50 protein-coding genes and 1 pseudogene (2 of these 51 cut by a window edge) are annotated in these 57671 nt (G+C 67.8%); 33 read left to right on the top strand and 18 right to left on the bottom strand.

Annotated elements, in window-relative coordinates; genetic code table 11:
* Both MSM1_RS01565 and MSM1_RS01560 read left to right on the top strand, forming a co-directional pair.
* A protein-coding gene (locus MSM1_RS01565; protein ID WP_213439881.1) for a hypothetical protein crosses the window boundary here: on the top strand, positions 1–23 show its final stretch. It extends 523 nt beyond the left edge of the window; the window shows 23 of its 546 coding nt (coding positions 524–546); the start codon falls outside the window, past its left edge; it ends in the stop codon at positions 21–23.
* Between the two features lie 126 nt (positions 24–149).
* On the top strand, positions 150–1400 hold the full coding sequence (locus MSM1_RS01560; protein WP_213439880.1) for a fatty acid desaturase: 1251 nt from the start codon (positions 150–152) through the stop codon (positions 1398–1400).
* Positions 1401–1480: 80 nt separating this feature from the next.
* On the opposite strand, the gene MSM1_RS01555 is transcribed toward MSM1_RS01560, so the two are convergent.
* Together MSM1_RS01555 and MSM1_RS01550 are read right to left on the bottom strand one after the other, a co-directional pair.
* Complete coding sequence (locus MSM1_RS01555) at positions 1481–2086, bottom strand: MarR family transcriptional regulator (protein ID WP_213439879.1); 606 nt, start codon at positions 2084–2086, stop codon at positions 1481–1483.
* Positions 2079–3791, bottom strand: coding sequence for a pyruvate, phosphate dikinase (locus MSM1_RS01550; protein ID WP_213439878.1), 1713 nt, complete (start codon positions 3789–3791; stop codon positions 2079–2081). The genes MSM1_RS01555 and MSM1_RS01550 overlap by 8 nt, the downstream gene beginning before the upstream one ends.
* Positions 3792–3891: 100 nt before the next feature.
* On the opposite strand from MSM1_RS01550, the gene MSM1_RS01545 reads away from it, so the two are divergent.
* Positions 3892–4401: a DoxX family protein gene (locus MSM1_RS01545; RefSeq protein ID WP_213439877.1), complete on the top strand. Its 510-nt coding sequence runs from the start codon at positions 3892–3894 to the stop codon at positions 4399–4401.
* An 89-nt stretch (positions 4402–4490) separates the two neighbouring features.
* Here the strand turns inward: MSM1_RS01545 and MSM1_RS01540 are convergent, their stop codons facing one another.
* Positions 4491–5699, bottom strand: a complete 1209-nt coding sequence (locus tag MSM1_RS01540; protein WP_213439876.1) for an adenylate/guanylate cyclase domain-containing protein — start codon at positions 5697–5699, stop codon at positions 4491–4493.
* A 462-nt stretch (positions 5700–6161) separates the two neighbouring features.
* Here MSM1_RS01540 and MSM1_RS01535 point away from each other — a divergent pair, with 462 nt between their 5' ends.
* Positions 6162–6728 carry an isoprenylcysteine carboxylmethyltransferase family protein gene (locus MSM1_RS01535; protein WP_213439875.1) on the top strand — a complete coding sequence of 189 codons (567 nt, stop codon included), beginning with the start codon at positions 6162–6164 and terminating at the stop codon, positions 6726–6728.
* Positions 6729–6905: 177 nt separating this feature from the next.
* Positions 6906–7682, top strand: coding sequence for a cutinase family protein (locus tag MSM1_RS01530; protein ID WP_213439874.1), 777 nt, complete (start codon positions 6906–6908; stop codon positions 7680–7682).
* Positions 7683–7689: 7 nt separating this feature from the next.
* On the opposite strand, the gene metE is transcribed toward MSM1_RS01530, so the two are convergent.
* Positions 7690–9972 carry a 5-methyltetrahydropteroyltriglutamate--homocysteine S-methyltransferase gene (metE, locus tag MSM1_RS01525; RefSeq protein WP_307857253.1) on the bottom strand — a complete coding sequence of 761 codons (2283 nt, stop codon included), beginning with the start codon at positions 9970–9972 and terminating at the stop codon, positions 7690–7692.
* A gap of 393 nt (positions 9973–10365) precedes the next feature.
* Here metE and MSM1_RS01520 point away from each other — a divergent pair, with 393 nt between their 5' ends.
* The gene (locus MSM1_RS01520) at positions 10366–11514 is read left to right on the top strand and encodes a thiolase family protein (protein ID WP_213439873.1); all 1149 of its coding nucleotides are present in this window, start codon (positions 10366–10368) and stop codon (positions 11512–11514) included.
* Positions 11511–12311: a crotonase/enoyl-CoA hydratase family protein gene (locus MSM1_RS01515; RefSeq protein ID WP_213439872.1), complete on the top strand. Its 801-nt coding sequence runs from the start codon at positions 11511–11513 to the stop codon at positions 12309–12311. The genes MSM1_RS01520 and MSM1_RS01515 overlap by 4 nt, the downstream gene beginning before the upstream one ends.
* Positions 12312–12322: 11 nt before the next feature.
* Here MSM1_RS01515 and MSM1_RS01510 read toward each other — a convergent pair whose 3' ends face one another.
* From MSM1_RS01510 to MSM1_RS01500, 3 genes are read right to left on the bottom strand one after another with little or no spacing between them, the layout of a single operon-like run.
* The gene (locus tag MSM1_RS01510) at positions 12323–13339 is read right to left on the bottom strand and encodes an NAD(P)/FAD-dependent oxidoreductase (RefSeq protein ID WP_213439871.1); all 1017 of its coding nucleotides are present in this window, start codon (positions 13337–13339) and stop codon (positions 12323–12325) included.
* Complete coding sequence (locus MSM1_RS01505; RefSeq protein WP_213439870.1) at positions 13336–13836, bottom strand: isoprenylcysteine carboxyl methyltransferase family protein; 501 nt, start codon at positions 13834–13836, stop codon at positions 13336–13338. The genes MSM1_RS01510 and MSM1_RS01505 overlap by 4 nt, the downstream gene beginning before the upstream one ends.
* A gap of 3 nt (positions 13837–13839) precedes the next feature.
* Positions 13840–14937, bottom strand: a complete 1098-nt coding sequence (locus tag MSM1_RS01500) for a type III polyketide synthase (protein WP_213439869.1) — start codon at positions 14935–14937, stop codon at positions 13840–13842.
* Between the two features lie 467 nt (positions 14938–15404).
* Between MSM1_RS01500 and MSM1_RS01495 the strand changes: the two genes are divergently transcribed.
* A complete protein-coding gene (locus tag MSM1_RS01495; RefSeq protein ID WP_213439868.1) occupies positions 15405–16487 on the top strand; it encodes a CaiB/BaiF CoA-transferase family protein in 1083 nt (360 codons plus the stop codon).
* Between the two features lie 387 nt (positions 16488–16874).
* On the opposite strand, the gene MSM1_RS22385 is transcribed toward MSM1_RS01495, so the two are convergent.
* Complete coding sequence (locus MSM1_RS22385) at positions 16875–17006, bottom strand: hypothetical protein (protein WP_282100818.1); 132 nt, start codon at positions 17004–17006, stop codon at positions 16875–16877.
* Between the two features lie 252 nt (positions 17007–17258).
* On the opposite strand from MSM1_RS22385, the gene MSM1_RS01490 reads away from it, so the two are divergent.
* Both MSM1_RS01490 and MSM1_RS01485 read left to right on the top strand, forming a co-directional pair.
* Complete coding sequence (locus tag MSM1_RS01490) at positions 17259–19541, top strand: MMPL family transporter (protein ID WP_213441268.1); 2283 nt, start codon at positions 17259–17261, stop codon at positions 19539–19541.
* Between the two features lie 132 nt (positions 19542–19673).
* Entirely contained in the window at positions 19674–20324 is a 651-nt protein-coding gene (locus tag MSM1_RS01485; RefSeq protein ID WP_213439867.1) for a bifunctional 2-polyprenyl-6-hydroxyphenol methylase/3-demethylubiquinol 3-O-methyltransferase UbiG, read from the top strand.
* A 24-nt stretch (positions 20325–20348) separates the two neighbouring features.
* Here the strand turns inward: MSM1_RS01485 and MSM1_RS01480 are convergent, their stop codons facing one another.
* Positions 20349–21062 carry an NAD-dependent deacylase gene (locus MSM1_RS01480; RefSeq protein ID WP_213439866.1) on the bottom strand — a complete coding sequence of 238 codons (714 nt, stop codon included), beginning with the start codon at positions 21060–21062 and terminating at the stop codon, positions 20349–20351.
* Between the two features lie 36 nt (positions 21063–21098).
* Here MSM1_RS01480 and MSM1_RS01475 point away from each other — a divergent pair, with 36 nt between their 5' ends.
* Positions 21099–21464, top strand: coding sequence for a GntR family transcriptional regulator (locus MSM1_RS01475; RefSeq protein WP_213439865.1), 366 nt, complete (start codon positions 21099–21101; stop codon positions 21462–21464).
* Positions 21465–21550: 86 nt separating this feature from the next.
* Here the strand turns inward: MSM1_RS01475 and MSM1_RS01470 are convergent, their stop codons facing one another.
* The gene (locus tag MSM1_RS01470) at positions 21551–22072 is read right to left on the bottom strand and encodes a DUF1697 domain-containing protein (RefSeq protein WP_213439864.1); all 522 of its coding nucleotides are present in this window, start codon (positions 22070–22072) and stop codon (positions 21551–21553) included.
* A gap of 464 nt (positions 22073–22536) precedes the next feature.
* Here MSM1_RS01470 and MSM1_RS01465 point away from each other — a divergent pair, with 464 nt between their 5' ends.
* From MSM1_RS01465 to MSM1_RS01455, 3 genes are all read left to right on the top strand, one after another.
* Positions 22537–22980 carry a PPOX class F420-dependent oxidoreductase gene (locus MSM1_RS01465; protein ID WP_213439863.1) on the top strand — a complete coding sequence of 148 codons (444 nt, stop codon included), beginning with the start codon at positions 22537–22539 and terminating at the stop codon, positions 22978–22980.
* 66 nt (positions 22981–23046) lie between these two features.
* Positions 23047–23235 (top strand): DUF5302 domain-containing protein, encoded by a 189-nt coding sequence (locus MSM1_RS01460; protein ID WP_213439862.1) that lies wholly within the window; start codon positions 23047–23049, stop codon positions 23233–23235.
* A gap of 249 nt (positions 23236–23484) precedes the next feature.
* On the top strand, positions 23485–24066 hold the full coding sequence (locus MSM1_RS01455; RefSeq protein WP_213439861.1) for an HhH-GPD-type base excision DNA repair protein: 582 nt from the start codon (positions 23485–23487) through the stop codon (positions 24064–24066).
* A gap of 78 nt (positions 24067–24144) precedes the next feature.
* On the opposite strand, the gene MSM1_RS01450 is transcribed toward MSM1_RS01455, so the two are convergent.
* Both MSM1_RS01450 and MSM1_RS01445 read right to left on the bottom strand, forming a co-directional pair.
* On the bottom strand, positions 24145–25161 hold the full coding sequence (locus MSM1_RS01450) for a hypothetical protein (RefSeq protein WP_374101678.1): 1017 nt from the start codon (positions 25159–25161) through the stop codon (positions 24145–24147).
* Between the two features lie 65 nt (positions 25162–25226).
* Positions 25227–25889 carry a hypothetical protein gene (locus tag MSM1_RS01445; RefSeq protein WP_213439860.1) on the bottom strand — a complete coding sequence of 221 codons (663 nt, stop codon included), beginning with the start codon at positions 25887–25889 and terminating at the stop codon, positions 25227–25229.
* A gap of 192 nt (positions 25890–26081) precedes the next feature.
* On the opposite strand from MSM1_RS01445, the gene MSM1_RS01440 reads away from it, so the two are divergent.
* Complete coding sequence (locus MSM1_RS01440) at positions 26082–27374, top strand: mannosyltransferase (RefSeq protein WP_213439859.1); 1293 nt, start codon at positions 26082–26084, stop codon at positions 27372–27374.
* Here MSM1_RS01440 and MSM1_RS01435 read toward each other — a convergent pair.
* Entirely contained in the window at positions 27352–27636 is a 285-nt protein-coding gene (locus tag MSM1_RS01435) for a 4a-hydroxytetrahydrobiopterin dehydratase (protein ID WP_213439858.1), read from the bottom strand. The two genes, MSM1_RS01440 and MSM1_RS01435, sit on opposite strands and share 23 nt — an antisense overlap.
* A 27-nt stretch (positions 27637–27663) precedes the next feature.
* On the opposite strand from MSM1_RS01435, the gene MSM1_RS01430 reads away from it, so the two are divergent.
* The 4 genes from MSM1_RS01430 (at position 27664) to MSM1_RS01415 (ending at position 32799) form a co-directional block, all read left to right on the top strand.
* Positions 27664–28065: a (deoxy)nucleoside triphosphate pyrophosphohydrolase gene (locus tag MSM1_RS01430; RefSeq protein ID WP_213439857.1), complete on the top strand. Its 402-nt coding sequence runs from the start codon at positions 27664–27666 to the stop codon at positions 28063–28065.
* Positions 28066–28137: 72 nt separating this feature from the next.
* Complete coding sequence (typA, locus tag MSM1_RS01425; protein ID WP_213439856.1) at positions 28138–30036, top strand: translational GTPase TypA; 1899 nt, start codon at positions 28138–28140, stop codon at positions 30034–30036.
* A gap of 100 nt (positions 30037–30136) precedes the next feature.
* Positions 30137–32032, top strand: coding sequence for an ABC transporter family substrate-binding protein (locus MSM1_RS01420; protein WP_213439855.1), 1896 nt, complete (start codon positions 30137–30139; stop codon positions 32030–32032).
* A 29-nt stretch (positions 32033–32061) separates the two neighbouring features.
* Positions 32062–32799, top strand: a complete 738-nt coding sequence (locus MSM1_RS01415) for a class I SAM-dependent methyltransferase (protein WP_213439854.1) — start codon at positions 32062–32064, stop codon at positions 32797–32799.
* Between the two features lie 7 nt (positions 32800–32806).
* On the opposite strand, the gene MSM1_RS01410 is transcribed toward MSM1_RS01415, so the two are convergent.
* Positions 32807–33439: a TetR/AcrR family transcriptional regulator gene (locus MSM1_RS01410; RefSeq protein WP_213439853.1), complete on the bottom strand. Its 633-nt coding sequence runs from the start codon at positions 33437–33439 to the stop codon at positions 32807–32809.
* A gap of 129 nt (positions 33440–33568) precedes the next feature.
* Between MSM1_RS01410 and mshB the strand changes: the two genes are divergently transcribed.
* The 10 genes and pseudogenes from mshB to MSM1_RS01360 all read left to right on the top strand — a co-directional run bounded on the left by mshB (position 33569) and on the right by MSM1_RS01360 (position 47573).
* The gene (gene mshB / locus MSM1_RS01405) at positions 33569–34462 is read left to right on the top strand and encodes an N-acetyl-1-D-myo-inositol-2-amino-2-deoxy-alpha-D-glucopyranoside deacetylase (protein WP_213439852.1); all 894 of its coding nucleotides are present in this window, start codon (positions 33569–33571) and stop codon (positions 34460–34462) included.
* Positions 34459–34896 carry a hypothetical protein gene (locus MSM1_RS01400; RefSeq protein WP_236054706.1) on the top strand — a complete coding sequence of 146 codons (438 nt, stop codon included), beginning with the start codon at positions 34459–34461 and terminating at the stop codon, positions 34894–34896. Before mshB ends, MSM1_RS01400 begins: the two co-directional genes overlap by 4 nt.
* A 5-nt stretch (positions 34897–34901) precedes the next feature.
* Entirely contained in the window at positions 34902–37508 is a 2607-nt protein-coding gene (locus MSM1_RS01395) for a bifunctional FO biosynthesis protein CofGH (protein ID WP_213439851.1), read from the top strand.
* Positions 37508–37825, top strand: coding sequence for a YbhB/YbcL family Raf kinase inhibitor-like protein (locus MSM1_RS01390; protein ID WP_213439850.1), 318 nt, complete (start codon positions 37508–37510; stop codon positions 37823–37825). Before MSM1_RS01395 ends, MSM1_RS01390 begins: the two co-directional genes overlap by 1 nt.
* A gap of 228 nt (positions 37826–38053) precedes the next feature.
* Entirely contained in the window at positions 38054–38380 is a 327-nt protein-coding gene (gene fdxA, locus MSM1_RS01385; RefSeq protein WP_213439849.1) for a ferredoxin, read from the top strand.
* Between the two features lie 23 nt (positions 38381–38403).
* The gene (gene dapC / locus MSM1_RS01380) at positions 38404–39552 is read left to right on the top strand and encodes a succinyldiaminopimelate transaminase (RefSeq protein WP_213439848.1); all 1149 of its coding nucleotides are present in this window, start codon (positions 38404–38406) and stop codon (positions 39550–39552) included.
* Positions 39553–39704: 152 nt separating this feature from the next.
* Positions 39705–42038, top strand: coding sequence for an APC family permease (locus MSM1_RS01375; RefSeq protein WP_213439847.1), 2334 nt, complete (start codon positions 39705–39707; stop codon positions 42036–42038).
* 193 nt (positions 42039–42231) lie between these two features.
* Positions 42232–44547 (top strand): amino acid permease, encoded by a 2316-nt coding sequence (locus tag MSM1_RS01370; RefSeq protein WP_307857252.1) that lies wholly within the window; start codon positions 42232–42234, stop codon positions 44545–44547.
* A gap of 47 nt (positions 44548–44594) precedes the next feature.
* Positions 44595–46547: pseudogene (locus tag MSM1_RS01365) on the top strand (APC family permease); the annotation flags it as partial.
* Positions 46548–46658: 111 nt separating this feature from the next.
* Positions 46659–47573 (top strand): pseudouridine-5'-phosphate glycosidase, encoded by a 915-nt coding sequence (locus tag MSM1_RS01360; RefSeq protein WP_307857251.1) that lies wholly within the window; start codon positions 46659–46661, stop codon positions 47571–47573.
* Positions 47574–47599: 26 nt separating this feature from the next.
* Here MSM1_RS01360 and MSM1_RS01355 read toward each other — a convergent pair whose 3' ends face one another.
* Positions 47600–49159: an HNH endonuclease signature motif containing protein gene (locus MSM1_RS01355; protein WP_213439846.1), complete on the bottom strand. Its 1560-nt coding sequence runs from the start codon at positions 49157–49159 to the stop codon at positions 47600–47602.
* Positions 49160–49347: 188 nt separating this feature from the next.
* Positions 49348–50955, bottom strand: a complete 1608-nt coding sequence (locus tag MSM1_RS01350; protein ID WP_213439845.1) for a CdaR family transcriptional regulator — start codon at positions 50953–50955, stop codon at positions 49348–49350.
* A gap of 70 nt (positions 50956–51025) precedes the next feature.
* On the opposite strand from MSM1_RS01350, the gene pruA reads away from it, so the two are divergent.
* The 3 genes from pruA (at position 51026) to MSM1_RS01335 (ending at position 55147) form a co-directional block, all read left to right on the top strand.
* Complete coding sequence (gene pruA / locus MSM1_RS01345; RefSeq protein ID WP_213439844.1) at positions 51026–52657, top strand: L-glutamate gamma-semialdehyde dehydrogenase; 1632 nt, start codon at positions 51026–51028, stop codon at positions 52655–52657.
* Positions 52657–53625: a proline dehydrogenase family protein gene (locus tag MSM1_RS01340; RefSeq protein ID WP_213439843.1), complete on the top strand. Its 969-nt coding sequence runs from the start codon at positions 52657–52659 to the stop codon at positions 53623–53625. The genes pruA and MSM1_RS01340 overlap by 1 nt, the downstream gene beginning before the upstream one ends.
* 112 nt (positions 53626–53737) lie before the next feature.
* Entirely contained in the window at positions 53738–55147 is a 1410-nt protein-coding gene (locus MSM1_RS01335) for an acyl-CoA synthetase (RefSeq protein ID WP_213439842.1), read from the top strand.
* Between the two features lie 79 nt (positions 55148–55226).
* Here the strand turns inward: MSM1_RS01335 and dapD are convergent, their stop codons facing one another.
* Positions 55227–56180 (bottom strand): 2,3,4,5-tetrahydropyridine-2,6-dicarboxylate N-succinyltransferase, encoded by a 954-nt coding sequence (dapD, locus tag MSM1_RS01330; protein ID WP_213439841.1) that lies wholly within the window; start codon positions 56178–56180, stop codon positions 55227–55229.
* A 104-nt stretch (positions 56181–56284) separates the two neighbouring features.
* Between dapD and dapE the strand changes: the two genes are divergently transcribed.
* Positions 56285–57370: a succinyl-diaminopimelate desuccinylase gene (gene dapE, locus MSM1_RS01325; protein ID WP_213439840.1), complete on the top strand. Its 1086-nt coding sequence runs from the start codon at positions 56285–56287 to the stop codon at positions 57368–57370.
* A gap of 5 nt (positions 57371–57375) precedes the next feature.
* Here dapE and MSM1_RS01320 read toward each other — a convergent pair whose 3' ends face one another.
* Positions 57376–57671, bottom strand: partial view of an AAA family ATPase gene (locus MSM1_RS01320; protein WP_213441258.1) — the final stretch only. 1906 nt of this gene lie beyond the right edge of the window; 296 of the gene's 2202 nt are visible here — the last part of the coding sequence; its start codon lies off the right edge, out of view — the gene reads right to left on this strand; it ends in the stop codon at positions 57376–57378.

Below are 57671 nucleotides of genomic sequence, written 5' to 3'. Positions count from 1 at the left end.
TCTCCGGATTCGGCCGGGTTTAAGGTCGCAGCGTAGTGTGCATAGCCCAGCCGTTGTCGCAGCACGCCGTCGCGGTAACGGCAGCGCCTGTCGGGTGCCGGTGGACGCCGGGGAACCCAGGGCAACGGCCCAACCAGACGGAGGAGACGATGGCGATTACTGACATTGCGGCCTTTGCCCACCTGGCTGGCGCCGACATCGAGGATCTGGGCGCAGAGCTGGACGCGATCCGGCGGGACGTCGAGGATTCCCGTGGTGAGCGCGACGCGTGCTACATCCGGCGCACCATCGCCGCGCAACGTGTCCTCGAGGTAGCCGGTCGGCTGCTGCTGGCGGGTAGCTCGAAGCGTTCGGCGTGGTGGGCGGGAACGCTGACCCTCGGGCTGTCCAAGATCATCGAGAACATGGAGATCGGCCACAATGTCATGCACGGCCAATGGGACTGGATGAACGATCCGGAGATCCATTCCTCGACGTGGGAGTGGGACATGAGTGGGGCGTCAAAACACTGGCGTTTCAGCCACAACTTTCGGCATCACAAGTACACCAACATCCTCGGCATGGACGACGACGTGGGATACAGCACGCTGCGGGTCACCCGCGACCAGCCCTGGAAGCGCTACAACATCGGCAACCTGCTGTTCAATGCGCTCCTTGCGCTGGGGTTCGAGTGGGGAATCGGCTTGCAGACCGTCGATTTCAGTAAGGTCTTCACAGGCGGCCCGGACCGCGAAGCCACCCTCGTGCAGGCGCGGGAGTTTCTAGCCAAGGCCGCAAGGCAGGTGGTCAAGGATTACGTGGCGTTTCCGGCGCTGACCTCGGTGTCGCCGGCGGCGAGCTACGCATCGACGCTGACGGCAACCGCGGTGGCCAACGTGCTGCGCAACGTCTGGGCCAACGCGGTGATTTTCTGCGGGCATTTTCCCGATGGTGCCGAGAAATTCACGAACACCGACGTGACCGGTGAAACCCAGGGCCAGTGGTATTTGCGCCAGATGCTGGGCAGCGCCAACTTCACCGCCGGGCCGGTGCTGCGGTTCATGAGCGGCAACCTGTGCTACCAGATCGAACACCACCTGTACCCCGATTTGCCCAGCAACCGGCTGCATGAGATCGCGCTGCGGGTCAGGCAGGTGTGCGATAAGTACGATCTTCCCTACACCACGGGCTCGTTCCTGCGGCAGTACGGCAAAGCGTGGCGCACCATCGCCAAACTGTCGCTGCCGGAACGCTATTTGCGCGACACCGCCGACGACGCCCCGGAGACCCGCAGCGAGCGGATGTTCGCTCGGCTAGGGCCTGGTTTCGCCGGGACCGACCCGGCGACGGGGCGCCGACGCGGGCTCAAGACGGCGATCGCGGCTGTCCGCCAACGGGTCGGCGCGCACCGCCCACTGTGACGGGGTCGGGCCGCCGGACCGGCTGTGAGCGGTGCCGGCGCCTGCGCAAACACCCGCACGCGGCCTTGTCGCCTAGTGCCTCAGTAAGCGTGGCCGGCGCTGGCCTCGCCTTCGCGAGTCAGGCCCGCGGCGAGGATGAGCTCTTCATGCAGCTCGAACCACACGGTGTGGTAGGAGTCGATCATGGGGTGGGTCAACCAGGCCGTCCGGCCGGCCTTGATGTGGTCCAAGGCGCGTTGCAACTTCGCCGTGTAGCCGCTGAGCCGCGGCAGCTGCGCCGCGGCCGCCGCGATGATCGGCACCACGCGCTGGTGTACGTTGTCGAGGCGGGCCAGCACCGCCGCGTCATAGCCGATGTCGTCGTGGGTGTTGGGCGTGCCCGCCTTGAGCTGCCAGTCGGTCACCAGGGCTTTAAAATCCGCGTTTACCGGGCGGAAAGCGCGGTACGCCGCCGCCAGCGCAGCCGCGTCAACCGCCTTGCGTTCCTCGGCGAGCATCTCGCCCAGTCTGGTGCGGCCCGCGTCGCTGAGCCGTAACGTCTCGCCCGTGAGCAACAGACCGGATGCGGTTAGCGCTTCGACGGTTTGGGCGATGCTTGCCGGATTCTCGCCCAACGTCGTGGCCAAGTCGACGAGCGTCACCCTGCCCTTTAGCCGCACGGCCTGCAACACGGCTAATTCACTCATCGAGTGCCGAATCCGATGGGAATGATCGGGATTGGGTTGCAGCGGAGCTACAGTGGCCGGTCAGCCGCAACGCGGCCAGCATGGTGATCAGCGGGGTGGCCGACAACACGTCGGCGCACCCGGCGGCCAGGGCGGCGCGCACCGCGGCTTCCGAACCGTCCTTCAGCTTCGGATAGTCCCCGCTGGCATGCGCCCGCAGCGGGCTGATCCGCCGTGCGATGTCGGCTAACTCGCGCAGCTCGGGCGTCTCGGTTTCCGACCACGCAGATAGCTCCAGATCCCCGGCGCGCACTTCGCCTGCGGTGCCGTCGACGGTGATCTGGTGACCCGCCAGCGAGGCGGCGACTCCCGGGCCGCAACCGACCACCGCAACCCGGCCGAGTTCACGACTGACGACCGCCGCATGGCTGGAGGCGCCGCCAACCTCGGTGACAATGCCACGCGCGGCCAGGATGCCGGGAAGGTCGTCGGGACGGGTGTGGTGGTGCACCAGGATGACCGGCTCGCCCCGATCGGCGGCGTCTAATGCCTCCTCGACGTCGACGCACGCCCTGCCCGACGCCACGCCCGGGCAGGCCGGCACGCCTTTAGCCAAAAGTGGTGCAGCCATCCGTGTTTCGGGCTGCAGTGACGGCAGCAGCAGGGCTTCGACATGGGAGGGAGTCACTCGGCGCAGGGTGTCGGTGTCGCCGATGAGTCCTTCCCGTCGCAGCGCCAGGGCCAGCCGTACGGCCGCCTGTGCCGATCGCTCGGCCGCCCGGGTCTGCAGCAGCCACAGCGTGCCGTCTTCGACGGTGAACTCGATCTGTTGCACATCGGACTCCAGTCGCTCCAGGCTATGGGCGGCGGCCATCAGCTCGTCATAGACGGCCGGTTGCTGATCGCCCAGGGCGCTGATCGGCTGCACGTCGACGACGCCCGATACCACGTCGTCGCCCTGGCCGCCGGATAACCAGTCCCCGAACGGTTCGTCGGCGCCGGTTATCGGGTTGCGGGAAAACATCACGCCGGAGCCGGAACGAGCGCCGCGGTTGCCGAACACCATCGCCTGCACCACAACCGCGGTGCCACCGCGATCATCGAGGCCGTGATGAGCGCGGTAGGCGATCGCGCGCGGTGAATTCCAGGAGGCGAACACGGCCTCGATCGACGCCCGTAGCTGCTCGTACGGATCCGAGGGCAGTGACTGTGCGCCGGAATTGCCGCCCGCCCCGGCGACGACACGGCGATATCCCCGGGTGAACCGCTGGCGGGTATCGCGGGCGAATGAGCCGGTGCCCAGCACGGCCAGGGCGTGCTGAACGGTGTCATTCATCCCCAGATTCAGCACCGTGTCCATCATGCCCGGCATCGAGTGGGCCGCACCCGAACGCACGCTCACCAGCAGCGGATGCGGCCCACGCCCGAACGTCCGCGAGGTTTCGGCCTCCAGCCACCGTATCGCCGCAACTACGTCGCCCCAGATGGCATTCATCGTGGGCCCGGGCTCGGCGAGATAGCGGGCGCCGACCTCGGTGGTGATGCAGAACGCGGGCGGCACCGGCAGGCCATGGCGGCGCATCGCGTCGATGCCGTGCCCCTTGGTTCCCAGGATCTCGCGGGACCGGTTGGCGGTGCCGTCGAGCACCAGCACGGCGTCGGCCAGCCCGGCCGACGTTGCCGAATGCGCGATCGACGGGTGTTCGGCGGCACCGGTGTCGGGCATGGCACGAGTCTATGGCGTCCGGCCATGCGCACCGGCCAGCCCCGCGAGGAAGCCCCGAACCGCACCGACGCGGCGCTCACGGTGATCTAGATTGGAAACTATGAGCGCCTACGATGTCGGGTTGCTGATCCTTCGCCTGGTGTTGGGCCTGACGCTCGCCGCGCACGGCTACAACAAGTTCTTCGGCGGCGGCCGGCTGACGGGGACGGCGCGCTGGTTCGAGAGCATCGGGATGAAGCCGGGAACGTTGCACGCCGCGGTCGCCGCGACCACCGAGATCAGCGCCGGGCTGGGGCTGGCCGCCGGTCTGCTCACACCGATACCGGCGGCAGGCTTCGTCTCGCTGATGCTGGTCGCTGCCTGGACCGTGCACCGGCCCCACGGCTTCTTCATATTCAACGAGGGCTGGGAGTATGTGATGGTGCTGGCGGGCAGCGCCGTCGCGGTGGCCACGACGGGTGCCGGCCGGCTCAGCCTGGACTGGCTGATCTTCGGACACAATTGGCTCGACGGCTGGGCGGGCCTGCTGCTCGCGGTGTCGCTGGGTGTGGCCGGCGCCATCGGTCAGCTGCTGATCTTCTACCGCCCGCCCGTCAAGCAGGCCGGGTAGTCGGCGAATCAAGCCGGGCCGCTGCCGTTAAGCATCGGCGGCAAGCGCGGGTCGGGCCCGGCCCGTACTGTTTCGGGCGCGGCAAGCCTTCACCTTAGGTGGCGGTCAGCGGCGAAAAGCCTCCATTCTCCCGGTACGCCCTTGAGCACGTGCGTGCCACGCTCCTGGAACGCAATCCCGGAGCCGTTCACAAGATCCTTGACGGTGCCCGACACGAGGATTTCTCCGGCCCGGGCCAGAGCGGCGATGCGGGCCCCGATGTGCACGGCGATTCCGCCGATGTCATCACCGCGGATCTCGCACTCGCCGGTGTGCAGACCGCATCGAATGTCGATACCCAATTCCGTTATGCGCTCGGCGAGGGTTGTGGCGCAGCGGAGCGCGCGGGTGGGCCCGTCGAAGGTGGCCAGGACCCCGTCGCCGGTGTGTTTGACGACGCGGCCGCTACAACGGGCGACCTCGGTGCGGGTGGTCTCGTCGTGGCGCTCGAGCAGTGCACGCCAGCTTGCGTCGCCGAGCTCTGCGGCGCGGCGGGTGGAGTCGACGATGTCGGTGAAGAGCACCGTGGCCAGAACCCGGTCGGGGATGTGCTCGTGGCGCTGGCCGGTAAGGAACTCCTCGACCTCGCCGGTGATGGATTTGATGTCGCCCACCGATGGCCAATGATCGACGCCGTTGAGCTCGACGAGCTGCGCCGAGGGGATGTCCGCGGCGAGTTCGCGCGCGAATTCCACTGGGATTGCTTCGTTTTTGCGATGCAGAACGAGTGTTGGAACATGGACGCTGCCGAGGATGTCGCGCACATCGACTTGGGTGAGGATCGCTTCAAAGGTCAGCCGGGCCATTTTCGGGCTCATGCCGGCCCGCTCCAGCGCACCGACGGCCCTTCGGGAGGCCGGGCGGTCACGCAGGCTTGGCGCCGCCCAATCGATGGTCTGTCCCGCACCCCAGTGGTCAATGGTCGCGCGGACCCGAGTCATTAGCTCGATCCATTTCGCCCGGCCCGGTGAACCGTCGTAGTCGAGCACCCCACTGGCGAACGTCCCGAGCAGGACTAGTGCGCGGACTCGTTGCGGATAGGTCGCGGCGAACAGCACGCTGATCGGCCCACCCTCGGAAAACCCGAGCAACGCCACCCGCTCGCAGCCCGCGGCATCCATTACCGAACGTAAGTCGTCGGTGCGGTTTTCCAGGGTAGGCACTCGTTCGACGGGGTCGGATAGACCGTTACCGACGACCTGATAGGCGATGTCGCCTTCCGGGCCTTTCGCGTAGCGCGTCCGGGGTTGCTCGACCATTGCAGTCAATATCCACCTCAATTCCTCAATTCACAAGCTGTTTTTGGCGGCGTCATAAAGGTGTGCGGCACGATCGGACGTCGACACCCGCGGCTAGCTCGGCACGCGAATCCGCAGATTGCCGACAACCGCCCGCCGGCGATTCTTCCGGCCGCCTGACTAACGAGGCTGGGTTGGTTCTAATGGCCTTGGCTTCGCCCGCGGCCCGTTGGGCCGACGCACCGCAGCGTCGCCACGACAACGTGGGATCCCGCACACCCCAGAGGATCTGGACCGGAGACGGCGAGTCGCGCGCCGCCGATAGATAGCGGCGTTGCTAGGCGGCGGTGAGCTCGAAGCCGCGCATGATCTCCAAAACGGCGGGAGCACCGTCGTCGCCAAGCAACAATGGGACGTAGCAAGAGATTTCGGCTATGGCTGCGGTGGCTCACCGCTCGTGGTTTCGGTCCTGGAGGATCTCCGATGGCAGGATATTTGGCCGCCCTGACGATTGCGCTGCTACTTGGCATGGTATTGACGAGGGTCTACCTGCTGCGAAAAGCGGGAACAAATGCAATGCATTTCGGCAAAATCGACAAGACGGACTTTTTGCTTCCGCCCTTTGTCCTGTTCTACTTTTATACAATTTTCGCCGCCGCTTTCGGCTGGCCGTTGGTGAGCGCCCAGAGGTTTATTGAATCTGATGTTGTCGCCTGGATCGGCGTCGCGCTGTGCGTGGCCGGTCTGCTGGTAGTGCTGATCAGTCTCATCTCCTTCGGCACGAGCTTCCGCGTCGGGATCGACGTCGACAACCCGGACGAGCTGGTGACGACCGGCATGTTCGCCATCAGCCGCAATCCGATTTATGTCGGCATCGTCTTGGTGTTGATCGGCCAGTTCTTAGTGTTTCCGAATTGGATTCCGTTGGCATATCTTGCGGCCGCGAGCTGGCTTATTCACCGTCAGGTGTTGCGGGAGGAAGAATTTATGCGCAAGCACTACGGCCAGCAATACGTGGAGTACTGCAAGCGGGTCAGAAGGTATGTGTGAGGGGTCGTCTCCCCGCCGGCCGGCGCGGCGGCGAGACGACCGGTGACTGATCCGTGGATGATGACCGCGGAGTCGCCGGCTCAACGGTAGCCGGCCCCAGGTTGGCGCGCGGATTAGCCGCGCGGATTAGCATCGAGCGCAGGCAAGGGTCGGGATGGCGCAACCGCTGGGGTAGAGATGAACATCAGCACAGCGATCGCAGCTCGGCGCGCGTCGCGGCGCGTGGGCAACGCGAGCGCACGCCAAATCGGCCGCTTCCTTGGTGCCGTGGTGGTGACCACCTGGGTGGCGCTGCTGGGCGCACCAGCCCCATCCGCGTCAGCCCAGCCGTGCCCCGACGTCGAGGTGGTGTTCGCCCGCGGCTCCACCGAGCCACCCGGTGTCGGCATGGTCGGACAGGCATTCATCGACGCGTTGCGCCCGCAACTCGGTTCGAGATCGCTCGGGGTGTATCCGGTCAACTACGCGGCCGCACTACTCGCCGGCAGCGATTTTGCCGACCGCCTTGCGTTCGCCAAAACCTTCGTCGACGGGCTCAGGGACGAGGGCGCCCATGTCGAGTCCATGGCGGCGAACTGCCCCAACACCAGGCAGGTGCTCGGCGGATACTCGCAAGGCGCGGCCTTGACCGGCTTCGTCACCTCGCCTGTCATCCCGAAGGAGGTGCCTGCTCAGTACGCCTCCTACGTGCCCGAGCCGATGCCGCCGCAGGTAGCCAGCCATGTCGCCGCAGTGGTCCTGTTCGGAAAGCCCTCGGATCTGTGGATGCGGGAAAACGGCGCGCCACCGGTCACGATCGGCTCGCCGTATGCGCCCAAGACCATCGAGTTGTGCGCTCCCGACGACAACATCTGCAACGGCGCTCCCGAGGTGCAGCCCAGCATCGCGCACGTGATGTATGCGGTGAACGGCATGACCGAGCAAGGCGCGGATTTCGCCGCCAGTCACCTCTAGCCGCGATTCAGACGCTCGCGCGGACCTCTGCGGCCGCGGCAACCATGTGCTGCAACGACGCGGTCGCCTCGGCGGTCGTCCGGGTTTTCAGGCCGCAGTCGGGATTAACCCACAGCCGTTGCGCCGGAATTGCTTTCAAGGCGGCACGCAGCAACGTCACGATCTCGTCGATGCTTGGCACTCGTGGTGAGTGCACATCGTATACACCCGGCCCCACGCTGTTGGCGAAGCCGACGGCGTTCAGGTCGTCGAGTATCTCCATATGCGAGCGGGCGGCCTCCAGCGAGGTGACGTCCGCGTCCAGGTCGGCGATGGCGCCGATCACCTCGCCGAACTCCGAGTAGCACAGATGGGTGTGGATCTGTGTCGAATCGGCGACACCGGAGGTCGCCAACCGGAAAGCCCGGACCGCCCATTGCAGGTAGGCTTCCTTGCCGGCGTTGCGCAGCGGCAGCTTCTCCCGCAGCGCGGGTTCATCGACCTGGATAATTGCGATACCCGCGGACTGCAGATCCACGGTCTCGTCGCGGATGGCCAGCGCGATCTGGTAGGCGGTGTCCGCGGGCGGCTGGTCGTCTCGGATGAACGACCATGCCAGGATGGTGACGGGTCCGGTCAGGATGCCCTTGACCGGCTTGTCGGTGAGTGACTGCGCGTAGGTGATCCAGTCGACCGTCATCGGGCGCGGGCGCGAAACATCCCCGTAGAGGATCGGCGGGCGCACGCAGCGGGTGCCGTAGGACTGCACCCAGCCGTTCTGGGTGGCGGCGAAGCCGTCGAGCTGCTCGGCGAAGTACTGCACCATATCGCTGCGCTCCGGCTCGCCGTGGACCAGCACGTCCAGGCCGAGCCGCTCCTGTAACGCGATCACCTCGGCGATTTCCGCCCGCATCCGCCGCACGTACTCGGCCTCGTGGATCTCGCCGGCCCGAAACGCGGCGCGGGCCTTGCGGATCGTGGGGGTTTGCGGGAAGGAGCCGATTGTGGTGGTCGGCAGCAACGGCAGGTGCAGGCGCGCGTCCTGGCTCACCCGGCGGTCCGCGCTGTTGCCGCGGTGGACACCGGAGGCCATGATGGCATCGATGCGGGCCCGGATCTGCTCGTTGTGCAGCCGCGGATCCGAGCGCCGGGATGCCACTGCGGCGGCCGAGGCCGCGATCTCGTCCGCCACCGCGTCGCGTCCGTCGCGCAGGGCGCGCGCCAGCGTCACCACTTCGCGCACCTTCTCGGCGCCAAAGGCCAGCCAGTCGCGCAGCTTGTCGTCCAGACCGGTCGCGCCGGTCGTTTCGAACGCCAGCGAGTACGGCACATGCAGCGTTGAGCATGACGTCGAGACCGCCAGGGCGCCCACCGAGCCGAGCAGCGTGGCCAACCGGCTCAGGGCCGACTCCAGGTCCGTGCGCCACACATTGCGTCCGTCGACGATGCCGGCCACCAGCGTCTTGTGCGCGAGCTCCGGCACCGAGGCCACCGCGGTGCCGGCACCCGCGACCAAATCGACGCCGATCGCGTCCACGGGCGTACGGGCCAGGGCGGGCAGCGCAGCGCCGGGGTCGCCGAAGTAGGTGGCGACGTGGATCGCCGGGCGGGTCGTCACCGAGCCCAGCGCCTGGTAGACCCGCTCGGCCAAAGCGGGCGCGTCGGGATGCAGATCGGTCACCAGGGCCGGCTCGTCGAGCTGCACCCAGGCCGCACCGGCCTGGGCGAGCAGTGTCAGCAGCTCGGCGTAGAGCGGCACCACCTCGTCGAGCCGCTCGATCGGCGCGCCCGCGCCCGCCACCGCCTTGCTGAGCAGCAAGAAGGTGATCGGGCCGACGACCACCGGACGCGCGGGAATTCCTTGCTGCAGTGCCTCTTTCAGGTCAGCCAGCACTTTCGTCGGGTTCAGCGCGAACTGGGTGTCCGGGCCGATCTCCGCGACCAGATAGTGGTAGTTGGTGTCGAACCACTTGGTCATCTCCAGCGGCGCGATGTCATCGGTTCCCCGCGCGACAGCGAAATAGCGGTCCAGCTCGCCGCCCACCGCTGCTGCCCGTGCCGGCAACGCGCCGAGCATCACCGCGGTGTCGAGCATGTGGTCGTAGTAGGAGAAGGTGTTAACCGGCACCGAGTCCAGGCCGGCCGCCGCCAGGTCCGACCAGGTGTTGCGGCGCAATGTGGCGGCGACGGCCTCCAGCTCCGCCTGGCTGGTGCGGCCCGCCCAATACCCCTCCGTCGCGCGTTTGAGTTCGCGGTGCGGACCAATGCGCGGGGAGCCGGTGATGGTGGCGGTAAACGGTTGAGCGGTCACGAGTTCGTCCTCCGATGTGCGATGTGTGCCGGGGTGGTCACCGCCGGTGACGCGCAGCCGACACGGTCGTGGTGCGGATGCCGGCACACCACTGCACTGGTGCGGCCAGAAGCCCATTGTAGGGGCCGATGAACCGCCGGGCGCGGCCGCGCCCGGCGTAGTCGCGGGCATCGTCTCATCGAGGTCGCTGGCGGGTAGCGAGCCGCGAACGCGGCCACAGGGTGCCGCGCTTTTGGTGCCGCTTCGGCCAAACATCCAAACATCAAGTGCGCGAATACCCCGCCATCCAAAAGCCGCGGCTAGCGGATTCTTCCGCTTCTCGACCCCGGCGACGGCGCGCCGGTCACGGTGGTCAAGAATCGGAGCACGACACTGGTATCCAAGGAGAAATTCATGGCTGAAGCCGTAATCATCGAGGCGGTGCGGTCACCGATCGGCAAACGCAATGGGGTGCTCTCCGGCGTGCATCCGGCTGATTTGTCCGCGCAGGTCCTCACCGGCCTCGTGCAGAAGGCGGGCGTCGACCCCGAGATCGTCGAGGACGTGATCTGGGGCTGTGTCATGCAGGCCGGTGAGCAGGCTCTCGACATGGCCCGTACCGCCCTGCTGTCCGCGGGCTGGCCCGAGAGTGTGCCGGGCGTGACGGTCGATCGCCAGTGCGGGTCGAGCCAGCAGTCGGTGCACTTCGCCGCGGCAGGCGTGGCGGCCGGCCATTACGACGTCGTTATTGCCGGTGGGGTCGAGTCGATGTCGCGGGTGCCGATGGGCTCATCGCTGGCCAACGGCGGCAGACCGTACCCGGACGCTTTTCTGCAGCGCTACCACGGCGTGATCCCCAACCAGGGCATCGGCGCGGAGATGATAGCCGAGCGCTGGGGTTTCGGTCGCACCATGCTCGACGAGTTCTCCGTGGGGTCACATGAAAAAGCGGCTGCCGCTCAGGACTCCGGCACGTTCGATGACCAGATCATCCCTATCAAAGATCAGGACGGCAACGTGGCGCTCAAGGACGAAGGCATCCGCCGCGACACCACGATCGAGAAGATGGCCGAGCTCAAGCCGGCTTTCAAAGCGGACGGTGTCATCCACGCCGGCAACTCCAGTCAGATATCCGACGGTTCGGCCGCGCTGCTGCTCATGTCGGCGGCCAAGGCTAAGTCGTTGGGACTAAGGCCGATCGCCAGGGTGCATACCGCCACGCTGGCGGGCGCCGATCCGGTGATCATGCTGACCGCCCCGATCCCGGCGACCCAAAAGGCGCTCGCGCGCTCCGGTCTAAAGCTCGAGGATATCGGGGTGTTCGAGGTCAACGAGGCATTCGCCCCCGTGCCGCTGGCATGGCTGGCCGATATCGGCGCCGATGAGAAGAAGCTCAATCCCAATGGCGGCGCGATCGCGTTGGGTCACCCTTTGGGCGGGTCCGGCGCGCGCATCATGACCACGTTGCTGTATCACATGCGGGACAAGGGAATCCGTTACGGCCTGCAGACCATGTGCGAGGGTGGTGGCCAGGCCAACGCGACCATCCTGGAGTTGCTGTGAGCGCGGCGGCCGGTCATCCCGCGGCGCTGGTTGAGCGCCGCGACAACGTCATGGTCATTACCATCAACCGGCCCGAGGCCCGTAACGCCGTCAACGGCGCGGTGAGCACCGCCGTCGGGGACGCCCTGGAGGAAGCGCAGCACGACGTCGAGGTCCGGGCCGTGGTGATCACCGGAGCCGGCGACAAATCTTTTTGCGCCGGAGCCGATCTCAAGGCAATCGCCCGTCGCGAGAACCTCTATCACCCCGACCACAGCGAGTGGGGCTTCGCCGGCTACGTGCGCCACTTCATCGACAAGCCGACCATCGCGGCGGTCAACGGCACCGCGTTGGGCGGTGGCACCGAGTTGGCCCTGGCCAGCGACCTTGTGGTCGCCGAGGAGCGTGCCCAGTTCGGGCTGCCCGAGGTCAAGCGCGGGCTAATCGCCGGTGCCGGTGGGGTTTTCCGGATTGTGCACCAGCTGCCGCGCAGGGTGGCACTGGAATTGCTGTTCACCGGTGAGCCGATTAGCGCCGCCGAGGCGCTCAAATGGGGCCTGGTCAACCAGGTTGTCCCCGACGGCACGGTGGTGGCGGAGGCGCTGGCGCTGGCCGCGCGCGTCACCGCCAACGCGCCGCTGTCGGTGCGGGCGAGCAAGCGGATCGCCTACGGGGTGGACGACGGTGTCATTTCCGACGAGGAACCGAGTTGGGAGCGCACGGCACGGGAATTCGCCGCGTTGCTGAAATCCGAGGACGCCAGGGAAGGACCGCTGGCGTTCGCCGAGAAACGCCAGCCGATCTGGAAGGGGCGCTAGCGCGAGGCGATTCACCGTGCCAGCCGACGCACGGCGCGCTCGAAAACGCCGGGTAGCAGTGCGCACGCCGGGACAATGGCACGCCGGGCCGCGGGTGGCGCGGTGGCCAGCACGAGACCGCGGGTAAGCAGCCGGTAGTCACGGGTGATCCGGCGCCACGCGTGCTCATAGGATGACGGCGCGTCATCGACGATCGCGCGCACCGCGGCGGCGGCCTGCCTGATGGCCAAGCTGATGCCTTCGCCGGTAAGGGCATCCTCGTATCCGGCGGCGTCGCCCACCAGCAGCACCCGCCCGGCGACCCGGCGGGAAACCACTCGCCGCAGCGGCCCGCACCCACGTGCCGGACCGCGGCTAGCGCCGTCGAGCCGATGTGTCAACCGCGGAAACCAGGACAGATCGGGGCGGTGCGGCGACAGCACCGCCACCCCCACCAGATCCGGTTCCACCGGCGTCACATACGCCTCGCCCCAGCGTGACCAGTGAACTTCGACGAACTCCGACCACGGTGGCACCCGGAAGTGTTGGCGCACGCCAAAACGGCGAGGACTTCCGGTCCGGGCGGTGATGCCGACGGCGCGACGGATTGTGGAATGCAGGCCGTCGGCCCCTATCAACCATTTCGCGCGTACCTGAGCGGCCGCTACGCCGTGGGCATCTTGGTCAACACTTCTGACTCGAACCCGGATCCATTCGGTGTCTACTTCTTTGGCCCGTGCGGTCAGCGCAGCATGCAGCGTGGTGCGTCGCACGCCGCGGCCGGGTCCACCGTGGAAAAGTGCTTCGGCGCGACGGTGCTCGCTTACGTAGGCGATGCCGCGAAAGGGTATTCCGGCCGGGTCGACACCAAGTGATGTCAACTCGGCCAGGCCGCCGGGCATCAGGCCCTCCCCGCAGGCCTTGTCGACGGGATCTTGGCGGGGCTCGGCCACGATCACCGAAAGCCCCTGCTTGCGAGCATATAACGCGGTAGCTAGCCCGGCTGGACCGCCGCCGACGATCAACACGTCGGTGTCGTAAGTCGTCATCGGTAACCCAGCGCGGAGTTCTCCACCCGGATCCGTATTCTCAGCAGCGCCGCGTTGGCCAGGGTAAAGCCAATCGCGGTGAGCCAGGCGGTGTGCACCAGCGGCAACGCCAGCCCTTCGGCCGCCACGGCGACATAATTCGGGTGACGCAGCCACCGGTAGGGACCCCGGTGCACCAGCGGGGCATTCGGGATCACGATCACCATGGTGTTCCACCTGCGTCCCAGCGTCACCACGCACCACCAGCGCAGGCCTTGGCTCAGGGCTACCACCGCCGCCATCGGCCAGCCGAGCCAGGGCAAGAAGGGGCGGCGCAGTCCCCACACTTCGACGACACAGCCGAGCAGCAGCGCAGCATGCAGAGCGACCATCGCCGGATAGTGATTATGGCCGAACTCTTTGCCGCCGTGCGCAAAAGCCCATCGCGCGTGGCGTTTGGCCACCAGCAGCTCAACCAGCCGCTCGATGCCGACAGCCAGAATCAACAGGTAGTACACGACCTACCAGCCGAGCAGCACAAGCTCCGAGCAGAAACCCGGCCCCATGGCGATCATCAGGCCGATGGAACCTGCCGGTGGCGGATCGGCCATGGTGGCCCGGAGCACGTCGAGCACTGACACCGATGACAGGTTTCCGTTGTCGCGCAAAGATTTTCTGGTCAGGGCGAGAGCATCCGAAGGCAGGTCAAGTGCGCTCTCGACGGCGTCGATCACTTTCGGGCCACCGGGGTGACAAACCCATGTCGTGACGTCGGCGGTTGTCAGGCCATGGTCGGCAAGGAACTCGCGGACATCTTCGCCCAGGTACTTCTCGGCGATGGTGGCGACCTCGGCGGACAACTTGATCCGAAACCCGTAACTGCCGATGTCCCAGCCCATCACGTCTTGGGTGTCGGGGTAAAAACGACTGCGCGTGGCCAGAATTTTCGGCCCAACAGGTGCACGGTCGGCACCGGTCATGATGACGGCGGCGGCGCCGTCGCCGAACAGACAGCTCGCGATCAGGTTGGCGATCGAACGGTCGTCGTGTTGCACGGTCAATGTGCATAGTTCGACGGCGATTAGCGCAGCGACCTGATCGGGGTATGCCCGCAGATAGTCGTTCATTCGCGCTACTCCGGCAACCCCGGCGACACAGCCCAGGCCAAACAGGGGAACGCGCTTGAAATCGGGTCGAAGGCCCACGCGGGTCGCCAGCCGGGCCTCCAGCGTCGGCACCGCGAGCCCGGTGACCGTGGTGGAGAAAACGATGTCGATCTCTGACGGTTCGATCCGGGTGGCATCCAGGGCCGCATTCAGCGCTTGCTCGCTTAACTCGGTGGCAACGTTGACAAAGGCGCTATTTGCGTCGGTGAAGCCGTTGAGCTCGGGATATCGCGACATCGGCAGGGCAAGATGGCGGGTCTCGACTCCGCTGCTGACGGCGAATCGCCGAAACTCTGGACCCGCCCAATCGGCCAGGGCTGCAATGGCCTCGTCTTGGCTGTGCCGATGCGGTGGGAACTCGACGGTTACCGCCGCGACACGCGGGGCTGCTGGCGCACTGGCAGCAATATCAATAGTGGGAATCTGCTTGTCGTCGGGCGTCACCGGACGCATTTGACAATCCTATCGATAGGGTCCATGTAAAGGTTACGCCTCAATGAATACGATGGTTCAACATAAGTACAACGAGATAAATTAGACAATAATCTCCTTACTTCACCGTTCTACTTGCCCTGACATCGGGCCGCTAGGGATCTTCAGTGGGTAGTGCGGTTCCCTCGTCGCCGCATCATGAACCCCGTCGGTGGTGCGGCGTTGGCGCCTCGTCGTCGCCATCACGGTGCTGATCGGTGCTGCGGTGTTGGGCCTTTCGGCGGGACGCTCGTGTGCGCGTTCGAGTGCGGTGTGACCGGCGGGGTGCTGGCACCGATGGGCTGTGGGAGCACCGCGCGCGACGGCCGGGTGCCGCGGCAGCCCGGGCGGCTACGGGTGTCGCTGAACTGACCGGCGTGCTGGGCCGTCGACGGCGGCTGCGAAGATGCCAGCCAGGAAGTGGTGATCCACAGGAAGGTCGGTAGATCATGGCGGGACCGTTGAAGGGGCTGCGGGTTGTCGAGCTGGCCGGTATCGGGCCGGGGCCCCACGCGGCGATGATCCTGGGCGATCTCGGCGCCGATGTCGTGCGCGTCGAACGGCCCGGCGGCGGGGGAAGTGCGGCCAGGGACGCCATGCTGCGCAACCGGCGTCGGGTGGCGGTCGATCTGAAGGCCTCCGAGGGGCGCGAGCAGGTGCTGCGGCTCGTCGCCAAGGCCGACGTGCTGATCGAGGGGTACCGCCCGGGCGTCACCGAGCGGCTCGGTCTGGGCCCGGAAGACTGCGCCGAGGTCAACGACCGGCTGATTTACGCCCGGATGACGGGGTGGGGCCAGACCGGCCCGCGGGCGTGCCAGGCCGGCCACGACATCAACTACATCTCGCTCAATGGTGTGCTGCACGCCATCGGGCGGACCGGTGAGCGCCCGGTGCCGCCGCTGAACCTGGTCGGTGACTTCGGCGGCGGCTCAATGTTCCTGCTGGTGGGTATCCTGGCCGCGCTCTGGGAGCGGCAGAGCTCGGGCAAGGGTCAGGTTATCGACGCCGCGATGATCGACGGGTCGGCGGTGTTGGCGCAAATGATGTGGGCGATGCGCGCGGCAGGCATGTGGAGCGACGAGCGCGGCACCAACTTGCTCGACGGCGGTGCGCCCTACTACGACACCTATGAGTGCGCGGACGGCCGCTACGTCGCCGTCGGCGCGATCGAGCCGCAGTTTTATGCGGCGCTGCTGGCCGGCCTCGGATTGGATGCCGCCGACCTGCCGGACCAGAACGACCGCAGCCGCTGGCCCCAGCTGCGTGCCCGGCTAACGCAAGCGTTCGCCAGTCGCGACCGCGACCACTGGGCTAAGGTGTTCGCCGGTTCCGACGCCTGCGTGACGCCGGTGCTGGCGTTTGGCGAGGTGCGCAGTGACCCGCACGTCACCGAGCGGAACACCTTCTACGAGGTGGACGGTGGGTTGCAGCCGCTGCCGGCGCCGCGGTTCTCGCGTAGCGCACCGGACCGACCGCGCCCTCCGGGGGAACCCGGATGCGACATCGACGCCGTTCTTCGCGACTGGGCATAGCGCGGAGCGCCCGCCGGGTCGACCGTTGTGTTCTCGCGGGCCGAATCGAAAGGGGAGCGCGGGTGGAGATCTAAGAGCCGTCGCATTCGTGGCCACCACCATAGGCTTTTTGGATCTGCCCGAACCCCTCGGGGAGTCACTGGCCAAGCAGCTCCACAGCGCCGCGGTCGGGTAAGGGCCCGACAAATACGCGGCGCCGAGCGCCGGCGCGGGAAGGCCGGCAACAGCCGGGATCAGCCCGAACCAGCCAGAGGCAGAGGAAAAGGGATCGAAAACGGAAGACGGAAAAGAATAAAGGATTCTGCACGCCGGACGACACTGTTCGGGAAGCCGGACTCACCCGTCGCGCGCAGGCAACTCAGCGCGCCGGCCCGGCCGACCGGGATATCAGACCGCGGTGGGCACAGGGTGCCAGTCCTCAAGCTGCTCTGAGGTGTCACCCTCTACCAGCATGTCGCCGTGGTAGAGAGCGTCGACGTCGGCCTTGATGACGTCGGCACTCGTGTCGTCGATCCACATGCACTTGAGAGTATGGGTAACTATTAAGAAATCTTTGAGTCACGATTCGGAAAACGATGGCAATATTACTGCCGGGTAAGGTCGGCCGGTCGGCGGGTGAGCTGACGCTGGTTGAGCCGATGCGCGAGTGGTGAGAGTGAACCTTGCGGCAGCCCGGTCCGTAATTGCTGACGAGCCGTCAATAGGATGGCTTGGCGACGCTGACTTTCCGTCGGTGAGTCGTCGCCGAGGGCCCGGCGAAGGGACATCAAACTGCTGGCAGCATGTGCTCGGCTGGCCATCGCCGCGCCGCGGCGAATCATCGCGGCAGCCGTTCTGGTGCTGGTGGGCGCCGCGATCTTCGGCATCCCGGTCGCAGGGAGCCTGTCCGCCGGCGGATTTCAGGACCCAGGATCGGAGTCCGCCGCGGCCAGCACGCTCTTGACGGACAAGTTCGGGCAGAGCGATCAGCAAATGCTGATCGTGGTGACGGCGCCCGCCGGCGTCCGCAGCGACCAGGCCCACCGGGCCGGCACCGCCATCGTCGAGCGTCTCAAGCGGTCGCCGCTGGTCTTGAATGTGTCCTCGGCGTGGACATCCCCGCCCCAGATCGCCGCCGACCTGGTGAGCAAGGACGGCAAGTCGGGGTTGATCGTGGCCAACCTCAAGGGGGGCGAAAACAACGCACAGAAATTCGCCACGACGCTGGCCAGCGACCTCGTCCACGACCGGGACGGTGTCACCGTCCGCGCCGGTGGTGTTGCCGTGGTCTACGCCCAGATCAACCAGCAGAACGAGCGCGACCTTTTGCTGATGGAGTCGATCGCGATTCCAGCGAGCTTCGTGGTTCTGGTGTGGGTGTTCGGGGGGTTGCTGGCGGCGGCCCTGCCGATCGCGCTGGGGGGGCTGGCCATCGTCGGCGCGATGGCGGTGTTGCGGCTGATCACGTTCACCACCGCGGTGTCGATTTTCGCGCTCAACCTGAGCACCGCGATGGGGTTGGCGCTCGCCATCGATTACACGCTGCTGATCATCAGCCGCTTCCGGGACGAGCTGGCCGACGGCGCCACCCGAGACGATGCGCTGATCCGCACCATGGCCACCGCCGGGCGCACGGTGCTCTTCTCGGCGACCACCGTGGCCCTGTCCATGGCGGTAATGGCGCTGTTTCCGATGTACTTCTTGAAATCGTTCGCCTACGCCGGGGTGGCCACCGTGGCGGTTGTCGCCGTCGCGGCCGTCACGGTGGCGCCGGCTGCGATCGTGCTCCTCGGGCCGCGACTGGACGCACTGGACGTGCGCCGGCTCGTCCGTCGAATGCTGCGCCGGCCGGACCCGGTGCCCAAACCGGTTGACCGCCTGTTCTGGTACCGCTTGACCAAGGCCGTGGTCCGCGCGGCGGTGCCGGTCGGTTTGGCCGCGGTGACGGGACTGGCGCTGCTCGGGGCGCCGTTCCTCGGGGTGCGCTGGGGGATGCCGGACGACCGGGTGCTGCCGCGCTCGGCGTCGGCACGTCAGGTCGGCGACCAGTTGCGCACCGACTTTCCCGACGACTCGGCAACGGCGGTGCCCGTCGTCATCCCGGACGCGCGCGGTCTGCGCCCGGCCGACCTCGACCGCTACGCGTCCGAGCTGTCACGGGTGCCCGGCGTGTCGGCGGTCAGCGCGCCGACCGGGACGTTCGTCGCCGGGCACCAGGTCGGACCACCCTCCGGGCCCGCCGGGCTGGCCGGCGGCAGCGCGTTCCTGACCGTCGCCAGCACCGCGCCGCTGTTCTCAACGGCCTCCGACACCCAACTCGCCCACTTGCACGACGTGCCCGGGCCCGACGGCCGACCGGTACAGATGGCGGGGCTGGCCCAGATCAACCGCGACAGCGTCAACGCCGTCGTGGGACGGTTGCCGCTGGTGCTGGGGTCGATCGCCGTGATCACCGGTGTGCTGCTGTTCCTGCTCACCGGCAGTGTCGTGCTGCCGGCGAAGGCGCTGCTGCTCAACGTGCTGTCGCTGTCGGCGGCCTGCGGCGCGTTGGTGTGGATCTTTCAGGACGGCCACCTTGGCGCATTGGGGACAACGCCCAGCGGGACGCTGGTAGCCAACATGCCGGTGCTGTTGTTTTGCATCGCGTTCGGGTTATCGATGGACTACGAGGTATTCCTGATCGCGCGGATCCGCGAGTACTGGCTGGCGTCCTCGCGCACCCGCCAAGCCAGCGACGAGAGCGTGGCGCTGGGGGTGGCGCGCACCGGGCGGGTGATCACCGCCGCCGCGCTGGTGATGTCGATCTCGTTCGCCGCGCTGATCGCCGCCCAGGTGTCATTCATGCGGATGTTCGGCCTCGGTCTGACGCTGGCCGTGCTGGTCGATGCCAGCCTGGTGCGGATGGTTTTGGTTCCCGTGTTCATGCACCTGCTGGGCCGGTGGAGCTGGTGGGCGCCCAAGCCGCTGGCATGGGTTCACGAGCGGTGGGGGCTGCCGGCCCGGCGCCCCGGCCGGCTCGGCGTTCATGCCCCGGGGCGCTACGATGCAGACACCACACGATGCAGATACCGGTAGACGAGTGATCTACACCGGCCCGGTGATGCCGGGAGCGTCGCGGTTTTTGGAGGCGGCCGGGCGCTCGATACCAAGACCAGCCAGCCGGCGCAAGGCCGGCTGGCGGCAAAAACAGCCGAAGGGGTCGTGCGCATGACAGCAACTACCGCAGCAACGGGCAGCTACCCGTTTTTCGCCCGGATCTGGCCCGTGATCGCCGCGCACGAAACCGAGGAGGTACGGGCGCTGCGCCGGAAGACTCTGGCCGGCCTGTCCGGCCGAGTCCTTGAAGTCGGCGCTGGCATCGGCACGAACTTCGCCTTCTACCCCGACTCCGTGCAGCAGGTGGTCGCCATCGAGCCCGAACCCCGGTTGGCTGACCGAGCCCGCGAGGTTGCCGCCGAAGCTCGCATCCCGATTCGTGTGATGACTGAGACGGCAGAGGCCTTCACCGCCGCCGAGCCGTTTGATGCGGTGGTCTGCTCACTAGTGCTGTGCTCGATCGCCGACCCCGATGCCGTGCTGCGGCAATTGCTTTCGCAGCTTCGGCCGGGCGGGGAGCTGCGCTATTTCGAACATGTTGCCAGCTGCGGAATCCGGGGCCGGTTACAGCGTTTCGCCGACGCGACGTTCTGGCCGAAGCTGCTGGGCAACTGCCACACCCATCGCGACACCGAGCGGTCGATTCTCGCCGCCGGATTTCAGATAGACGAGGCGCAGCGGGAGCGTGTCTTGCCCGCATGGGTGCCGCTGCCGGTGTCGGAGTTCGCACTTGGCCGGGCACGCAGGCCAGTTGCGCGCTAGCCCCGCTAGCCCTGCTAGCCCGGGCTAGGCAAGCAGCGCAGGCAGTTGCTGGAGCAACCCCGGCAGCGCCCGGCTTGCAGTCTCACGAATGGTAATCGTGGCGCTGGCGGACAGCGGAGTGGACTCCGGATTGACCTCGATGACGCTCGTGCCACGTGCGAGCGCCAATTCGGGCAGGCCGGCCGCCGGATAGACAATAGCGGAAGTGCCCACCACGATCATCACGTCGGCGGTCTCGGTCGCCTCCACCGCGCACTGCCACGGCTCCTCGGGCAACGGCTCGCCGAACCACACGATGTCCGGCCGGATCAAGCCACCACAGCGACAGGTCGGGGGCTGCAGCTCAATCGCCGGCTCAACCATCTCGGGCAACGCCTCGGTGTATGGCAGATCGCAACTTGCACAACGAAAGTCGAAAATACTACCGTGCAGGTGGTGGACCGGATTGCTGCCGGCACGCTCGTGGAGGTCATCGACGTTCTGGGTGATGACGCGGACGTCTGCGTGGTCTTGCCACGCGGCGATGGCACGGTGTCCCTCGTTGGGTTCGACCTGGGCCGCCAGGTGGTGCCGCCACAGATACCATCCCCAGACCCGTTCGGGATGCTTGAGCCAGCCGTCAATGCTGGCCAGCTCGTAAGGGTCGAAGCGGGCCCACAGCCCGTTTTTGTCGTCGCGGAAGGTCGGCACACCGCTCTCCGCGGAAATCCCCGCACCCGACAGCACTACAACTCGCACGCCACCAACATAGCGGTTACGCGACATACTGGGCGGGTGGACTTGGTCGAGTGGGTGCGCGTCGACGGGCACGCGGGGGTACCGCTGTTCGACCAGCTCAGAAGTCAGATCATCGACGGAGTCCGCGCCGGCAGGTTGCCGCCGGGCGCCCGGCTGCCGACCGTGCGCGAACTGGCCGCTCGGCTCGGGCTGGCGGTCAACACCGTGGCCCGCGCCTACCGCGAGCTGGAGGCGGCCGGTGTCGTCGAAACCCGCGGTCGTTTCGGCACTTTCGTCGCGCGCACCGACCCTGCTGACGCCGCGATGGCCGCCGCTGCCCGCGCCTACCGCGACACGGCGCGCGCGCTGGGCCTCGGTAAGGCAGCGGCGCTGCGCTATCTCGAGGAGGCGTTTGACCGCTGAGGCGTTCGACCGGCCGGTGTCCGAGGGTGTTGGCAAGTCGTCGTGGAAATCCCGGTGACCGCGGGGCATTCGCCGGTTGTCCTGCCTCACCGCAATACCGTGGCCAGGGTGCGCAGGTTGCGGGTGGTGGTCGAGGACTTGTAGCGCCGCTTGCCCATCGTCTTGCCGATGACGCTGTCCAGGGTGCTGCCCTTGGGCACCTGCCAGTAGATGACGCCCTCACCGCGGCCGATCTTCTCGTCGGGCCCGGCGTGGGCGGCCAGCGCGGCCAGCTCGTCGAGCACGGCGGCATCGGTTACCAAGGTGACGTAAGACTGGTATCCGTCGAGTTCGGGTTCGAAGGGGTAGCCGTCGACGATCGATCGCACGGTGTCGATGTCATAGACGAGCACCCAGGCGTCATAGCCGAACCACGCGCGGAGCGCGGCCTCGGCCGTTGCTCGCACTGTGGCTGCGGGCAAACCCGACTCGAGCAGCACGTTGCCACTGGCGAGGACGGTGCGTACTTTGGCGAATCCGGCGTCGGCCAACGCGGTAGACACCTCGGCCATCTTGAGGTTGACGCCACCCGCATTGACGCCGCGCAAAAACGCCGCATACCGGTTCACCGGTCGAACTCCAGCAGTGAGATACACGCACGCGCCGCGGGCAGCGGCCCGACACGGTCCCAGGGGCCCCGCATGAGGCGAGGATAGCGGTGGACCGAAAATCGCGGCTCGCCCGGCTTGCGGCGACGTAGGCTTTTCGGCATGTTGCGTCCGCCACGTTGGGCCGGGCTAGCGGGTGGGAGTCTGGTCCCGGTAGGCGCTGGAACTCGCCCGACGGTGACAACGCGCGGCGGCAACCCGCATGCCGGGCAGACCGGTCAGTGCACCGAGGAATGGTTTAGCGGGCACGGCCTGCACCGCTTGCGACGCTTGCACCGGTTGCGAAGCACCGTCGGCTACCCGAAGGCCGCGTCATCATGTGCGGAAGATCATCGGTAGGCCGGGTGCGGGCAAACCGCACGCACGGATGGAAAGGGGGATGGGGGATCGGGCCTGCATTGCGGGCGCTGCGCCCCTGACTGCCAATGGGACGCCACGTTTTCGACGACAAGCTGTTGGCCGTGATCAGCGGGAACTCCATCGGGGTGCTGGCCACCATCAAGCGCGATGGGCGTCCCCAGTTATCCAATGTGCAGTACTACTTCGACCCGCGAAGGTTGGCCATCCAGGTGTCGGTAACCGAGCCGCGGGCCAAGACGCGCAATCTGCGTCGCGATCCGCGGGCCTCGATTTTGGTCAGCGCCGACGACGGCTGGTCTTATGCCGTCGCCGAAGGCACGGCGGAACTGACACCGCCGGCAGCCACGCCCGACGATGACACGGTAGAAGCGCTGATTACCTTGTACCGCAATATTGCCGGTGAGCATCCGGACTGGGACGAATACCGCCGCGCGATGGTCACCGACCGGCGGGTGCTGCTGACACTACCGATCACGCACGTGTACGGTCTGCCTCCGGGCATGCGGTAGCCGGGGATCGGCGAGCGTGGCCGTGGCACCCGCGCAACCCGCGAGCGGCCACGCTACGCTGCGGTTATGGCTGCATCGAACTCCCCGCCGGAGTTTACGTCGGAGGGCGAGAACAAGCGCAGATTCCGTGAGGCCCTTGACCGCAAAAAGGCGAAAGCGGCGGGCGGATCCGATCACAAGGACGGCGGGGGCAAACAGCCGCGGGCACACGGGCCCGTCGAGCACCGTCGGGAATTTCGCCGCAAAAGCGGTTGACCGGGCCACGGATCTCTGTGGCATCGCATTCCTACGCCGTCATACGTCGCAGCGGGCACCAGCGTGCGCGCACGCGTGAGCCCCGGCCGGCGGGGTGGTATCGGTCGGCCCGGAAAGCGCCTCCTGCCCGGCGATTTCAGCGACGGCGAACGCATTATTAGGCCACTGCGGTAGGCCATCAGGGCCTTGCTGGACCCGCAGCAGGGTGCGGATGCGCTCAACACGGCGCAGCCGCTCTACACTGTGTGGGTGCCGAAATTGCAGCTTGCCCAAGACCCGGACGCGGACGCGCTGCTGGATTCCAACCCGTTCGCGTTGCTCGTCGGCATGCTGCTCGACCAGCAGGTGCCGATGGAAACCGCCTTCGCGGGGCCGAAGAAAATCGCCGACCGGATGGGCGGCTTCCAGGCCCGCGAGATCGCCGACTGTGACCCCGAAAAGTTTGCCGTGTTGTGCTCGCAAAGCCCTGCCATCCACCGCTTTCCGGCGTCGATGGCAAAGCGGATCCAGAGTCTGGCGCAGATCATCGTGGACCGTTACGGCGGAGACGCGGGCGCGCTGTGGACGGCCGGTGACCCCGACGGGCACGAGGTGCTGCGCCGGCTTGAGGCGTTGCCGGGGTTTGGGGAGCAAAAGGCGCGGATCTTCCTGGCGTTGCTGGGCAAGCAGTACGGCGTCACACCGGCCGGCTGGCGGGCGGCGGCCGGGGAATACGGCGATGCCGGCACGCACATGTCGGTCGCCGATGTCGTCGACGCCCGCTCGCTTGAGCGGGTGCGGTCCTACAAGAAGCGGATGAAGGCAGCCCGCCAAAGCGTGCGCGGCGAGTAGCGCGAACGCCGCAGCGGTCCGGGCGGAGCGCCGCGCGCGCCGAACCGCGGCCGGTCGGCAGAACCCCGTGCCGGGCGATCAGGGCACCACCGTTGAGCCGATGGTGGGCATGAACTGACACTGCCTTTCTTTGGTGCTGACCTGCCCGAAGATCGTGGACATGACGCTGCCCGAACCGGTGTCGGCTATCGCGGTCAGCGTGGTCGGCCCGTCGGGGTTGATGTCCGGCCGCGGTTTGAGCGTGACGGTGCCGGATTTGCCGGTGGTCAAGTTCACCCAGGTGACGTTTAGCGGCAGTTTCTGCACGTCCGCGGGCCCCGGTGTGCCCAGCGCGGTGAACACATAGGCGGTCTGGCCCGGTCCCGGACCGGGCGCGGGGATCTTGGCCGGACCGGCCACCGACAGCGCGGTGGCGATCGAATTCCCGCCGTCCGCCAGGCAGCCGGTGCCGATCGAGGGATACATGAAGTCCTGCACGGGTGGCGCATCCGGGCCGAAGGCGGCCACGGGCGCGGGTGCGGCGCCCGGTGGCGTAGCGGCGGGTGGAGCAGGTGCGGCCGGGCTGGCCGGTGAGGCCGGCGCGGGCTCGGCGCTTGGTGGGGCTGGGGCGGCCACCGCCGCGGGACCCGCGGCATGGGCCGGGTCGACGCCCGTTGGCAGGTGCGCCCATGTGCCCGGCTCAGCCCCGGGAGCGGGCAGGTGCGCCGCGGGAGCAGTTCCGGGCGGGGTGGTTGCGGTCGTCATCGGCTGGCCCGGGTCGGTTGGCACCGCGGCCGGGCCGCTGTCGGGGCCCTGCGCGAACTGGCTCACCGATGACGCGACGCTTTTGGCGACGTCAGGCGCCGTCGGATTATGGGTGAACGCCGACGCAGCGGCCATGAGCAGCTGCGATGCCTGCCCAGGGTTATTGGCGGCCTGCTGGATGATCGGGCCTAATTGGGTCATGGCCGGCAGGCCAGGTAACTGTTGGGACGGAACGGGCTGCGGCGGCACCGGGTCGGCCGCCGCCTCGGGGGATAGCGCCAGCGCGATTGCTGAGGCGATGGCGGCAAGGGCGCAGCCGCTGCCCAGATTCCTGTTGCCCCTTGGGCCCAGATTCCTCTCGCGGAGCCCGGTGCTGCTCGCGGTGCTCGATGGGGGTCGGCAGGCCAGCATGCTCGTCAGGGCAGTCCGGACAGCGGCAGCAACAGCGCGCCCGCCGAACTGGCCGGCGCCGCGCCCACCGGTGGACCGCCAACCGTGCTCGGCTGAGCGGTGCCGGGCGACGCCGGCATCCCGGGCACAAACGCCGCCAAGTCGCCCGGGAACGACACCCGCTGCGGCAGCGGCGTTGGGAGGAACGGCATAGCGGGCAGATTGACTTGTGCCGAGGGCAACAACTGCGCGGGTCCGGCGGCCGGTGCGGCGGCCGTTGACCCCGGAACGGCCGCCAGCCCGGGAAGGCCGGAAGCGCCCCCGGCAACCGCCGAGGTGATGCCCGGCACCGCGGAGGTCGCACCGGGAACGGCGGAGGTCGCACCGGGAATCGCGGCGGCCGTTCCAGGCACGGCGCCAGCTGCGGGCTGCGGCACTCTGATCGCGGCGCTGGCCAAGGGCGGTGGCGCAGGCGGCGCCGGCGGGGTGGCGCCGAGGGCGGTTGCCAGACTTTGCAGCATCTGCGGCGCGTTGGCCGCCGTATTGACCAGTTGCTCCCCGACGTTGGGAACCGGGGCCGGTGGCGCGGGGTCGGCGTGGGCGATACTCCACAGGCCGCCCACCACCACCGTGGCCGACGACCCCGCCACCACAGCGGCGGTGCGCAATAAGGTTCTTATTGGTGACATGACTCTCCCTGCTTGTCGGCGACAGGTCCCGGGGCGATAGTTCTCGCGATACCAAAGTGACTCAAGCGACACGTGTGACAGTAATTCGATCGTTACCCAGACGAGCGGCCACGGTGACCGGGCGGCCGGCCTGCGCGGCACCGCCGACTGCCCCTCAGACGTGTCGGCCGCCAACACCAGCGTCGCGAGTCGGTGATCGCTAAAGTCGAGCAGATAGGCACCACTGCGGCCGCCCCGGCGGCACCCACTACCGGCCGGCAGGCTGTCCCGCTGGGCGCTGCCGCGCCGCTGCTACTGGCTTGCAGCATCGCCGCGCGGCTGGCCTGGACGTATCTGGCGCCCAACGGCGCGAACTTCGTCGACCTGCATGTCTATCTCGGGGGCGCGGCCGCCATCGACCATCCCGGCACCCTTTACAGCTACGTCTACGCCGAGAAGACTCCGGATTTCCCGCTGCCGTTCACCTATCCGCCGTTCGCGGCGGTCGTCTTCTACCCGCTACATGTCCTGCCGTTTGGCCTGATCGGGTTTGGGTGGCAGCTCGGCACGATCGCCGCGCTTTACGGCGTGGTGCGCCTCAGCCAGCGTTTGCTCGGGGTACCCGCCGGTCACGGTTACCGCGCCGCGATGCTTTGGACCGCGATCACCATCTGGATCGAGCCACTGCGCGAGACCTTCGACTACGGCCAGGTCAATGTGGTGCTGGTGTTGATGTGCCTGTGGGCGGTGTACAGCACACGGTGGTGGTTATCGGGCCTGTTGATGGGCTTGGCGGCCGGAGTGAAGTTGACGCCGGCGATCACCGGGGTTTATTTCCTCGGCGTCCGGCGATGGGGAACGGCGGGGTTCTCCGCGCTGGTCTTTTTCGCCAGCGTCGCGCTGTCTGCCGTGTTCGCCGGTGATCAGGTCCGCTACTACTTCACCCAGCTCCTGGGTGACGCCCACCGCGTCGGCCCTATCGAAACCTCGTTCAATCAGTCCTGGCGCGGCGGCATCTCCCGGATCCTTGGCCGCGACGCCGGCTATGGCCCGCTGGTTTTGGCCGCGATCGCCGTCACCGCGGCGGTGGCGGTCCTGGCCTGGCGTGCGCTTGATAGCGGCCAAGGAGCCGACCACGGGGAGCCCGACCGGCTCGGCAGACTGCTGGTCGTCGGGTTGTTCGGGTTGCTGCTCTCGCCGATTTCCTGGACGCATCACTGGGTGTGGCTGGTGCCGTTGATGATATGGCTGCTGCATGGGCCGCTGTCCGGGCGCCGCGGCGCCCGGACCCTGGGCTGGGGGTGGCTCGCGCTGACGATCACCGGGGTGCCTTGGCTGCTGAGCTTCGCGCAGCCCACCATCTGGCAGCACGGGCGGCCCTGGTATCTGGCGTGGAGCGGGCTGGCCTACATTGTTGCGGCGCTGGCCACGTTGGCCTGGATCGCCACCACCGGCGAGCGGCCCGGCGGGGCTGTCGGCCGGGCTAGTTCCCGAGGATCTCGTTGATGTCGCGCGCCATCGCTATGTCGTTCTCGGTGATGCCGCCCGCGGAATGCGTTACGAGCGAGAAAGTCACTGTCCGCCAACGGATATCGATATCGGGATGGTGATCCTTCGCTTCGGCGTGCTCCGCAACCCGGCGTACCGCATCGATACCGGCCAGGAACGACGGAAACTTTATCGAGCGACGCAGGGTGCCCTCCACGCGCTTCCAGCCCGCCAGCTCGGGCAGCGCGGCATCTACTTGCTCGTCCGTTAACACAGCCATAGAACAGACCGTATACCGTCACTGGGCATGCCGATCCAGGTCATTGTTGCCGGAGCCGTCATCTGCGGCTCCACGGTGCTGGTGGCGCAGCGCGTGCGGCCGCCGGAGCTGGCGGGCCGCTGGGAGCTGCCCGGCGGCAAGGTCGGCGCGGGTGAAACCGAGCACGCCGCCCTGGCTCGCGAATTAGCCGAGGAACTCGGCCTCGATGTGCGCGATGTGGCGGTCGGCGAACGCCTGGGCGATGACATTCCGCTGAACCCGGCAACGACGCTGCGGGCCTATCGAGTGGGCCTGGTCAGCGGCCGGCCCGCGGCGCGCGAGCACCGCGCGCTGCGCTGGGTGACGGCGGCCGAGCTGCCCGATATCGACTGGGTGCCGGCCGACCGCGCCTGGTTGGCGGATTTGGCTCGCGCGTTGACCGCCCTGTGACTGCCTCGCTCGCCGGACCTGGTCCGCGGGGGCTTTTCGCGGCACCCTGCGCGGGCTGCCAGAATCACCCGCGTGGATGTCCGCAACATCGCGATCGTTTCGCACGTCGACCACGGCAAGACCACGCTGGTCGATGCCATGCTGCGACAGTCCGGGGCGCTGCGCGAACGCGGGGAGGCGACCGAGCGGGTGCTCGACACCGGCGACCTGGAGCGGGAAAAGGGCATCACGATCCTGGCGAAACACACCGCGGTGCGCCGCCATCACGGCGATGGGACCGTGACGGTGATCAACGTGATCGACACGCCGGGGCACGCCGACTTCGGCGGGGAGGTAGAGCGCGGGCTGTCGATGGTGGATGGGGTGCTGCTGCTGGTGGACGCCTCCGAGGGCCCGCTGCCGCAAACGCGATTCGTGCTGCGCAAGGCGCTGGCCGCGCGCTTGCCAGTGATTCTTGTGGTCAACAAAACCGACCGCTCCGACGCCCGCATCGGTGAGGTCGTGCAGGCCAGCCACGACCTGCTGCTGGATTTGCTGTTAGAAGGGGAGGACGATCGCGATGACGAGGCCACGCAAGCTGCTGAGCACACCCTGACCCTGCCCACGCTGTACGCTTCCGGTCGTGCCGGGGTGGCCAGCACCACCGCGCCGCCGGACGGCCAGATTCCCGGCGGCACCAATCTCGATCCGCTGTTTAATGCTCTGCTGCAACATATTCCGCCACCGACGGGCGATCCGGAGGCACCGCTGCAGGCATTGGTCACTAACCTCGACGCATCGGCGTTCCTGGGCCGGCTGGCGCTGGTCCGCATCTACCAGGGCCGGTTGCGCAAGGGCCAGCACGTGGCGTGGCTGCGCGCGGTCGACGGTGAGCCGGTCATCGCCAAAGCCAAGGTCACCGAGCTGCTGGCCACCGAGGGAATCGAGCGTTCGCCGACCGAGGAAGCCCGCGCGGGCGACATCGTCGCGGTCGCCGGCATCCCCGAGATCATGATCGGCGACACGCTGGCCGATCCAGCCAATCCCGTCGCGCTGCCGCGCATCACCGTCGATGAGCCGGCGATCTCGGTGACCCTCGGCATCAATACGTCGCCGCTGGCCGGCAAGGTGCCCGGCCACAAGCTCACCGCGCGGCTGGTCAAGGCGCGGCTGGATGCGGAACTCGTTGGCAACGTCTCGCTCCGCGTTATAGACATCGGCCGACCGGACGCCTGGGAGGTCCAGGGCCGCGGTGAGCTGGCGCTGGCCGTGCTGGTGGAGCAGATGCGCCGGGAAGGATTCGAGCTGGCGGTCGGCAAGCCGCAAGTGGTGACCAAGACAATCGACGGCAAGCTGCATGAGCCATTCGAGGCGCTCACCGTCGACTGCCCGGAGGAGCACATCGGCGGTGTCACCCAGTTGATAGCCGCGCGCAAGGGACGCATGGTGAGGCTGGCCAACCACGCCACCGGCTGGGTGCGGATGGATTTCCTGGTGCCCAGCCGCGGGCTGATCGGGTGGCGCACCGACTTTCTCACCGAAACCCGTGGCAGCGGCAGCGCGCATGCGCTGTTCGACGGCTACCGGCCGTGGGCGGGAGAGATCCGCAGTCGGCACACCGGCTCGCTGGTGTCGGACCGCTCGGGCACCATCACGGCGTACGCGCTGCTGCAGCTCGCCGACCGGGGCCAGTTCTTCGTCGAACCCGGCCAGGAAACCTACGAGGGCATGGTCGTCGGGATCAACCCACGCCCGGAGGATCTCGACATCAACGTCACCCGGGAGAAAAAGCTCACCAACATCCGCTCATCGACAGCGGACGTCATCGAAACACTGGCCAAGCCGCTCGGCCTCGATCTGGAACGCGCCATGGAACTATGTGGGCCCGACGAATGCGTCGAGGTGACCCCCGAGGCGGTGCGGCTCCGCAAGGCGCAGCTGCGGGCGGACGACAGGTCGCGCAGCCGGGCGCGGGCCAAGGCCCGCGGTTGAGGCGCCAGCATGCGGAACGCTCGACAGCGCGGCCCCTTATGACACCGGCTCCCGGTCGTCGCGCCGGGGGCGGGGCCGTCGCCGGGCCCCCGATACCCTGATGAGCGTGCCGAGACGAGCCCGCCGCGCCGCTATCACGGTCGGCGCGGCGGTTCTGGCGGTGGTGGTGCCGAGTTGTACCGTCCACCCGCCGCCGGCGCCGCAGAGCACCGAGACCTCCAGGAGCGCCCCGCCGCCACCGCCGCGGGTTATGCAGATCATCGTGGGCATCGACTCGATCGGCGCGGGATTCAACCCGCATCTGCTATCCGATCTGTCGGCGGTAAACGCCGCGATCAGCGCGCTCGTGCTGCCCAGCGCGTTTCGGCCGGTGCCGGACCCGAGCACGCCAACCGGGTCGCGGTGGGAGATCGATCCGACGCTGCTGGTGTCCGCCGACGTGACCAGCGAAGACCCGTTCACGGTGACCTACAAGATCCGGCCCGAGGCGCAGTGGACCGACAACGCTCCGATCGGCGCCGACGACTTCTGGTACCTCTGGCGCCAGATGGTCAGCCAGCCGGGGGTGATCGACCCGGCGGGCTACGACTTGATTACCGGGGTCCAGTCGATCGACGGCGGCAAGCAGGCGGTGGTCACCTTCTCGCGGCAGTACCCCGCCTGGCGGGAGTTGTTCAGCAACATTCTGCCGGCGCACATCGTCAAGGACGTGCCGGGCGGCTTCCCGGCCGGGCTGGCCCGCGCCCTGCCGGTCACCGGCGGCCAGTTTCGGGTGGAGACCATCGACCCGCAGCGAGACGAGATCTTACTCGCCCGCAACGACCGCTATTGGGGGCCGCCGGCCAAACCCGATCTCATCCTCTTCCGCCGGGCCGGCTCGCCGGCCGCGCTGGCCGACTCCATTCGCAACGGCGACACCCAAGTGGCCCAGGTGCGCGGGGGATCCACGACCTTCGCCCAGCTGTCCGCTATCCCGGACGTGCGAACAGCGCGGATCATGACCCCACGGGTCATGGAGCTCACGTTGCGCGCCAATGTGCCCAAGCTGGCCGACTCGCAGGTCCGCAAGGCGATTTTCGGGCTGCTCGACGTCGACCTGCTGGCCGCTGTGGGGGCCGGCAGCGACAACACCGTCACCCTGGACCAAGCTCAGATCCGCTCGCCCAGCGACCCGGGCTATGTGCCGACCGCGCCGCCCGCGATGACCAGGGAAGCGGCGCTGGAACTGTTGCAAGCGTCCGGCTACCGAGTCGAAAGCGACACCGCCGCGACGGTTGTGCCGCCAGCCGGGGATGCGGCACCGGCCAACACCCGGCCGCCCGAATTCACCCGCGGCCGGATCACCAGGGACGGCAAGCAGCTGTCGCTGGTCATCGGCGTGGCGTCCAACGACCCGACTTCGGTGGCGGTCGCCAACACGGCTGCTGACCAGCTGCGTAACGCCGGCATTGCCGCGACGGTGCTGGCGCTGGACCCGGTGGTGCTCTACCGCGAGGCATTGGTCGACAACCGCGTGGACGCCGTGGTGGGCTGGCGCCAAGCCGGCGGGGACCTGGCCACGCTGCTGGCCTCCCGTTACGGCTGCCCGGCGCTAGAGGCCACGCCCGTGTCGACGTCGGGCGGGCCGCCGGCCCCCACGTCTGCGGTACCCACCAAGTCCTCCGCGAACCGCGCCAGCGCCTCGGCGACCCCGACGACAACACCCGGCCGCACGCTCGACCCCGGGGCGCTGGTGCAGGCGCCGTCGAACATCACCGGAATCTGCGATCACAGCATCCAGCCGGATATCGACGCGGCGCTGGCCGGCACCAAGGACATCAACGACGTGATCGACGAGGTCGAACCGCGGCTATGGGAGATGTCGACGGTGTTGCCGATTTTGCAAGACACCACCATCGTGGCAGCGGGTCCCAGCGTGCAGAACGTCAGCCTGTCCGGCGCGGTGCCGGTCGGTATCGTCGGCGATGCCGGTCAATGGCTGAAGATCCGCCAGTAGCGGGACCGGTGACGACGAGAGGGGCTGTCATGGCGGGCGAGAGCATCCGGCCGGATTTCGAGGTGTTGTACGGGGCCGAGCACGCCGGCGAGGTGCTGGTGCCCTGGGACATTGGGGAGCCGCAGCCGGTAGTGCAGCAGCTGGTGGCCTACGGCGCGGTGCGCGGTGAGGTGCTCGACCCGGGCACCGGTCCCGGTCATCACGCGATTTTCTATGCGTCGCACGGCTATCCGACAACCGGGATCGACGGCTCGCCGACGGCGATCGAGCTGGCCAAGCGCAACGCCGAGCGGGCCGGAGTCCGGGTGGACTTCCAGGTGGCCGACGCGACGAAGCTGGACGGGTTCGACGGCCGCTTCGACACCGTGATCGACAGCGCGTTTTATCACGTGTTCAGCGATGACGAGCAGACCCAAACCCGGTACGCGCAGGCATTGCATCGGGCCACCAAGCCGGGCGCGCGGCTGTTCATGTTCGAATTCGGCCGCCACAACGTCAACGGGATACAGATCGACGGCCTGCCTGCCGACAACTTCGAGCGGGTCCTCGGTCCGAGCGGATGGCGGGTGGATTACCTGGGCACCTCGACCTACGTCGGCATCTTCGGTCCGGAGACGTTGGCGTTCATGGAAAAGACGATGGATCGGCAGGCCGAGGCGACGCGGTTTAAGCCGTTGCAAGAACGGCTTCGGGTCATCGCGGCGCTGCTGGAAGACCATCGGGTACACCTGCCGGTGTGGGCGGTCGCGGCCACCCGGGTGGATTAGGCCGCGGCTAACCGGCCGCGCCGCGTCGTCGGTTGTGGTGCCCGGGCGCCGCGCAGCGCGGGATGACGGTGTCCACGATCCGCGCGAGTTGTCGTCGGCTCGGCGGCGACCCGGTGAGCAGGAGATGCTGGTTGATAAGCGCCGGTCCGACCCGCGGAGTCAGCGGGGTCAGCGTGGCGGCGTCGATCTCGCCGCTGCCCACCCCGGCGCGCAGGATGGATTCGATGATCCGCAACCGGGGGGCGACCACCGCGTCGGCGAAGATCGCCCGCAATTCGGGCTCGTGGATGAGCTGGCCCATGATGGCCAGGCTGGGGAAGGCGGTCTTACCCGCCAGGACGTCGCAGTGCGCGGCAAACACCGCCAGCAGGTTTTCCCGCGCCGAGCGCTCCGGGCACGGCTCGGGCAGCGGTGGCACCGCATAACGCAAAGCGGCCCGCACCAAGTCATGCTTGCTGGCCCAGCGCCGGTACAGCGCGGCTTTGCCGGTGCGGGCGCGCGCCGCGATCCCCTCCATCGTCAACCCGCCGTAGCCCACGGCGGCCAGCTCGGCCAACGTCGCCTCGAACAGCGCTCGCTCCAGGACCTCGCCTCGACGGCGGCTGCGAACGGCCCGGATTTGGGTGTGCTGCTGTGGCATCCTGACGATAGTAGCCGTCGGCGTTCCTCAGCCGGGCGTTCCGAACTTCGGGGGGCATCACGCCTGCCGCGCGCCAGGCTGACGGTGGCTGCAGGCGGCGAGCCGATCCGGCGCCGGTATGGTGCGCCCATGCAGAAGACGCCGCGGTTGCTGTTCGTGCATGCGCACCCCGACGACGAGACCATCAGCACCGGAGCCACCATCGCGCACTACACCGCCCGCGGAGCGCAGGTGCGCGTCGTCACCTGCACCCTCGGCGAGGAAGGCGAGGTGATCGGCGAGCGCTGGGCGCAGCTCACCGTCGACCACGCCGACCAGCTCGGCGGCTATCGCATCGGCGAGCTCACCGCGGCGTTGCGCGCACTGGGCGTCGATGAGCCCCTCTTTCTCGGCGGGGCCGGTCGCTGGCGTGACTCGGGAATGCCGGGCACCCCGCGGCGGCGCCGGCAGAAGTTCATCGACTCCGACGACCGGGAGGCGGTCGGCGCGTTGGTGTCGATCATTCGTGAGCTCCGCCCGCATGTCGTGGTGAGCTACGACCCCAAGGGGGGTTACGGCCATCCCGATCACGTGCGCGCCCACGCCGTCACCATGGCGGCGGTGGCCGCCGCCGGCGCCACCGGCTTTCCGGGTGCGCCCTGGACGGTGCCGAAGACGTACTGGACGGTAATGGCGACGGCGGCGTTGGCGACGGGCTGGCGGGCACTGGGTCCCGAGGATGTGCGAGCCGAATGGGTCGTGCCGGCCGCCGACCATGACTTCGGGGGCTTCGGGTATCCCGACGAGCAGATCGACGCCGTCATCGAGGCCCCGGACGCGCTGCCCAGCAAGGTCGCGGCGCTCGCCGCCCACGCGACTCAAGTCAGCATCGGCCCCACCGGCCGGGCGTGCGCGCTGTCGAACAACCTGGCGCTGCCCATCATGGCCCGGGAGCACTACATCCTGGCCGCCGGAGACCCGGGAGAGCGCGATGCGCGCGGCTGGGAAACCGATCTGCTGGCCGGACTGGGCCTTGCCGAATGAAGCGCCCGGCAGGCCGTTGTCCCGGCCTTCGCATCGGCGTGTTGATCGTGCTGGCCGTCGACGGCGTGCTGTCCGCGATGGCCGGCGCGCTGCTGCTGCCCGCCTATATCGGATCGGTCCCGTGTCCGCTTAGCGCCCCGATCAGTGGCCTGGTCAACGCGGCCTTGGTGTGGGCAGCCCGGCACTGGACCGAGTCGATCCGGGTGGCCGCGCTGCCGCTGTGGACCTGGCTGCTGACGGTGGTCGCGATGAGCTTCGGCGGCCCCGGTGACGACAGGATATTCGCCGGCCGCGGCGTGCTGGCCTACGGTGCGCTGCTGCTGATCACCCTGGGCTCGGTGCCGCCGGCGTGGGTGCTGTGGCGCACCGCCGCCGGCTACCGCCACCGCAGGCCGGGGCCGCGACGCCGGGAAGGTAGCGCGGGTCTAAGGTGACGGGCATGCCCGGCATTGCTCGGTCCACCCCGGCTTTTCCGGCGCGCGCCCCGTCGGCCATCCGCGGCGGGTTGCGGCGGGTGCTGCGCCGGGCACGAGACGGGGTGGCGTTGAACATCGACGAGGCGGCCATCGCCATGACGGCGCGCGGGGACGACCTGTCCGACCTGTGCGCCAGCGCGGCGCGGGTGCGTGACGCGGGCCTGCAATCGGAGGGCAGACGCTCCCCGAGCGGGCGCTTGCAGATCAGCTATTCGCGCAAGGTGTTCATCCCGGTCACCCGGTTGTGCCGGGACAGCTGTCACTACTGCACGTTCGTGAGGGTTCCCGCCCGGCTGCGCGCCCAAGGGGCAGGCATGTATCTAGAGCCCGGGGAGATCCTCGACATCGCCCGTCGCGGCGCCGAACTTGGTTGCAAGGAAGCATTATTCACCCTCGGCGACCGGCCGGAGGATCGCTGGGCAGAGGCACGGGGGTGGCTCGCCCAACGCGGCTACGACTCCACATTGTCCTACGTGCGGGCGATGGCGATCCGGGTGCTGGAGGAGACCGGGCTGTTGCCGCACCTGAACCCGGGTGTGATGAGCTGGTCGGAGATGTCCCGACTGAAACCGGTGGCGCCCTCGATGGGCATGATGCTGGAGACGACGTCGCGGCGGCTTTTCGAAACCAGGGGGCTCGCGCATTACGGCAGCCCCGACAAGGATCCCGCGGTCCGATTGCGGGTGCTAGCCGACGCCGGCCGGTTGTCCATCCCGTTCACGACAGGCCTGCTGGTCGGAATCGGGGAGACGCTGCTGGAACGTGCCGATACTTTGCATGCGATTCGCAAGTTGCACAAGGAGTTCGGGCACATCCAGGAAGTGATCGTGCAGAACTTCCGGGCCAAGGAGCACACCGTGATGGCCGCGGTGCCCGACGCCGGCATCGAGGATTTCCTGGCGACGGTGGCGGTGGCGCGGCTGGTGCTCGGCCCTGGGATGCGCGTCCAGGCGCCGCCCAACCTGGTGTCGCGGGAGGAATGCCTGGCGCTGATCGCCGCCGGCGTCGACGACTGGGGCGGGGTCTCACCGCTGACACCGGATCACGTCAACCCCGAACGGCCTTGGCCAGCTATAGCGGAGCTGGCCGCCGTCACCGCGGAGGCCGGCTACGAGCTGGTGCAGCGGCTTACCGTGCACCCCAAGTACGTGCGGGCGGGTGCGGCGTGGATCGACCCGCGGGTGCGCGGGCACGTGCTCGCGCTCGCCGACGCGGAGACCGGCCTGGCTCGTGAGGTCAATCCGGTGGGCAGAGCGTGGCAGGAGCCCGACGAGGTGGTCTCTTCCGGCCGGGTGGATTTGCATGTGGCCATCGACATCGAGGGCCGCGCCGGCGAGGCCCGCAGCGACCTGGACAGCGCGTTCGGAGATTGGGAGTCCATCCGTGCCCGGGTGCAGGAGTTGGCGATCCGCGCCCCCGAACGCATCGACACCGACGTGCTGGGCGCGCTGCGTTCGGCGGAGCGCGATCCCGCCGGCTGCAGCGACGCGGAGTACCTGGCGCTGGCCAGCGCCGAGGGGCCGGCACTGGATGCTGTTGCCGCGCTGGCGAATTCGATACGCCGCGAGGTGGTCGGTGAGGACGTGACTTACGTGGTGAACCGTAACATCAACTTCACCAACATCTGTTACACCGGATGCCGGTTCTGCGCGTTCGCACAGCGCAAGGGTGACGTCGACGCGTACTCGCTGTCGGTCGCCGAGGTTGCCGAGCGCGCCTGGGAGGCCCACCTAGCGGGCGCCACCGAGGTGTGCATGCAGGGCGGCATCGACCCGGAGTTGCCCGTCACCGGCTACGCGGATCTGGTGCGCGCGGTGAAAGCGAGGGTGCCGTCGATGCACGTGCATGCGTTTTCCCCGATGGAGATCGCCAACGGGGCCACCAAAAGCGGGCTGAGCATTCGGGAGTGGTTGATCAGCCTGCGCGAGGCCGGGTTGGACACCATCCCCGGCACCGCGGCCGAGATTCTGGACGACGAGGTGCGCTGGGTGCTGACCAAGGGCAAGCTACCGACGTCGCTGTGGATCGAAATCGTCACCACCGCGCACGAAGTGGGCCTGCCGTCGAGCTCGACGATGATGTACGGGCACGTCGACAGCCCCCGGCACTGGGTTGCTCACCTCAACGTGTTGCGCGACATCCAGGACCGTACCGGCGGTTTCACCGAGTTCGTGCCGTTGCCGTTCGTGCATCAGAATTCGCCGCTGTATCTCGCCGGCGCGTCTCGGCCCGGCCCCAGCCATCGCGACAACCGGGCCGTGCACGCGCTCGCGCGGATCATGTTGCACGGGCGTATTCCGCACATCCAGACCAGTTGGGTCAAGCTCGGTGTGCACGGCACCCAGGTGATGCTCAACGGCGGCGCCGATGACCTGGGCGGCACGCTGATGGAGGAGACCATCTCGCGCATGGCCGGCTCGGAACACGGGTCGGCCAAGACGGTCCCGGAGCTGGTCGCCATCGCCGTGGGCATCGGCCGGCCCGCGCGACAGCGCACCACCACCTACGCGCCCGTGTCGGGCAGCATCGGTGGCAAAGCGCCGTTATCGCTGTCGACTCGGGAGCCGTGATGACCGTGGGAGCCTTTGCGCTGAGCAGTTCCGCCTTCGCCGACAACACCCCGATCCCGGTCGTGTACGCCTGCAAGGGCCGCACCGTGCCGCCGCCGCTTCGCTGGGAAAACGTCCCGCCCGGTACCCAGTCGCTGGCCCTGGTCGTCGACGATCCCGATGCGCCGGCCGGCACCGTGCACCACTACCGCTTCCAGCTGTATGCGCTGCAAAGGCCGTTGACGTTGGCGCCGAGCACACCCGCGCGGGAAGCGACCCAAAAGATCGCTAACAGCGCCGTGGCCGTCGCTTGCACGGTGGGTCTTTTCGGTGGCTGAGCGGTGCGGGCGGCCCGCCGCGGGGCACGTGCCCACGTCGTATCTGCGACGTTTAGTATCAGTAACCGCGCAGCCGCACTATCGCGAAGCGAAAGCTTTAGGGCACACTGGGGATGGGGCTTCGGCTACCGAGATCGGCTACCGGGATCGGCTAGCGTCAGCGACTTCCCGGGACGTCCTTCGCGAGCGGAAGCAGTGGTCAGCTAACAGCACTTGGAGGAGACTTTCGTGACGTACACGATCGCCGAGCCGTGCGTCGACATCAAGGACAAGGCGTGCATCGAGGAATGCCCGGTCGATTGCATCTATGAGGGCGTTCGGATGCTCTACATCCACCCCGACGAATGCGTGGACTGCGGCGCGTGCGAGCCGGTCTGTCCCGTCGAGGCGATCTTCTACGAAGACGACGTTCCCGAGCAGTGGAGTCACTACACGCAGATCAACGCGGACTTCTTCGCCGAACTCGGATCGCCGGGCGGCGCGGCGAAGGTCGGGATGACCGAGAACGACCCGCAGGTGGTCAGGGATCTACCGCCGCAGGGCGAAAGCGCCTGAACGGGCCCCGGAGCCGCCGGCGCGTGTCGGCGTCCTTGCCGGTGTTCCCCTGGGACACGCTGGCCGAAGCACGGGCCCTGGCCCAGGCCCATCCGGGCGGGATCGTCGACTTGTCCGTTGGCACGCCGGTCGACCCGGTTGCGCCGCTGATCCGTGACTCGCTGGCGGGGGCCGCCGCCGCGCCCGGCTACCCCGCGACCGCCGGCACCGCGCGGCTGCGCCAGTCGATGGTGGCCGCGCTGGCCCGCCGCTACGGCGTCACGGGGCTGACCGAGGCGGCGGTGCTGCCGGCGATCGGCACCAAGGAGCTCATCGCGTGGTTGCCGACGCTGCTGGGCCTGGGCGCCGGCGATCTGGTTGTGGTGCCCGAATTGGCCTATCCGACCTATGAAGTCGGCGCCCGGCTGGCCGGAACGCAGGTGCTGCGCGCAGACTCGCCGACCGCCCTGGGCGGCGCGCGCTCTCCGGCGCTGGTGTACCTGAACTCCCCGGCCAATCCGACCGGACGGGTGCTTGGTGTGGATCACCTGCGCGAGATCGTCGGGTGGGCGCGGCAGCGTGGCGTGCTGGTCGTTTCCGACGAGTGCTACCTGAGCCTGGGGTGGGACGCCCAGCCGGTGTCGGTGCTGCATCCCGCGGTGTGCGACGGGGATCACACCGGCGTGCTGGCGGTGCACTCACTCTCGAAAAGCTCATCGCTGGCCGGTTACCGAGCCGGTTTCGTCGCCGGCGACTCCACGGTGGTTGCCGAGCTGCTGGCGGTGCGCCGGCATGCCGGGATGATGGTGCCAACACCGGTGCAGGCGGCCATGGTCGCCGCGCTGGAGGACGACGCTCACGAACGCGCGCAGCGCGACCGCTACGCGCGCCGGCGAAATGCGCTGCTGGCGGCTATTCGGTCGGCCGGCTTTACCGTCGATCATTCCGAGGCGGGGTTATATCTGTGGGCCACCCGCGGCGAGTCATGCCGGGCGAGCGTGCACTGGCTGGCGCGGCGCGGCATCCTGGCGGCGCCCGGCGAGTTCTACGGCCGGGGCGGCAGCCGGCACGTGCGGCTGGCGCTGACCGCCACCGATGAGCGGATCGCGGCCGCCGTTGCCCGGCTGCAGCCGAACGGCTCGCCCGACAGCCGCGAGGGCCCCGCGGTCTCGCACCCCTCGCGGCGCTGGTGACCGGGAACCGTGGTATCCATCCGGCCGGTGGCACCCTATCCGGTGGCCATGCCGTCCGCACCGGTAGGTCAACGTGTCGTCACCAGGCAGAATCGGACGCTTTTCGTGGCCACTCTGATTGGGCCACGTTGATCGGGTAGGGGGCGTGGCGCGTGACATCATCGACCGACCGGCTGGGCATCCCGTTGTCGTTCGGGGACGTCGTCAAACGGCTCCTTTTGGGAAAGCCCCTCGTCAGCGAGGAACTCAAGTCCGAGAGATTGTCCAATCCCGTTGCCTTGGGGGTCCTTTCCCCCGATGCGATCTCCTCAAGCGCCTACGGCACCGAGGAGATCCTGATCGAACTGCTGCCGTTTGCCGGGATGGCGGCGTTCACACTGCTGCTGCCGATCACCGGCGTGATCTTGTTCATCCTGGTTCTGGTCGCCGCGTCCTATCGCCAGGTGGTCATGGCCTACACCCGAGCGGGGGGCTCCTACATCGTCGCCCGGGAGAACTTCGGGCCGCGGGTGGCCCAGATCGCGGCGGCGGCGCTGTTGATCGACTACGTGGTCACCGTAGCGGTGCAGACCGCGGCGGGCATGGTGGCGGTGGAGTCGGCCATCCGGCCATTGGGCCCTTACCACCTGGAGCTCACGGTGGCTGCCGTGGCCGTCATGTGCTATGCCAACCTGCGCGGATTACGGGAAGCGGGACGGCCGTTCGCGCTGCCGACCTACTTTTTTGTGATCATGCTCACGCTGACGATCGTGACCGGGATCATTCGCGAAATCTTCTGGGGCTTACCCACATACGACCCACAGCAGATGCCCGGTGCGGTACCCGTGCACCAGGGGAGCGGGCTGGTGATGGGCGCGACGATTCTGGTGCTGCTGCGCGCGTTCGCCAACGGCGGATCGTCGCTGACCGGGGTGGAGGCGATCTCCAACACCGTCGGCGTGTTTCGTAAGCCCGAGGGCCTCAACGCGCGTCGAGTTCTCACCACGATGGCCTGCATTCTCGGGTTCTTGGTGGCTGGCGTTTCCTACCTGGCCTACGCGACCCACACGCCGCCCTACAAGGCCGGATATCCATCGGTGCTGTCGGAGGTGACACGCGCGGTGTTCGGCCACGGCCTGATCGGACAAACGCTGTACGTGCTGGTCCAGGCATCGACCGCGGCGATCCTGCTCACCGGGGCCAACACCAGCTTCAACGGCTTCCCGATGTTGGCCAGCTTTGTCGCAGAGGACCGCTTCCTCCCGCGGCAATTAACCAAACGCGGCTATCGCCTTGTCTTTTCCAATGGCATCATCACGCTCACGGCATTATCGGTGACGCTGCTGGTGACGACCGGTGGCCTGGTCAACGCGCTGGTCCCGTTTTACGCGATCGGGGTGTTCACCGGATTTGCGATGGCCGGCTACGGCATGACCAAACACCATCTGACGCATCGGGAGCCCGGCTGGCGACACAAGCTGGTGATCAATCTGTCTGCGGCCATCCTGTCGACGATCGTGGTGGGCATCTTCGCGGTGGCGAAGTTCACCGAGGGAGCGTGGCTGGTCGTCGTGGTCTTTCCCGTGCTGGTGTTCGCGTTGATCCGCCTCAACCTGGAGTACCGCGCCGAGGCCGCGATTCTCGAGAGGTTCCGCACCGATCGCCCGGACTTGGTCAAGTATGCCCGTCACCGGGTTTTCGTCCTGGTGAGCTCGCTCGACCTCGCGGTGCTCGAGGCGCTGCGCTACGGAAAGGGACTGCGCGCCGACGAGTTAACCGCCGTGCACTTCATGCTCGACGCGGCCCATGCCGCGCGGTTGCGGGAACGCTGGGAGCATTTCGACCTCGACACCCGGCTGCGGATCGTGAACTGCCCCGATCGGCAGCTCATCCGTGCCACCCAAGAGCTCGTGCTGACCGCGCGCGACCAATACCCCGACACCAACGTGACCCTGTTGTTGCCTCGGCGCACCTACACCCCGCTGCTGGGCCGGCTGCTGCATGACCGGACCGCCGACAAGATCGCCCGGGCGATCAGCCGGATCTCCGACGCGGCAGCCACGATTGTGCCCTATGACGTGCGGTCGCGGATCACAGAAGCGTTCCCCGACCTCTTCGGCCAGCGCGTGGCACGAGAACTGGCAAAGCTCGAGCAGCGAATTCTTTTGGGACAACAACATGCCACGCAAACACACGAGCCCCCCGAGCACTCCCCGGCGGTCGTCGCGATCCGGGGCCTGATCCTCGGGCAGCGGGCCACCATCGAAGGGCGAGTGCGCCGAGTCGAGGACGTCACCACAGGTCAACGCGCCTTCCGGCGGGTAGTCGTCGACGACGACAGCGGAGATATCCGCGTCACGTTCCGCCCGGGACGCGGCGCCGATATCCGGCCCGGGCAGCGGTTGCGCATCACCGGGAAGGCGCACCAAAGTGGCAACGGTCCGCTGTCAATGGCCGACCCGGTGTACACCGTGATCGAACACGCAGGCGAAACGCCTCACCCGTGACGAATCCCACGGTGGCTTTCTAGGAATTTCTCTTCATTTCTCTGCTGCCATCGACCTCGTTGCCGGTCGGCGATTTCAGCGATGGTAACAGGACGAAACATGGTGGAAACGGCGGCGAAACACGGTGGTTCGAGGAGCTGCCAATACTCTATGCGACAGTTTTCGGCCAGCTCTCATCGGGTTAGGACGTGATGTGAGAACCTCGGCTCGCCGGTTGGGCACTCCGGTGTCTTTCTCCGACGTGGGCAAGCGAATTTTTCTGGGAAAGCCGCTGATCAGTGAGCGGTTGGAGATGGAGCGATTATCGAATCCGGTTGCTCTGGGCGCGCTTTCACCGGACGCGATCTCATCGACCGCCTACGGGCCCGAGCAGATCATGATCGAATTGCTGCCCGCCGCCGGCATGGCCGCGTTCACGTTGTTGCTTCCGATCACCGGCGTGATCTTGCTGATTCTGGCGTTGGTGGCGGCGTCGTACCGGCAGGTCGTCATGGCCTACACGCGGGCCGGCGGTTCGTATGTGGTAGCGAGGGAGAATTTCGGACCCCGGGTTGCGCAGATCGCTGCCGCCGCATTGTTGATCGACTACGTGGTTACGGTCGCGATCCAGTGCGCCGCGGGCACGGTGGCGGTTGCCTCGGCGATTCCCCCGCTGGGCCCCTACAGCCTGGAAATCACCGTTGGGGCGGTGCTGCTTTTTTGTTATGCCAACCTACGCGGATTGCGGGAGGCGGGCCGGACATTTGCGGTGCCGACGTATTGGTTCGTTGCGATGCTGACCGTGATGACCGTCATCGGGGTTATACGTGAGGCCTTCGGGGACTTGCCGAAATACGATCCGACGCATCTTGCCGGAGCGGTGTCGGTCCATCAAGGTAACGGGTTGGTGATGGGTGCCACCATCTTGGTGATACTGCGGGCGTTCGCAAACGGCGGCTCGTCGCTGACGGGAGTCGAGGCAATCTCCAACACTGTCAACGTCTTTCGCGACCCACAAGGCCCCAACGCTCGACGCGTGCTCACGGTAATGGCCTGGATTCTGGGCCTTTTGCTCGCGGGCGTAGCATGGCTGGCTTATGCCACCCGGGCTACTCCGTATGTGGCCGGGTACCCGTCGATGCTCTCGGAGGTGGGTCGCGCGGTCTTCGGCGGTGGGGTGATCGGGAACATTCTGTACCTTTCCCTGCAAGCGTCGAGTGCGGCGATCTTGTACAACGGGGCGAATACCAGCTTCAACGGCTTTCCCGCGCTGGCAAATTTCGTCGCCGAGGACCGTTTTCTGCCCCGCCCGCTGATGAAACGCGGTCATCGCCTGGTGTTCTCCACGGCGATCATCACGCTGACTGTGCTGGCGGTGGCATTGCTGCTGGTAACGCACGGCTCGGTCAACGCGCTGGTACCGCTTTTCGCCATGGGCGTGTTCAGCGCATTCGCGATGGCCGGCTACGGCATGACCAAACACCATCTCACGCACCGGCAGCCCGGGTGGCGCCACAAGCTCGTGATCAACCTGTCCGCGGGGATAATGTCGACGCTCGTGGTGGGGATCTTCGCGGTGGCCAAGTTCACCGAGGGGGCCTGGCTAGTAGTCGTTGCCTTCCCCGTGCTGGTGTTCATATTGATGCGGTTGAACCGGCAGTATCGCGCGGAGGCAGCCGTTTTGCAGATGTCGCGTGACGGACGCCACGAGCCGGCCGAGTATGCGCGGCATCGGATGTTCGTGTTCGTCGATTCGGTCGACCTCGCCGAGCGAGAGGCGCTGCGCTATGCCAAGGAATTGCAGCCGGACGAATTGGTCGCGGTGCACTTCGTGGTGGACGCGGCTCATGGCGCGCGGTTGCAGCGGCGCTGGGAGCGTTTTGATCCCGATATCCCGCTGCGGATGCTCGACTGCCCGGATCGTCACCTCAGCCGGGCCGCACAAGAACTGGTCCTGCGAGAGCGAAACGAGCATCCAAACACCAAGGTGACGGTGGTGTTGCCGCGCCGCAGCTACGCACCGCTGATAGGCCGGCTGCTTCATGATCGCACCGCGGACAAGATGGGCCGGGCGGTGAGCCGAGTCCCGGGTGCGACGGCGCTCATCGTGCCCTACGACATCGACTCCCGGATCGCGCAGGCCATCCCCGGCCGCCTCGGGCGATGGAGCGCACGGGCGGTCGGTGCCGCGCACCGGTGGGTGTCGCGGGGTGAGGACTATCAGCATCTCCACTTGCCTGCGGCGGTTACCGCGGTGGGAGGCCTCATCGCCGGGCGGTGGGCGACCATTGAGGGCCGGGTCAGCCGGGTCGAAGAGATCAGCAAGGGCCGGCGAATGTTTCGGCGGGTCGTGGTGGCCGATGACAGCGGCGACGTCGAGGTTATGTTCCCTGCCGGGCAGGGTGCGGACATCCGCCCGGGTCAACTGCTGCAGGTTAGCGGGAAAGCACGCCGAAACGGCGGCCGGGCGCTATCGATGGTCCACCCCGCATACCACGTCGTCGAATACCGAGAAAGTGAGGTGTTGTGACAACATCGGCTACGGCAACTGCGGCCGTCACAGCATCGGGCGAGCGGATAACCGTTCGGCCGTCGATCGCCGACGTGTGCAAACGCCTCCTTTTGGGAAAGCCGCTGACCAGTGAGCACCTGGACTCGGAGAGCTTGTCGAATCCCGTTGCGCTTGGCGCGCTTTCCCCAGACGCGATCTCCTCGACCGCGTACGGTCCCGAGCAGATTATGATCTCGCTGTTGCCGAGTGCCGGGCTAGCCGCGTTCGTGCTGGTGCTTCCGATCACCGGTGTCATCTTGCTGGTTTTGGCGCTGGTGGCAACGTCGTACCGGCACGTTGTCATGGCCTACACCCGTGCCGGTGGCTCTTATGTGGTGGCGCGGGAGAACTTCGGTCCCCGGGTGGCGCAGATCGCCGCCGCGGCGCTGCTGATCGACTATGTGGTCACGGTGGCGGTCCAGCCTGCCGCGGGCACGGTGGCCGTGGTGTCGGCGATACCGCAGCTGCGTCCCTACCACGTGGAAATCACTGTGGCTGCGGTGCTGCTGATTTGTTACGCCAATTTGCGCGGAATGCGGCAGTCGGGGCGGATATTCGCGATGTCTACCTACTCCTTTGTCATCATGCTGACTCTGATGATCGCCATCGGTGTGTTTCGTGAAATCATCTGGGGTTTACCGAAATACGATCCGGCGCACATTGTCGGCTCGGTGCCGGTCCATCAGGGCAACGGGCTGGTGATGGGCGCGACGATTCTGGTTTTGCTGCGCGCTTTCGCTAACGGCGGCACGTCGCTGACCGGAGTCGAGGTGATTTCCAACGCTGTCGATGTCTTTCGTAAACCGCAGGGCCGCAATGCCCGCCGGGTGCTGACCGCAATGGCGTGTATCCTTGGGTTGTCGTTGGTTGGCGTGGTCTATCTGGTGCACGCCACCCGCGCCACACCGTACGCGGCGGGCTATCCGTCGATGCTGTCCGAAGTCGGCCGCGCGGTTTTCGGCAGCGGAGTGATTGGCAACAGCTTGTACTTGCTGTTGCAGGCGGCGAGCGCAGCGATCCTGTTCACCGGCGCTAATTCGAGTTTCAACGGTTTTCCGGCGCTGACCAGCTTTGTCGCCGAGGACCGTTTTCTGCCGCGGCCGCTGACCAAGCGCGGCCATCGGTTGGTGTTCTCCAACGGCATTCTCTGGCTTACCGTGCTGTCGGTGGTGTTGTTGCTGGCGACCGGTGGCTCGGTGCACAGGCTGGTGCCGTTTTATGCGATGGGTGTGTTCACCGGCTTTGCGATGGCCGGCTACGGTATGGCCAAATACCATCTGACGCACCGACAGTCCGGCTGGCGAAGCAAGATGGTGATGAACCTGTCCGCCGGCATCATGTCGACGATTGTGGTGGGAATCTTCGCGGTGACGAAGTTCACTCAGGGGGCGTGGCTGGTAGTTGTCGTTTTCCCGCTGCTGGTGTTCGCGTTGATGCGGCTCAACCGGCAATACCGCGCCGAGGCCGCCGTTTTGGAGATGTCGCGCACCGAACACGAGCGCCCCGAGTTGTTCAACTATGCGCGACATCAGGTGTTTCTCTTTGTGGATTCGATTGACCTCGCGGAGATAGCGGCACTGCGCTACGGAAAGGAATTGCGCGCCGACGAGCTGACCGCGGTGCACTTCGTGGTCGATGCGGCTCATGCCGCGCAGTTGCGCGAGAGTTGGGAGCACTTCGATGGCGACACTCCACTGTGGGTGGTCGACTGCCCGGATCGTCATCTCGGCCGGGCCGCCCAAGAGCTGGTTTTGCGGGCACTGCACGAACATCCAGCCACCAAGGTGACGGTGCTGTTGCCGCGCCGGGAATATGCGCCGCTGGTGGGCCGGCTGCTTCACGACGCGACCGCGGAAAAGATGGCGCGGGCCGTCAGCCGCATCCCGGGTGCGACCGCGATAATCGTGCCCTACGACATCGGGTCCCGGATCGCCCGGGCGATCCCCGACGGCGGCAGGCGACAACTCGAGCACGAGGTCAGCACGGCTTAGTACTGCAGCCGTTTTCCGGCCGAAAAAAGCCGTCAGCACGCGACCGTCTCGGCGGCTCGCGGGAGCCCGAGTGATGCCCGGCCACGTAGGGTGTAATCCGTGCTTAGCCATGTGCGAATCCACCCCGAGGTCGCCGAGGCGCTGGCCGCGGGCAGGCCCGTCGTCGCGCTGGAGAGCACGATCATCAGCCACGGCCTGCCGCGTCCCGACAACCTGCGCATCGCGCGTGAGATCGAGCAGGCCGTGCGCTCCGGCGGGGCGGTTCCGGCCACCATTGGGATCGTCGGCGGCGAGCCCCACATCGGCCTGGACGATCCGTTGCTGCGGCGCATCGCGGACAGCGAGGCGGTGGTCAAGGTCAGCGTCCGCGACGCCGCGGCGTTAGCGGCCCGAGGCGGGGACGGTGCGACGACGGTCGCCTCGACCGCGCACTTCGCGGCCGCGGCCGGCATCATGGTTGTGGCCACCGGCGGGCTGGGTGGTGTGCACCGGGGGGCACGTGACAGCTGGGACGAGTCCGCAGATCTCATGACCCTGTCGCGTACCGGGGTGCTGGTGGTGTGCGCGGGCGTCAAGTCCATCCTGGACGTCGCGGCCACCCTGGAGCGGCTGGAGACCCTCAATATCGGGGTGATCGGCTACCGCACCGACCGGTTTCCCGGCTTCTATCTCGCCGACTCCGGCTACCCGATCGGCTGGCGGGTGGAGACCCCGGCGCAGGCCGCCGACGTGCTGCGCGCCCGCCGTCGCTTGGGCACCGATGGCTACGGGCTGGTGCTGGCCAACCCGATCGCGGCCGACGACGAGATGGACCGCGAGCTGCACGACCGAGTGCTCGCCGCCGGGCTGGCCGCCGCCGAGGCGAGCGGCGTGCGCGGCAAGGACGTGACGCCGTTCCTGCTGGACTTCTTCCACCGCGAAACGCACGGCGCGTCGGTGGCCGCCAACGTCGCGCTGGTGTTGTCCAACGCGCGGCTGGCGGCGGAGGTCGCCGCGGCGTACGCCGCCGGATGATCCAGACCCTCCGGACATGCCGCTCCCTAAAAGGGTGGCGGGTGGTTGCGCTCGGCGATGTGGGCGGCGTTGAGTGCCCGCTCGGCGTCGATGCGGCGGGCGCGGTCGTGTTCGCGGGTGCGGCGACGCTTGGGCATCATGATCCCGCGGTCACGCGGCGGTTGATAGACCGTTGGGGTCGCAGGCAATTCGCCGGTGGGCAGGCACAGGGCGGGAAACAGCAGGAGACTTGCCGGGCGAGTGGTGTAGGTGTGCCCGCTTGGCGATGTCCAGATGACGGTGCCATCGGGCAGCTGCTGATCGGACCATCCGTTCACCCCGGTCCAGAACGTTTTGAGCAAATGATGCTTTTTGCAAAGGCATTTCAAGTTCGACGGATGGGTCGGGCCGAGCGGCCATGGGATGGTGTGGTCGACGTCGCAGAACTCGGCGGGCCGATCGCAGTTGGGAAATCGGCAGGTCATATCCCGGCACCGAGTAAACCGCTCCAGCGCGGCCGAGGGGCGATAACCCGCCTCGGGCGCCACCGCCTCACCGGGATGGCACACCGGCCGGAGCTTGGCACCGCTTCGGATCAACTCGGCCAGCAAGGAGTTGGGTATCACCCCACCGGTAGTGAGCACGGCAGCCGGTGTGGACCCGCCGACCGGCGGATCGGGTTCGGGGTCGGGAGCCAGCGCCTCAGCCAGCGGGGTGTCGCGGGTGATGGGTCGCGGCGTGGGCGGCTCACCCGAGATGTGCGGATCAGGGCGGGTGTCAAGCGCCGAGGCCTCGGCGACGACATGGATGACCACCCCCGCCGCCCGCTCATGACCGCCGGCGCCGACCGGGCAGTCGGCGTTGCCGCAGCAACAGGCCAGCCGCTCGGCCCCGCCCGCCAGCGCCCCCAGCGCATCGGCACGACGCTGAGCGGTGGTGCGCGGATCGTCCTCACACACGTCATGGGCCATCTGGGTGAGCCGGCGATCCAACACCGCCGCGTCGGTGGCAAACAGTCGGCCCCACAGCGCCGCGGTGCCCGCCTGCTGGTTTGCGCAGTCGATCACCACATCGCGACTGCGCGCGTTTGCCCGGGTGCGCCGCAACGCCCCCGGGTCATATCGATCCACCAACGCCTCGATGGCCTGGCTGGTCTTGTTCGCAGATAGCGGCCCGAAGCGTGCCGCGTCCTCGGCCAGAGCCTTATCGACTAGCCGCAGAATTTCAGGGTCTTTGATCAATTCGGTGTGCCATACGATCGTCGCCACCAACCGGGCCCCGATCGTGCCCTCGGCGAACAACGCGCCCACGAGGGGCAGCCGGTCGCGCAGGGCCACACCCAGATACATCTGCCCCAACGCCATGCCGTGGCTAATACCCTGGGCGGCAGCCACTTCAGCGGCCATGGCATCCCAGTTATCGCATGACCATCGTCCCCGCTCCGGGGAACCGCCTTGGACTCGGCGAGCGACTAATTCGGCGATGGCCGCCAGCCGGCGCGCCGAGGCGGCGGCCTCCACGCGCGCCCACCCGCCGATCGCCGCCACCAGCGTCGCGTCATCGGCGTGCGCCAGTGCCGCACCGGCCGGCACCGAGCCATCGAACATACAGGCGACTGTAGTGGCCGTCACCGACACGCGGCGCCGCCCGCAACCACTCCGTGTGGATAACCACCTAACTGTGGACAACCCCGCGGGCAAGCCGCAGGGCCGGCACGCCGCAAGCCCCGCGGGCAGGCGGCAGGGCAGGCCGCGGTCGTTCGGCGGTCGGCGCCGAGCACGTCGGGATTCGAGGTTCACCGCTCGGTCGCTCGCAGACCGAGCGAAAGCAGCAGCCGCGCATCGGGATCGGCCAGCGACGTGGACAGCAATTTCTCGATTCGGCGCACCCGGTAGCGCACGGTGTTGGGGTGCACGTGCAGCCATCTCGCGGCGGCGGCGACATCGCCGAAGCTGTCCAGGTAAGCCCGCAGTGTCTCGGCGAGAGCGGGCTCCCGCGCACGCAGGTCGCGCACCCGTGGATCGACCAGCCGCTCGTCGGCGCCCACCATCGTGACGATCTCGTCGAGCAGCACGGTGGTGCGCGCCTCGGCGGGTGATGTCACCTGACCGATTGACATCGGGTGGCGCTCGGCGCTGTCGAGCACCCGGTCAACCTCTTGGCGCGCCGCGGCGGCCCCGGCCAGGCCGGTGAGCGGCGCGGCGATGACCGCCCGCAGCTCAAGACCCAGCTCGGTGCGCAGCGCGGCGATCGTGCCGCGGATCCACGAGGTAACCGACCGGGCGTTCGCAGTCTGCGGCAGCAGCACATATACTCGCGAGCCTTGCGAGGTGACCTGAGCGTCACCACGAAAAGCGCTGGCGCTCAACGCTAAGACGTCGGCCAACCGGACCCGGTGATCGGTGGCTTGGAAGCCGATCACGGCGGCTTGTCCATCGGGGGGAATGCCGAGTTCGCGGGCGATGAGCGCGACGGTGTCGCCGGGAGATCCGCCTTCGACCGGGTCTACCTCCCGCAGCCCCAACAGTTGCTGCACCCGCAGCGCATCTACCGAGGGCCGGGTGGCCAGCCGCGACATGATGCGGGCCGCCAGCACCGCGGCGCCACGCAGCATGTCATCGGCGTCCTCGGCCAGTGGTCGCGAACCCTGCTGGACCCAGATGGTGCCCGCGAACACCGGCGCGCGGCGCGCGTCGACCGGTGGCTGGTGAATTCCGATCGCCAGCCGCGGCCGCAGCCCCAACTCGGGTCGCTCCGCGACATGCACCACCCGGTCACCGGTTCGCAGCGCATCGAAGATGCCCCATTGGGCAATCCATTCCAGATGCTCGGGCGGGCCGGCACGACCCAGGATGGACAGCCGGCGCAACTCGTCGGCCTCGTCGTTGGATGCCGAATAAGCGAGTACATGCGACTGCTCGTCCTCGATGCTGACCATCCCGTGGATGCGGTCGGCCAACGACTGGGCCAGACCGAACAGGTCGATGCCCGAGTCCGTCAGCGGGTCGGCGCGGCGATATTCGAGCACGTGGTTGACCAGCCGGTACAACCGCTCCCACCGGGCCCGCGGCTCCACGGCCACCACGGCGGTCCCGGCCATCGCCGCACCGGCCACCAGCTCATCGGAGGGCCGTTTGACAAAGATGGCCACCGGGGGCCGCCCACCCGGTTTGCCAATCCATCCCAGCGCCTCATCGTCGGTGACGCCGAGCAGAAAGAAAACGTCGGCCGAGTCCGCGCCGGTCGCCAGGCCCAGCCGCAGATCGTCGGAATCCACCAGTGCCGCCGACGCCACCGGCAGATCCAGGCCGCGGGGCGCGGCCACCAGGCTCACCATGGTCGCATCCAACGCGAGCAGCAGCTGGCCCAACCCGACCCCGGGGCCCGTATATTGTCCGATCATACGACAATAGCCTATCTTCCTTGTCTGATTGGCTAATCGCATCAAGCCCGGCCCGCGCGATCCTGAGAGCATGGACGCGATTACCCAGCTACCCCCGCCGCGCAACGAGCCGGCACGTGATTACGCGCCGCATTCCCCCGAACGCGCCCGGGTGCGCGCCGCGCTGGCCGCGCTGGCCGGCGAGCCGATCGATTTGCCCCATGTCATCGCGGGCGAGCACCGGATGGGCAACGGGGAGCGCATCGATGTCGTGCAACCGCATCGGCATGCCGCGACACTGGGCATGCTGACCAACGCCACCCACGCGGACGCCGCGGCCGCGATCGACGCCGCCATGGCCGCCAGACAACATTGGGCGGCAACACCGTTCGACGAGCGCGCCGCGGTCTTATTGCGCGCCGCCGATCTGCTGACCGGGCCGTGGCGGGAAAAGATGGTCGCCGCGACCATGCTCGGCCAGTCCAAGTCGGTCTACCAGGCCGAGATCGACGCGGCGTGCGAGCTCGCCGACTTCTGGCGGTTCAACGTGGCGTTCGCCCGCCAGATTCTCGCGCAACAGCCGATCAGCCCCCCGGGGCAGTGGAATCGCATCGACTACCGCCCGTTGGACGGCTTCGTCTACGCGATCACGCCGTTCAATTTCTCGGCGATCGCCGGCAACCTGCCGACCGCGCCGGCGCTGATGGGCAACACCGTCGTGTGGAAACCGTCGATCACCCAGACATTCGCGGCGTATCTGACGATGCAGTTGCTCGAGGCCGCCGGGCTGCCACCGGGCGTGATCAATATGGTCACGGGCGACGGGTATGCGGTTTCCGATGTGGCCCTGGCTGACTCGCGGCTGGCGGGTATCCACTTCACCGGGTCGGCCGCCACCTTCCAGCACCTGTGGCGACAGGTCGGCGCCAATGTCGGTCGCTACCTCAGCTATCCGCGGGTGGTCGGTGAGACCGGGGGCAAAGACTTCGTGGTGGCCCACGCCTCAGCGCGGCCCGACGTGCTACGCACGGCGTTGCTCCGGGGCGCGTTCGAGTACCAGGGGCAGAAGTGCTCGGCGGCGTCTCGAGCGTTCATCGCGCAGTCGGTGTGGCAGCGGATGGGCGACGAATTCCTGGATGCCGTCGCGGCACTGCGGTACGGCGATGTCACCGACCTGTCCAACTTCGGCGGCGCGCTGATCGACGAACGTGCCTTCGCCAAAAACGTCAACGCTATCGAGCGAGCCAAGGGCACTGCCGGCATCACCATCGCGGTCGGCGGCGAATATGACGACAGCGTGGGCTATTTCGTTCGGCCCACCGTGCTGCTGGGTGACGACCCCGCCGACGAGGCATTCTCGACGGAGTACTTCGGGCCGATCCTGTCGGTGCATATCTACCCCGACGAGCACTACGAGCGGATCCTCGACGTCATCGACACCGGCTCGCGCTACGCGCTGACCGGCGCCGTTATCGCCGAGGACCGCGACGCGGTTGCCGCCGCGCAAGAGCGGTTGCGGTTCGCGGCCGGCAACTTCTATGTCAACGACAAGCCGACCGGTTCCGTGGTGGGGCAGCAGCCGTTCGGTGGCTCACGCGGGTCGGGAACCAACGACAAGGCCGGGTCGATGCTGAATCTGCTGCGCTGGACGTCGGCGCGTTCGATCAAGGAGCTCTTCGTCCCGCCGACAGACCACACCTATCCGCACCTGGCCGCCGAGTGATGTCCGGGTTGTTCGCCAGCACGGCACGGCCGGCGATCCTGGCCGCCAGCCGTTCCACCGGGTTGCGCCGTGCCGCCGAACGTATGCCGGTGACCCGCAAGGTGGTGCGCCGGTTCGTGCCGGCGGAGACCCTCGACGCCGTGCTGGCAACCGTCACGGCCCTGCGGGAGTCGGACCGCTACGTCAGCATCGACTACCTGGGAGAAGAGACCACCGACCGCGGCGGCGCAACCGCGGCCGTGCACGTCTATCTGGATGTGATCGATGCGCTGGGCCGGTGTGCAGCGGCCGGCAGCAACGGCGTTCGGCCCCTGGAGGTGTCGCTGAAGCTCTCCGCGCTGGGGCAGGCGCTGGGCCACGACGGCGAGAAGATCGCCCGAGAGAACGTGTCTGCGATTTGCGCCGCGGCGCAGCGCGCTGGCGTGTGGGTGACCGTGGACGCTGAAAGCTCCGCGACCACGGACTCCACGCTGGCGATCGTGCGCGAGCTGCGGGCCGACTTCCCGTGGCTGGGCGTGGTGTTGCAGGCATACCTGCGGCGGACACTGGCCGATTGCGAGGAATTCGCTGCCGCCGGTGCGCGGACCCGGCTGGTCAAGGGTGCTTACGACGAGCCGGCGCCGGTAGCCTATCGTGGGCGCGCCGCCGTCACCGACGCCTATCTGCGGTGCCTTCGGGTGCTGATGGCCGGCTCGGGCTACCCGATGGTGGCGTCGCATGACCCGGCCGTGATCAACGCCGTGCCCGCACTTGCTGCCGAATCCGGGCGTGGTGCTGACGATTTCGAGTACCAGATGCTCTATGGCATCCGCGATGCCGAGCAGCGGCGGCTGGTCGGCGCCGGGAGTCGCGTGCGGGTGTACGTGCCGTTCGGCACCCAGTGGTACGGGTATTTCGTGCGGCGGCTGGCCGAGCGCCCGGCGAACGTGGGGTTCTTCTTGCGGGCGCTGACGCAACGTGGGCGCTGAGGCCGGTGCGGTGGCTCCTCTCGCGGCCGCGGTGAGCGCCCCACGCGCAGCGGCGGCCGCAATGGCCGCGGCCCCGGCAACACCCCGGAAGGCGGGCGGTAACCTCGCTGGCATGCTGCTGACCTCCCTGGATCCCTCGGCGGCGACCGCCGGACGTGATCTCCCCGACGCTGTTCGCATCGGCGGCGTCACGCTCAGCCGCAGCGACCTGGTCGGGGCCGCGATGGCGGTGGCCGAGCGGGTCGGTGGCGCACAGCGGGTTGCCGTGCTGGCCACACCGACGGTGTCGACCGTGCTGGCGATCACCGGCTGCGTGCTGGCCGGTGTCGTTGCGGTCCCGGTGCCCGACGAAGTCGGCGTGGCCGAGCGCCGGCACATCCTTGCCGACTCCGGGGCGCAGGCCTGGCTGGGGGAGCGTCCGGCGGAAGGAGAGGGTCTGCCCCATATCCCGGTGCGGTTGCAGGCCCGAGCCGGGCACAGTTATCCGGAGCCGTCCGCGGATGCCATCGCGCTGGTGATCTACACCTCGGGGACTACCGGTCCGCCGAAAGGGGTGCAGCTGAGCCGGCGGGCGATCGCCGCGGACCTGGACGCGCTGGCGCAGGCCTGGCAGTGGACCGCCGAGGACACGTTGGTACACGGACTTCCGCTGTTCCACGTGCACGGCTTGGTGCTGGGGCTGCTCGGATCGCTTCGTATCGGAAACCGCTTCGTGCACACCGGGAAACCCACACCGGCTGAATATGCTCGGGCCGCTTCTGCCTGCGGCACGCTGTATTTCGGCGTTCCGACGGTGTGGTCGCGCGTGGTGGCCGACCCGGCGGCGGCCAATGTGCTGCGTTCGGCACGGTTGCTGGTGTCTGGCAGCGCGCCGCTGCCGGTTCCGGTGTTCGAGCAACTAGCGCGGCTGACCGGTCATGCTCCTGTCGAACGCTACGGCACCACCGAATCGCTGATCACGCTGTCCACTCGCGCCGACGGCGAGCGCCGCCCGGGCTGGGTCGGTTTGCCGCTGGACGGTGTGCAGACCCGGTTGCTCGACGACACCGGAACCGAAGTTCCGCATGACGCAAAGACCGTTGGGCGGCTGCAGGTTCGGGGTCCCACGTTGTTCGACGGGTACCTGGGCCGCCCGGATGCCACCGCGGATGCGTTCGACGCCGGCGGCTGGTACCGCACCGGTGATGTCGCGGTCGTCGATAGTGGTGGGATGCACCGCATCGTGGGACGCGAGTCGGTCGATCTGATCAAGTCGGGGGGATATCGCGTCGGCGCCGGGGAAATCGAGACGGCGCTGCTCGGGCACCCGGGGGTCGCGGAGGTGGCGGTCGTCGGACTGCCCGACGAGGATCTAGGTCAGCGCATCGTCGCGTTCGTCGTCGGGGACGCCCAGCCGAGTGACTTGATCTCATTTGTCGCTCAACAACTTTCATTGCACAAGCGGCCACGCGAGGTGCGGATTGTCGATGCGTTGCCTCGCAACCCGATGGGTAAGGTGCTCAAGAAGGAGCTGATGGCATAGGGCAGCGGGCCGGGGTCTGTTCCCGGCGCCGCGGCCCCGTCGCGGATGTCAGCCCCCGGCGGCGCGGCGGGCTCAGCTGCTAATTGGCGTGCAGATCGGGGTTCAAGTCGATGCCCCGACCGTCGCGCGACACCACCTCCACGGCACCGCTCAGCGAATTGCGGCGAAACAGCAGATTGCTGCAGCCGGACAGTTCCTGGGCCTTGACTGACGTGCCGTCGGGCAGGCTGACCTTGGTGCCCGCGGTCACATACAGGCCGGCCTCGATGACGCAGTCATCGCCCAGAGAGATGCCCAGCCCGGAATTGGCCCCCAGCAGGCAGCGTTTGCCGATCGAAATGACATGCTTGCCCCCGCCGGACAGCGTACCCATGATGGAGGCTCCGCCGCCGATGTCGGAGCCGTCGCCGACCACCACGCCCGCCGAGATGCGACCCTCCACCATGGAAGCGCCCAGCGTGCCGGCGTTGTAGTTGACGAATCCCTCGTGCATCACCGTGGTACCCGGTGCCAGGTGAGCGCCGAGCCGCACCCGATCAGCGTCGGCGATGCGGACCCCGCCCGGGATCACGTAGTCAACCATCCGGGGAAACTTGTCGATGCCGTAGACGACCACCGGGCCGCGGCGGCGCAGCCGCGCCCGCACCGCCTCGAAACCGTCCACCGCGCAGGGCCCGTGATTAGTCCACACCACGTTGGCCAGCACCCCAAAAAGCCCGCCGGCGTTCAGCCCGTGCGGCGCGACCAGCCGGTGCGACAACAGATGCAGCCGCAGGTAGGCATCGTAGGCGTCGGCGGCGACATCATCCAGCGAGGCGATCATGGTGCGAACGACGACTGTTTCGGTGCCGCGGTCCTCGTCGCGGCCGACCAGACCGGCCAGGCCCTCGGGGGCCTCGCTCAGCGGTATCCGCGTGGTGCCGCTGTGATCCGACTCGATCAATTCCGGTGCGGGAAACCAGGTGTCGAGAACCGACCCGTCGGCGGCCAGCGTCGCCAACCCGATGCCCGAAGCTCCTGTCACGCTGGTCACATTACTTTCCCCTGGCCGAGCAGACGCAAAGCCCCGACACGCCGGTGAAAAAGGGGGCTTTTGTGTTTGCCCGGCACCGGGGAAGCACCCGCTAGGCTGGGGCCGTGTTGGACCTGCGCGGGGATCCGGTCGAGCTAACCGCGGCGCTGGTCGACATCCCCAGCGAGTCGCGACAGGAAGCGCGCATCGCCGATGAGGTGGAGGCGGCGCTGCGTGCGCAAACGTCGGGCTTCGAGATCATCCGCAACGGCAACGCGGTGCTGGCGCGCACCCGCCGCCACCGGCCGTCGCGGGTGCTGCTGGCCGGGCATCTCGACACGATCCCGGTGGCCGGAAACCTGCCCAGCCGCCGCTCGGCGGGTGAAGACGGCGAGCTCCTGCACGGCTGCGGGGCCGTGGACATGAAATCCGGTTGCGCGGTCTTTCTTCACCTCGCCGCCACGATCGCCGAGCCCGTACACGACCTGACACTGGTGTTCTACGACTGCGAGGAAATCGACGCAGCGGCAAACGGATTGGGCCGCATCCAACGCGAGTTGCCGGAGTGGCTGCGCGCCGACGTGGCCATTCTGGGCGAGCCGACCGGTGGCTATGTCGAGGCCGGCTGTCAGGGCACGCTGCGGGCCGTCATCCACACGACGGGAACCCGCGCTCATTCCGCGCGCTCCTGGCTGGGGGACAACGCCATCCACAAGCTCGGTGCGGTGCTGGACCGGTTGGCGGGATATCAGGCCCGAACGGTCGAAATTGATGGCTGCGCCTACCGGGAGGGATTGTCGGCGGTGCGTATCGAGGGCGGCGTTGCCGGCAACGTGATACCCGACGCGGCGTCGGTGACCGTCAACTACCGCTTCGCCCCCGACCGCTCGGTGGCCGCGGCGCTGCACCATGTGCGCGAGGTGTTCGACGGGCTCGACGTGCAAATCGAGCAGACCGACGCCGCCCCCGGCGCGCTACCCGGCTTATCCGAGCCCGCCGCCAGGGCCCTGGTCGCGGCCGCCGCCGGGCGGGTCCGCGCGAAATACGGCTGGACCGACGTGTCGCGATTCGCCGCTCTGGGTATCCCGGCGGTCAACTACGGGCCCGGTGACCCCAACCTGGCGCACCGGCGCGACGAACGGGTAGCGGTTACGCAGATCACCACCGCCGCAGAGATGCTCCGACGCTACCTGAGGGGCCCCGCTGCCTGACAGCGCTACCCGACCGGTCGGGTGCGGCGCGCCTGCGCGGCGGCGTCAGCGGCTGCCGGGCGCATCCCGGCGCCTGCCAAGCCATCGGCCACCTCCGCCAGCGCGCGAGCATCCCCGGCTGCCAGTGCGCGGGCATGGGCGACGGTGAGCCGGCCGAGCACGCAGTCCACCTCAAAAGACAGCCGTTCGGCCCGATACACCGCGCGGGTGTCACCGAGCCGGGCCGCATCCTGTAGCGCGCGCAGCGCGATCGCCGTTTGCCCGGTGCGTTCGGCGGCCTGCACGGCTTTACGGGCAGCAT

This window comes from Mycobacterium sp. SM1 (genome assembly GCF_018361265.1).
Classification (GTDB): Bacteria; Actinomycetota; Actinomycetes; order Mycobacteriales; family Mycobacteriaceae; genus Mycobacterium.
This window is presented reverse-complemented; position numbering and strand designations above follow the sequence as displayed.

Bases quoted from the DNA above. Each gene is read 5' to 3' on its own strand.
- MSM1_RS01560 (WP_213439880.1), top strand. From the start codon at position 150: ATGGCGATTACTGACATTGCGGCCTTTGCCCACCTGGCTGGCGCCGAC.
- MSM1_RS01555 (WP_213439879.1), bottom strand. From the start codon at position 2,086: ATGAGTGAATTAGCCGTGTTGCAGGCCGTGCGGCTAAAGGGCAGGGTG.
- MSM1_RS01550 (WP_213439878.1), bottom strand. From the start codon at position 3,791: ATGCCCGACACCGGTGCCGCCGAACACCCGTCGATCGCGCATTCGGCA.
- MSM1_RS01545 (WP_213439877.1), top strand. From the start codon at position 3,892: ATGAGCGCCTACGATGTCGGGTTGCTGATCCTTCGCCTGGTGTTGGGC.
- MSM1_RS01540 (WP_213439876.1), bottom strand. From the start codon at position 5,699: ATGGTCGAGCAACCCCGGACGCGCTACGCGAAAGGCCCGGAAGGCGAC.
- MSM1_RS01535 (WP_213439875.1), top strand. From the start codon at position 6,162: ATGGCAGGATATTTGGCCGCCCTGACGATTGCGCTGCTACTTGGCATG.
- MSM1_RS01530 (WP_213439874.1), top strand. From the start codon at position 6,906: ATGAACATCAGCACAGCGATCGCAGCTCGGCGCGCGTCGCGGCGCGTG.
- MSM1_RS01520 (WP_213439873.1), top strand. From the start codon at position 10,366: ATGGCTGAAGCCGTAATCATCGAGGCGGTGCGGTCACCGATCGGCAAA.
- MSM1_RS01510 (WP_213439871.1), bottom strand. From the start codon at position 13,339: ATGACGACTTACGACACCGACGTGTTGATCGTCGGCGGCGGTCCAGCC.
- MSM1_RS01500 (WP_213439869.1), bottom strand. From the start codon at position 14,937: ATGCGTCCGGTGACGCCCGACGACAAGCAGATTCCCACTATTGATATT.
- MSM1_RS01495 (WP_213439868.1), top strand. From the start codon at position 15,405: ATGGCGGGACCGTTGAAGGGGCTGCGGGTTGTCGAGCTGGCCGGTATC.
- MSM1_RS22385 (WP_282100818.1), bottom strand. From the start codon at position 17,006: ATGTGGATCGACGACACGAGTGCCGACGTCATCAAGGCCGACGTCGAC.
- MSM1_RS01485 (WP_213439867.1), top strand. From the start codon at position 19,674: ATGACAGCAACTACCGCAGCAACGGGCAGCTACCCGTTTTTCGCCCGG.
- MSM1_RS01465 (WP_213439863.1), top strand. From the start codon at position 22,537: ATGGGACGCCACGTTTTCGACGACAAGCTGTTGGCCGTGATCAGCGGG.
- MSM1_RS01460 (WP_213439862.1), top strand. From the start codon at position 23,047: ATGGCTGCATCGAACTCCCCGCCGGAGTTTACGTCGGAGGGCGAGAAC.
- MSM1_RS01445 (WP_213439860.1), bottom strand. From the start codon at position 25,889: ATGTCACCAATAAGAACCTTATTGCGCACCGCCGCTGTGGTGGCGGGG.
- MSM1_RS01435 (WP_213439858.1), bottom strand. From the start codon at position 27,636: ATGGCTGTGTTAACGGACGAGCAAGTAGATGCCGCGCTGCCCGAGCTG.
- MSM1_RS01430 (WP_213439857.1), top strand. From the start codon at position 27,664: ATGCCGATCCAGGTCATTGTTGCCGGAGCCGTCATCTGCGGCTCCACG.
- MSM1_RS01420 (WP_213439855.1), top strand. From the start codon at position 30,137: ATGAGCGTGCCGAGACGAGCCCGCCGCGCCGCTATCACGGTCGGCGCG.
- MSM1_RS01415 (WP_213439854.1), top strand. From the start codon at position 32,062: ATGGCGGGCGAGAGCATCCGGCCGGATTTCGAGGTGTTGTACGGGGCC.
- MSM1_RS01410 (WP_213439853.1), bottom strand. From the start codon at position 33,439: ATGCCACAGCAGCACACCCAAATCCGGGCCGTTCGCAGCCGCCGTCGA.
- mshB (WP_213439852.1), top strand. From the start codon at position 33,569: ATGCAGAAGACGCCGCGGTTGCTGTTCGTGCATGCGCACCCCGACGAC.
- MSM1_RS01400 (WP_236054706.1), top strand. From the start codon at position 34,459: ATGAAGCGCCCGGCAGGCCGTTGTCCCGGCCTTCGCATCGGCGTGTTG.
- MSM1_RS01395 (WP_213439851.1), top strand. From the start codon at position 34,902: ATGCCCGGCATTGCTCGGTCCACCCCGGCTTTTCCGGCGCGCGCCCCG.
- MSM1_RS01390 (WP_213439850.1), top strand. From the start codon at position 37,508: ATGACCGTGGGAGCCTTTGCGCTGAGCAGTTCCGCCTTCGCCGACAAC.
- MSM1_RS01355 (WP_213439846.1), bottom strand. From the start codon at position 49,159: ATGTTCGATGGCTCGGTGCCGGCCGGTGCGGCACTGGCGCACGCCGAT.
- MSM1_RS01350 (WP_213439845.1), bottom strand. From the start codon at position 50,955: ATGATCGGACAATATACGGGCCCCGGGGTCGGGTTGGGCCAGCTGCTG.
- pruA (WP_213439844.1), top strand. From the start codon at position 51,026: ATGGACGCGATTACCCAGCTACCCCCGCCGCGCAACGAGCCGGCACGT.
- MSM1_RS01340 (WP_213439843.1), top strand. From the start codon at position 52,657: ATGTCCGGGTTGTTCGCCAGCACGGCACGGCCGGCGATCCTGGCCGCC.
- MSM1_RS01335 (WP_213439842.1), top strand. From the start codon at position 53,738: ATGCTGCTGACCTCCCTGGATCCCTCGGCGGCGACCGCCGGACGTGAT.